The 56916-nt window shown below is 70.9% G+C and carries 54 protein-coding genes (2 of these 54 running past the window's edge); 12 read left to right on the top strand and 42 right to left on the bottom strand.

Going from position 1 to position 56916, the window contains the following annotated elements; all coding sequences use genetic code 11:
• On the bottom strand, window positions 1-344 hold the 5' portion of the coding sequence (gene groL / locus ACIBVP_RS34525; RefSeq protein ID WP_396110640.1) for a chaperonin GroEL. 1300 nt of this gene lie to the left of the window's left edge; only the first 344 of its 1644 coding nucleotides appear in the window; its start codon is at window positions 342-344; its stop codon lies beyond the left edge, outside the window.
• An 80-nt stretch (window positions 345-424) separates the two neighbouring features.
• Entirely contained in the window at window positions 425-718 is a 294-nt protein-coding gene (gene groES, locus ACIBVP_RS34520; RefSeq protein ID WP_396110639.1) for a co-chaperone GroES, read from the bottom strand.
• Window positions 719-1090: 372 nt separating this feature from the next.
• Between groES and ACIBVP_RS34515 the strand changes: the two genes are divergently transcribed.
• Window positions 1091-3004: an N-acetylmuramoyl-L-alanine amidase gene (locus tag ACIBVP_RS34515; RefSeq protein WP_396110638.1), complete on the top strand. Its 1914-nt coding sequence runs from the start codon at window positions 1091-1093 to the stop codon at window positions 3002-3004.
• Between the two features lie 70 nt (window positions 3005-3074).
• On the opposite strand, the gene ACIBVP_RS34510 is transcribed toward ACIBVP_RS34515, so the two are convergent.
• Genes ACIBVP_RS34510 through glmS form a run of 11 tightly spaced genes read right to left on the bottom strand, consistent with a single transcriptional unit; the run spans window position 3075 to window position 13194 of the window.
• Window positions 3075-3392, bottom strand: coding sequence for a DUF4873 domain-containing protein (locus tag ACIBVP_RS34510; protein WP_396110637.1), 318 nt, complete (start codon window positions 3390-3392; stop codon window positions 3075-3077).
• Between the two features lie 5 nt (window positions 3393-3397).
• Window positions 3398-4288 carry a TIGR01777 family oxidoreductase gene (locus tag ACIBVP_RS34505; protein WP_396110636.1) on the bottom strand — a complete coding sequence of 297 codons (891 nt, stop codon included), beginning with the start codon at window positions 4286-4288 and terminating at the stop codon, window positions 3398-3400.
• 17 nt (window positions 4289-4305) lie between these two features.
• Window positions 4306-5343 carry a tRNA (adenosine(37)-N6)-threonylcarbamoyltransferase complex transferase subunit TsaD gene (gene tsaD / locus ACIBVP_RS34500; protein WP_396110635.1) on the bottom strand — a complete coding sequence of 346 codons (1038 nt, stop codon included), beginning with the start codon at window positions 5341-5343 and terminating at the stop codon, window positions 4306-4308.
• Complete coding sequence (rimI, locus tag ACIBVP_RS34495) at window positions 5340-5825, bottom strand: ribosomal protein S18-alanine N-acetyltransferase (RefSeq protein ID WP_396110633.1); 486 nt, start codon at window positions 5823-5825, stop codon at window positions 5340-5342. The genes tsaD and rimI overlap by 4 nt, the downstream gene beginning before the upstream one ends.
• Entirely contained in the window at window positions 5825-6484 is a 660-nt protein-coding gene (gene tsaB / locus ACIBVP_RS34490) for a tRNA (adenosine(37)-N6)-threonylcarbamoyltransferase complex dimerization subunit type 1 TsaB (protein WP_396110631.1), read from the bottom strand. Before tsaB ends, rimI begins: the two co-directional genes overlap by 1 nt.
• An 11-nt stretch (window positions 6485-6495) precedes the next feature.
• Window positions 6496-7197 carry an HAD family hydrolase gene (locus tag ACIBVP_RS34485; RefSeq protein ID WP_396110630.1) on the bottom strand — a complete coding sequence of 234 codons (702 nt, stop codon included), beginning with the start codon at window positions 7195-7197 and terminating at the stop codon, window positions 6496-6498.
• Window positions 7198-7207: 10 nt separating this feature from the next.
• Window positions 7208-7672 carry a tRNA (adenosine(37)-N6)-threonylcarbamoyltransferase complex ATPase subunit type 1 TsaE gene (gene tsaE, locus ACIBVP_RS34480; RefSeq protein WP_396110629.1) on the bottom strand — a complete coding sequence of 155 codons (465 nt, stop codon included), beginning with the start codon at window positions 7670-7672 and terminating at the stop codon, window positions 7208-7210.
• Window positions 7669-8745, bottom strand: coding sequence for an alpha/beta fold hydrolase (locus ACIBVP_RS34475; protein ID WP_396110628.1), 1077 nt, complete (start codon window positions 8743-8745; stop codon window positions 7669-7671). Before ACIBVP_RS34475 ends, tsaE begins: the two co-directional genes overlap by 4 nt.
• Window positions 8742-9872: an alanine racemase gene (alr, locus tag ACIBVP_RS34470; RefSeq protein ID WP_396110627.1), complete on the bottom strand. Its 1131-nt coding sequence runs from the start codon at window positions 9870-9872 to the stop codon at window positions 8742-8744. The genes ACIBVP_RS34475 and alr overlap by 4 nt, the downstream gene beginning before the upstream one ends.
• A 13-nt stretch (window positions 9873-9885) precedes the next feature.
• Window positions 9886-11328, bottom strand: coding sequence for an NAD(P)H-hydrate dehydratase (locus tag ACIBVP_RS34465; RefSeq protein ID WP_396110626.1), 1443 nt, complete (start codon window positions 11326-11328; stop codon window positions 9886-9888).
• 3 nt (window positions 11329-11331) lie between these two features.
• A complete protein-coding gene (gene glmS, locus ACIBVP_RS34460) occupies window positions 11332-13194 on the bottom strand; it encodes a glutamine--fructose-6-phosphate transaminase (isomerizing) (protein WP_396110625.1) in 1863 nt (620 codons plus the stop codon).
• A gap of 66 nt (window positions 13195-13260) precedes the next feature.
• Here glmS and ACIBVP_RS34455 point away from each other — a divergent pair, with 66 nt between their 5' ends.
• Together ACIBVP_RS34455 and ACIBVP_RS34450 are read left to right on the top strand one after the other, a co-directional pair.
• On the top strand, window positions 13261-14067 hold the full coding sequence (locus ACIBVP_RS34455) for a dienelactone hydrolase family protein (RefSeq protein ID WP_396110624.1): 807 nt from the start codon (window positions 13261-13263) through the stop codon (window positions 14065-14067).
• 30 nt (window positions 14068-14097) lie between these two features.
• Window positions 14098-15915, top strand: a complete 1818-nt coding sequence (locus tag ACIBVP_RS34450) for an Hsp70 family protein (protein WP_396110623.1) — start codon at window positions 14098-14100, stop codon at window positions 15913-15915.
• On the opposite strand, the gene ACIBVP_RS34445 is transcribed toward ACIBVP_RS34450, so the two are convergent.
• From ACIBVP_RS34445 to rplM, 13 genes are all read right to left on the bottom strand, one after another.
• The gene (locus ACIBVP_RS34445) at window positions 15916-18291 is read right to left on the bottom strand and encodes a WXG100 family type VII secretion target (protein ID WP_396110622.1); all 2376 of its coding nucleotides are present in this window, start codon (window positions 18289-18291) and stop codon (window positions 15916-15918) included.
• Window positions 18288-19334 (bottom strand): beta-ketoacyl synthase N-terminal-like domain-containing protein, encoded by a 1047-nt coding sequence (locus ACIBVP_RS34440; protein ID WP_396110621.1) that lies wholly within the window; start codon window positions 19332-19334, stop codon window positions 18288-18290. Before ACIBVP_RS34440 ends, ACIBVP_RS34445 begins: the two co-directional genes overlap by 4 nt.
• Window positions 19331-20530, bottom strand: a complete 1200-nt coding sequence (locus ACIBVP_RS34435; protein ID WP_396110620.1) for a beta-ketoacyl-[acyl-carrier-protein] synthase family protein — start codon at window positions 20528-20530, stop codon at window positions 19331-19333. Before ACIBVP_RS34435 ends, ACIBVP_RS34440 begins: the two co-directional genes overlap by 4 nt.
• Window positions 20527-20778 carry an acyl carrier protein gene (locus ACIBVP_RS34430; protein ID WP_396110619.1) on the bottom strand — a complete coding sequence of 84 codons (252 nt, stop codon included), beginning with the start codon at window positions 20776-20778 and terminating at the stop codon, window positions 20527-20529. Before ACIBVP_RS34430 ends, ACIBVP_RS34435 begins: the two co-directional genes overlap by 4 nt.
• Entirely contained in the window at window positions 20775-21296 is a 522-nt protein-coding gene (locus ACIBVP_RS34425) for a hypothetical protein (RefSeq protein ID WP_396110618.1), read from the bottom strand. The genes ACIBVP_RS34430 and ACIBVP_RS34425 overlap by 4 nt, the downstream gene beginning before the upstream one ends.
• Window positions 21297-21308: 12 nt before the next feature.
• Window positions 21309-24086, bottom strand: a complete 2778-nt coding sequence (locus ACIBVP_RS34420; RefSeq protein ID WP_396110616.1) for a hypothetical protein — start codon at window positions 24084-24086, stop codon at window positions 21309-21311.
• A gap of 2 nt (window positions 24087-24088) precedes the next feature.
• Entirely contained in the window at window positions 24089-24454 is a 366-nt protein-coding gene (locus tag ACIBVP_RS34415) for a hypothetical protein (RefSeq protein ID WP_396110615.1), read from the bottom strand.
• A gap of 141 nt (window positions 24455-24595) precedes the next feature.
• On the bottom strand, window positions 24596-25162 hold the full coding sequence (locus ACIBVP_RS34410; protein ID WP_396110614.1) for a hypothetical protein: 567 nt from the start codon (window positions 25160-25162) through the stop codon (window positions 24596-24598).
• Window positions 25163-25164: 2 nt separating this feature from the next.
• Window positions 25165-27297, bottom strand: coding sequence for a hypothetical protein (locus ACIBVP_RS34405; RefSeq protein ID WP_396110613.1), 2133 nt, complete (start codon window positions 27295-27297; stop codon window positions 25165-25167).
• On the bottom strand, window positions 27297-27635 hold the full coding sequence (locus tag ACIBVP_RS34400) for a hypothetical protein (RefSeq protein WP_396110612.1): 339 nt from the start codon (window positions 27633-27635) through the stop codon (window positions 27297-27299). Before ACIBVP_RS34400 ends, ACIBVP_RS34405 begins: the two co-directional genes overlap by 1 nt.
• A 158-nt stretch (window positions 27636-27793) precedes the next feature.
• Window positions 27794-29128 carry a phosphoglucosamine mutase gene (gene glmM / locus ACIBVP_RS34395; RefSeq protein ID WP_396110611.1) on the bottom strand — a complete coding sequence of 445 codons (1335 nt, stop codon included), beginning with the start codon at window positions 29126-29128 and terminating at the stop codon, window positions 27794-27796.
• Window positions 29129-29227: 99 nt separating this feature from the next.
• Entirely contained in the window at window positions 29228-29695 is a 468-nt protein-coding gene (rpsI, locus tag ACIBVP_RS34390; protein ID WP_396110610.1) for a 30S ribosomal protein S9, read from the bottom strand.
• 40 nt (window positions 29696-29735) lie between these two features.
• Complete coding sequence (gene rplM / locus ACIBVP_RS34385) at window positions 29736-30179, bottom strand: 50S ribosomal protein L13 (protein WP_396110609.1); 444 nt, start codon at window positions 30177-30179, stop codon at window positions 29736-29738.
• Between the two features lie 193 nt (window positions 30180-30372).
• Between rplM and ACIBVP_RS34380 the strand changes: the two genes are divergently transcribed.
• Window positions 30373-31269 (top strand): hypothetical protein, encoded by an 897-nt coding sequence (locus ACIBVP_RS34380; RefSeq protein WP_396110608.1) that lies wholly within the window; start codon window positions 30373-30375, stop codon window positions 31267-31269.
• A gap of 71 nt (window positions 31270-31340) precedes the next feature.
• Here the strand turns inward: ACIBVP_RS34380 and ACIBVP_RS34375 are convergent, their stop codons facing one another.
• From ACIBVP_RS34375 to ACIBVP_RS34355, 5 genes are all read right to left on the bottom strand, one after another.
• Window positions 31341-31637 (bottom strand): WXG100 family type VII secretion target, encoded by a 297-nt coding sequence (locus tag ACIBVP_RS34375; RefSeq protein ID WP_396110607.1) that lies wholly within the window; start codon window positions 31635-31637, stop codon window positions 31341-31343.
• 58 nt (window positions 31638-31695) lie between these two features.
• Entirely contained in the window at window positions 31696-32010 is a 315-nt protein-coding gene (locus ACIBVP_RS34370; RefSeq protein WP_396110606.1) for a WXG100 family type VII secretion target, read from the bottom strand.
• Between the two features lie 222 nt (window positions 32011-32232).
• A complete protein-coding gene (locus tag ACIBVP_RS34365; RefSeq protein WP_396110605.1) occupies window positions 32233-32823 on the bottom strand; it encodes a hypothetical protein in 591 nt (196 codons plus the stop codon).
• Between the two features lie 19 nt (window positions 32824-32842).
• Window positions 32843-34648, bottom strand: coding sequence for a type VII secretion-associated protein (locus tag ACIBVP_RS34360; RefSeq protein ID WP_396110604.1), 1806 nt, complete (start codon window positions 34646-34648; stop codon window positions 32843-32845).
• Between the two features lie 15 nt (window positions 34649-34663).
• On the bottom strand, window positions 34664-35170 hold the full coding sequence (locus ACIBVP_RS34355; protein ID WP_396110603.1) for an HXXEE domain-containing protein: 507 nt from the start codon (window positions 35168-35170) through the stop codon (window positions 34664-34666).
• 37 nt (window positions 35171-35207) lie between these two features.
• Here ACIBVP_RS34355 and ACIBVP_RS34350 point away from each other — a divergent pair, with 37 nt between their 5' ends.
• Window positions 35208-35741 carry a TetR/AcrR family transcriptional regulator gene (locus ACIBVP_RS34350; protein ID WP_396110602.1) on the top strand — a complete coding sequence of 178 codons (534 nt, stop codon included), beginning with the start codon at window positions 35208-35210 and terminating at the stop codon, window positions 35739-35741.
• Window positions 35742-35783: 42 nt separating this feature from the next.
• On the opposite strand, the gene eccCa is transcribed toward ACIBVP_RS34350, so the two are convergent.
• Complete coding sequence (gene eccCa / locus ACIBVP_RS34345; protein ID WP_396110601.1) at window positions 35784-39785, bottom strand: type VII secretion protein EccCa; 4002 nt, start codon at window positions 39783-39785, stop codon at window positions 35784-35786.
• Window positions 39786-39920: 135 nt separating this feature from the next.
• Here eccCa and eccD point away from each other — a divergent pair, with 135 nt between their 5' ends.
• Together eccD and mycP are read left to right on the top strand one after the other, a co-directional pair.
• Window positions 39921-41324, top strand: coding sequence for a type VII secretion integral membrane protein EccD (eccD, locus tag ACIBVP_RS34340; protein ID WP_396110600.1), 1404 nt, complete (start codon window positions 39921-39923; stop codon window positions 41322-41324).
• Between the two features lie 16 nt (window positions 41325-41340).
• The gene (mycP, locus tag ACIBVP_RS34335; RefSeq protein ID WP_396110599.1) at window positions 41341-42774 is read left to right on the top strand and encodes a type VII secretion-associated serine protease mycosin; all 1434 of its coding nucleotides are present in this window, start codon (window positions 41341-41343) and stop codon (window positions 42772-42774) included.
• Between the two features lie 214 nt (window positions 42775-42988).
• Here the strand turns inward: mycP and ACIBVP_RS34330 are convergent, their stop codons facing one another.
• From ACIBVP_RS34330 to ACIBVP_RS34305, 6 genes are all read right to left on the bottom strand, one after another.
• A complete protein-coding gene (locus ACIBVP_RS34330; protein ID WP_396110598.1) occupies window positions 42989-43783 on the bottom strand; it encodes an ESX secretion-associated protein EspG in 795 nt (264 codons plus the stop codon).
• 4 nt (window positions 43784-43787) lie between these two features.
• Window positions 43788-44141, bottom strand: coding sequence for a hypothetical protein (locus ACIBVP_RS34325; RefSeq protein ID WP_396110597.1), 354 nt, complete (start codon window positions 44139-44141; stop codon window positions 43788-43790).
• 13 nt (window positions 44142-44154) lie between these two features.
• Window positions 44155-45441 carry a WXG100 family type VII secretion target gene (locus ACIBVP_RS34320; RefSeq protein WP_396110596.1) on the bottom strand — a complete coding sequence of 429 codons (1287 nt, stop codon included), beginning with the start codon at window positions 45439-45441 and terminating at the stop codon, window positions 44155-44157.
• A gap of 97 nt (window positions 45442-45538) precedes the next feature.
• Window positions 45539-46354: an ESX secretion-associated protein EspG gene (locus ACIBVP_RS34315; RefSeq protein ID WP_396110595.1), complete on the bottom strand. Its 816-nt coding sequence runs from the start codon at window positions 46352-46354 to the stop codon at window positions 45539-45541.
• On the bottom strand, window positions 46354-47706 hold the full coding sequence (locus tag ACIBVP_RS34310; protein WP_396110594.1) for a hypothetical protein: 1353 nt from the start codon (window positions 47704-47706) through the stop codon (window positions 46354-46356). The genes ACIBVP_RS34315 and ACIBVP_RS34310 overlap by 1 nt, the downstream gene beginning before the upstream one ends.
• A gap of 18 nt (window positions 47707-47724) precedes the next feature.
• A complete protein-coding gene (locus tag ACIBVP_RS34305; protein ID WP_396110593.1) occupies window positions 47725-48855 on the bottom strand; it encodes a hypothetical protein in 1131 nt (376 codons plus the stop codon).
• A gap of 102 nt (window positions 48856-48957) precedes the next feature.
• Here ACIBVP_RS34305 and ACIBVP_RS34300 point away from each other — a divergent pair, with 102 nt between their 5' ends.
• The 5 genes from ACIBVP_RS34300 to ACIBVP_RS34280 all read left to right on the top strand — a co-directional run bounded on the left by ACIBVP_RS34300 (window position 48958) and on the right by ACIBVP_RS34280 (window position 52692).
• Complete coding sequence (locus ACIBVP_RS34300) at window positions 48958-49596, top strand: metallophosphoesterase (protein WP_396110592.1); 639 nt, start codon at window positions 48958-48960, stop codon at window positions 49594-49596.
• Window positions 49593-50438, top strand: coding sequence for a chromosome partitioning protein ParB (locus ACIBVP_RS34295; RefSeq protein WP_396110591.1), 846 nt, complete (start codon window positions 49593-49595; stop codon window positions 50436-50438). Before ACIBVP_RS34300 ends, ACIBVP_RS34295 begins: the two co-directional genes overlap by 4 nt.
• A gap of 136 nt (window positions 50439-50574) precedes the next feature.
• Entirely contained in the window at window positions 50575-50934 is a 360-nt protein-coding gene (locus tag ACIBVP_RS34290) for a peptidase inhibitor family I36 protein (RefSeq protein WP_396110590.1), read from the top strand.
• Window positions 50935-51037: 103 nt separating this feature from the next.
• A complete protein-coding gene (locus tag ACIBVP_RS34285; RefSeq protein WP_396110589.1) occupies window positions 51038-51790 on the top strand; it encodes a DUF998 domain-containing protein in 753 nt (250 codons plus the stop codon).
• Window positions 51787-52692: a DMT family transporter gene (locus tag ACIBVP_RS34280; protein ID WP_396110588.1), complete on the top strand. Its 906-nt coding sequence runs from the start codon at window positions 51787-51789 to the stop codon at window positions 52690-52692. Before ACIBVP_RS34285 ends, ACIBVP_RS34280 begins: the two co-directional genes overlap by 4 nt.
• Before the next feature lie 74 nt (window positions 52693-52766).
• Here ACIBVP_RS34280 and ACIBVP_RS34275 read toward each other — a convergent pair whose 3' ends face one another.
• The 4 genes in view from ACIBVP_RS34275 to ACIBVP_RS34260 are tightly spaced (at most 5 nt apart) and all read right to left on the bottom strand, a layout consistent with a single transcriptional unit that may run on beyond the window.
• Complete coding sequence (locus ACIBVP_RS34275) at window positions 52767-53948, bottom strand: ABC transporter ATP-binding protein (RefSeq protein ID WP_396110587.1); 1182 nt, start codon at window positions 53946-53948, stop codon at window positions 52767-52769.
• A gap of 5 nt (window positions 53949-53953) precedes the next feature.
• A complete protein-coding gene (locus tag ACIBVP_RS34270; RefSeq protein ID WP_396110586.1) occupies window positions 53954-54796 on the bottom strand; it encodes a carbohydrate ABC transporter permease in 843 nt (280 codons plus the stop codon).
• Entirely contained in the window at window positions 54796-55773 is a 978-nt protein-coding gene (locus ACIBVP_RS34265) for a carbohydrate ABC transporter permease (protein ID WP_396110585.1), read from the bottom strand. Before ACIBVP_RS34265 ends, ACIBVP_RS34270 begins: the two co-directional genes overlap by 1 nt.
• Window positions 55770-56916: the 3' portion of an ABC transporter substrate-binding protein gene (locus ACIBVP_RS34260; protein WP_396110584.1), read on the bottom strand. Its footprint extends 116 nt past the window's final position; the window shows 1147 of its 1263 coding nt (coding positions 117-1263); its start codon lies off the right edge, out of view — the gene reads right to left on this strand; it ends in the stop codon at window positions 55770-55772. Before ACIBVP_RS34260 ends, ACIBVP_RS34265 begins: the two co-directional genes overlap by 4 nt.

Below are 56916 nucleotides of genomic sequence, written 5' to 3'. Positions count from 1 at the left end.
AGCGCCATCGGGTTCGCACCGGCGGCGACGTTGCGCATGCCGACCCGGACCATGGCCTGCGCCAGGACGGTGGCCGTGGTGGTGCCGTCACCGGCGATGTCGTTGGTCTTGGTGGCGACGTTCTTCGCGAACTGGGCGCCGAGGTTCTCGAACGAGTCGTCCAGCTCGATCTCGCGGGCGATGGTGACGCCGTCGTTGGTCACGGTCGGCCCGCCGAACTTCTTGGCCAGCACCACGTGCCGGCCACGCGGACCAAGGGTGACCTTGACCGCGTCGGCGAGCTTGTTCACCCCGCGCTCGAGCGCACGACGAGCGTCCTCGTCGTAGCTGATCTGCTTGGGCATGTCCTACCTTTCTCGGACACACAGCGCCCCGGTACCCCCGGAACGGGGCCACCGGGGCGCTGTGTGACTAACGCCAGGCGTCAGTTGACGACGGCCAGCACGTCGCGGGCGGAGAGGATCAGGTAGTCCTCGCCGTTGTACTTGACCTCGGTGCCGCCGTACTTGGAGTAGATGACGACGTCGCCGACGTTCACGTCCAGCGGGACGCGGTTGCCGTTGTCGTCGATCCGGCCCGGGCCCACGGCCAGGACCTTGCCCTCCTGGGGCTTCTCCTTGGCAGTGTCCGGAATGACGAGGCCCGAGGCAGTCGTGGCCTCGGCCTCGCTCGCCTGGACAACGATCTTGTCCTCGAGCGGCTTGATGTTCACGCTCACCGCGATGACCTCCACGGGTCTTTCGAAAGCGTTGGCAGTTACCAGTGTTGCTTGCGGCTCCTGCCACCCCGCCGTCGCGGGTGCCGGGGCGGTGTCGGCGCCGTACGGTTGGCACTCTACCTACGCGACTGCTAACCGTGCAACGAGGGCCCCGGGGGTGTCGTCAGCCGACCCCTCCCGACCGGCTCGCCGCGGTCGCCCGCCGCGCGGTGAGCAGCGCGTCCGCCGGTGAGAGGACCAGGTCCCCGCGCTGTACCCGGCGTGGTCCGGGAGCTAATCACCAACTGAGCCGTTCGGACGTAAAGTATTGACCGCCAGGGCGTGCGGCACCAGAGTTGTGGCCTGCCGGAGTCGTCCGCCCAGGAGGTCGTCATGTCGAGATCGACGTCCCGCACGTTACTCATCGCCGCCGTCGCGGCCGGTCTAGCCGCCGGCATGTCGACCGCGGCGGCATCCCCGGGTACCGCACCACCGACCACACGGCAGGGGGCCTACGCGGCCGCCGCCGAGGAGTTCGGGGTGCCGGAAAGCGTGCTGCTCGGCGTGTCCTACCTCGAGTCGCGCTGGGACACCAACGCCGGCCTGCCCAGCACCAGCGCGGGCTACGGACCCATGCACCTCACCGACGTCGTCGCGGCGAACTCCGGTGGGACCCACCACGACGACGGCACCGAGGACCCGCGTGGCGACACCGCGCGGCCCATGCTCCCGCCGAGCCCGGGCGAACAGGACTTCTCCGCGCCGTCACTGCGGACCGTCGACGTCGCCGCGGACCTGATCGACGTGGACGCGGCCGTCCTGCGGTCCGACCCGGTGCAGAACATCCGCGGCGGCGCGGCACTGCTCGCCGAGTACCAGAGCGCACTCGGCGTCGACAGCGACGCGCCCGGCGACTGGTACGGCGCCGTCGCCAGGTACAGCGGCGCGGCCGACACGGCGTCGGCGCGGACGTTCGCGAACGAGGTCTTCACCACCATCGCGCAGGGCGTGTCCCGGGTGACCGACGACGGTCACCGGGTGTCGCTGCCCGCCACCCCGGTCGACCTGGACACCGCGCAGCTCGCCGACCTCGGGCTGCGCGCGACGGACACGAGCGAGACCGAGTGCCCTGCCGACCTCGGGTGCGAGTGGATCCCGGCGCCGTACGAGGCGTTCGGCGACGGCGACTACGGCAACCACGACAAGGCGAACCGGCCGGAGAGCCAGAAGATCAAGTACATCATCATCCACGACACCGAGGGCAGCTACGCCACGACGCTGCGGCTGGTGCAGGACCCGACGTACGTGAGCTGGCAGTACACGCTGCGGTCCGCCGACGGGCACATCGCGCAGCACGTGAAGGCCAAGGACGTCGCCTGGCACGCCGGCAACTGGTACGTCAACGCGAAGTCGATCGGCCTGGAGCACGAGGGCTTCGCGGCGAACGGCGCCTGGTACACCGAGGCGATGTACCGGACGTCGTCGAAGCTGGTGCGGTACCTGGCCGAGAAGTACGGGATCCCGCTCGACCGGCAGCACATCCTCGGGCACGACAACGTGCCGGGCACGATTCCGTCGACGGTGCGCGGGATGCACTGGGACCCGGGCCCGTACTGGGACTGGGCGCACTACTTCGAGCTGCTGGAGGCGCCGTTCCGGTCGACGGGCACGCACCGGACCGGGCTGGTGACGATCAGGCCGGACTACGCGACGAACAAGCCGGCGTTCACCGGGTGCGACGGGGCCGGGGTGCCGTGCGAGCCGCACGGTTCCGGCACGGTCGTGCTGCGGACCGAGCCGCGTGACGACGCCCCGCAGCTGACGGACATCGGGCTCCGACCGGACGGTTCGCCGGGCACGATGCACATCTCGGACCACTCGTCGCGCGGCGAGACCGGCCAGACGTTCGCGATCGCCGAGCGGCGCGGGCAGTGGGTCGCGGTGTGGTACCTGGGGCAGAAGGGCTGGCTGAAGTCGTCGGATGCCGTGTGGTCGGTGGGTTTCGTTGCCACGCCGAAGAAGGGGCGCGAGTCGATTCCCGTTTACGGGCGGGCGTACCCGGAGGCTTCCGCGTACCCGCCGGGGATTCCGCCGCAGGCCGTGACGCCGTTGCAGTACACGCTGTCCGCTGGGCAGAAGTACGCGGTGGGTCTGGTGGCGCCGTCGGAGTACTACCGGGCTGTCACGTATGACCCGACGAACCACACCGTTGTGCGCGGGGAGATGACGTACCTGCAGATCCAGTTCGGACACCGCGTGGCGTTCGTGAACGTCGACGACGTGGACGTGCGGTTGTCGTTCAGCTGACGTGAGACGGCCGCCGGCCCCCGGTTTCCACGCTACGGCAAGGGAACCGGGGGCCGGCGGCCGATCTGGGTCAGCTGCCCGCGGGCAGGTCCGCCAGGGACACCGGCACCTCGAAGGGCGGTCTGCTCGTTCCGCTGATGCGGTACCGGCCCCACGTGTCCGGATCGGACAACACGCCCTCCGCCGTGCCGAACGGTGTCCGCACCGACGCGGTCGGCTTGCGGCCCGCCGCCTTCTCCGTCACCTCGGCGTGCGGCTGGATGCGCCCGTACCAGTGGTAGCGGCCGTCCACCGGCTCGAAGTTGCCGCGGAGCGTGACCGTCACCGTCAGCTCGGCGCCGTCCAGGGTCAGGGTGGCCTCGCCCCGGTAGCCGTCCTCGTCGTCCACGGGCCTCATGTTACCCGAAGTAACAGGTTTTGCAGAGCCTCGCGGAGCGTCGGGTGCTCGAACTGGAAACCGCTGCTCAGCAGGCATTTCGGGAGAACCCGCGTGCTCGCCAGCAGCACCTCGTCCGCCAGGCCCGCGCCGAAGAACGCCCGCACCAGGCTCGGCGGCAACGCCAGGAACCTCGGCCTCGACAGCACCGACGCCAGCGTGTCCGCGTACTCGCGGTTCGTCACCGGGTTCGGGGACACGACGTTGACCGGCCCCGTCAGCGAGCCACCGAGCGTGTGGACGATCGCGCCCACCGCGTCGGACAGGGAAATCCAGCTCACCCACTGAGTTCCGCTGCCTGCGCGGATGCCCATGCCCCGGCGGAACATCGGCAGGAGGATGGCGAGCCCACCGGCCTCCAGCGACTGCAGCACCCCGACCCGCAGCCGCACCACCCGCAGCCCGGCATCGTCCGCGGGTGCGGCCGCCTTCTCCGCCGCCGCGTACACCGACGGCAGGAAACCCACGCCGGCCGGGCTTTCCTCCGTCAGCGAGTCGGCACCCCGGTCGCCGTAGAAGCCGGTCGCGGAGGCGCACAGGAGCGTCCTCGGGCCGTCCCGCATCTCCGCGAGAGCCGTCGCCAGCAGACGCGTTCCGTGCACCCTGGACTCGCGGATCGCCTCACGTTGGTGTGCGGTCCACTTGCCCACCAGCGGCTCGCCCACGAGGTGGACCACCGCCTCGACGCCACGCAGGCTGTCGGTGTCGACCTCGGGGAACCACAGCGCCTCGTCGTGGGCCTCCGGTCTCCTGCGCACCAGCCTGAGCACGTCGTGCCCGTCTGCCGCGAGCCTGCGCACCAGTGCGCCGCCGAGCAGACCGCTGGTTCCGGTGACCGCGATCCTCACCCGTACGAGCGTACGGGTCAGACCGCCACAGTGCCGACAGGCAGGCCCGGATTCGCCGACAGGTCCAAAGACGACGGCCGCACGTCCGCCTTCACCAGGTGCGCGCCGAGCGCCGCGATCATCGCGCCGTTGTCCGTGCACAGCCGGGGGCGCGGCACCCGCAGCGTGATCCCCGCCTCGGCACACCGTTCCGCTGCCAGAGTGGACAGACGGGAGTTCGCCGCCACCCCGCCGGAGACGACCATCGTCTCGATGTCGAGCTCGGTCGCGGCGCGGACGGCCTTCGCCGTCAGCACGTCCGCCACCGCCTCCTGGAACGACGCCGCCACGTCGTCGACCGGGATCTCCTGGCCGTCGCGGGCCTCCACCCAGCGGGCCACCGCGGTTTTCAGGCCCGAGAAGGAGAAGTCGAACCTCGCGTCCCGTGGCCCGGTCAGGCCGCGGGGGAAGCGGATCGCGTCCGGGTTGCCCCGGCGAGCGGCCTTGTCGATCGGCGGGCCGCCCGGGTAGGGCAGGCCGAGGATCCTGGCCACCTTGTCGTACGCCTCGCCCGCCGCGTCGTCGATGGTCGAGCCGACCTCGGTGATCTTCGTGGCCAGGTCGTCGACGCGCAGCAGCTGGGTGTGGCCACCGGAGACGAGCAGCGCCAGGCACGGCGACGGCAACGGACCGTGTTCGAGGGTGTCCGCCGCGACGTGGCCGGGCAGGTGGTTCGCGCCGTACAGCGGCACGTTCAGCGCCGCCGCGTACGCCTTCGCCGCCGACACCCCCACCAGCAGCGCACCGGCGAGGCCCGGCCCGCAGGTGACGGCGATGGCGTCCACGTCGGACAGCTCCAGCCGCGCGGTCTCGAACGCCCTGGTCACCGACGGCACCAACGCCTCGAGGTGCGCGCGGGACGCGACCTCGGGCACCACGCCGCCGAACCGCGCGTGCTGGTCGACGCTGGACGCGACCTCGTCGGCCAGCAGGGTCAGCGCACCGTCGGACTCGATGCGGACGAGCCCGATCCCGGTCTCGTCGCACGAGCTCTCGATGCCCAGAACAATGGTCATGTGGCCTCCTCGGCGACCCGTGCGGGGCGCGCCATGGTGTACGCGTCGGCGCCGGACGGCCAGTAGTACCTGCGCCGCATGCCGATCCTGGTGAAGCCGTGCGCCTCGTACAGGCCGATCGCGGCCGCGTTGTCGGTGCGCACCTCGAGGTAGACGGGCGCGGCGACGGCGTCGGCACGTGCCAGCAGCGCACGCAGCAGCGCCTTGCCGACGCCCTTGCCCTGCCAGCCTGGGTCGACACCGATCGTGTGCACGTTGGCCTCGGCGTTGCCCGGCCCGCCGAGCACGGAGATGCCCGCGTAGCCGACGAGCCCGACGGTCTCCACGTACGCGCCCACGTAGTGGTGGCCCGCGTCCAGCTCCGCCTGGAACGCCGACTCGCGCCACGGGTCGTCACCGGGGAACAGGATGGTCTCCAACTCGGCGCAGCGGGCGAGGTCCTCGCGCCGCAACGGTTCCAGCCGGAAGGTCACCGCCGACATCACCGTGCGGTCACCCGTTTGCGCGCGCCCGGCTCGACGGCGTCCGGGCGGCGGAGGTACAGGGGCACGAACGGGCGCGGCTTCGCGGCGGCCAGCACGTCGTCGCGGGCGGCACTGACGAGACCCAGCGGGGTCGGGTACTCCTGCCCGGTGTGCGGCAGCCCGAGGTCGTACAGGGTGGCGCCGTTGCCGGCCACCCGCGCCACCGACAGCGACGGGATCCGCTCGACCACGTCGACGGGCCGGTCCACCGACGGCCCCGTGACGCGCTTGGAGGCGGCGTCGTAGGCGGCCCAGTAGACCTCCTTGCGGCGGGCGTCGGAGGCGACCAGCAACGGGCCTTCGGAGTCGGCGGCGATCGCGTCCAGCGTGCACACCGGGTACACGGGCTTGGCGAGGGCCTGCCCCAGCGCGGCGGCGGTGGCCATGCCCGCCCGCAGCCCGGTGAACGGTCCGGGGCCGACACCGCAGACGATCGCGGCGACGTCGGCGAAGCCGCGGTCCGCCTCCGCCAGCGCGGTGAGGACGTGCGGCGTCAACAGCTCGCCGTGCGCCTTGGCGTCGATCGTGACGCACTCGGCCAGGACGAGCATCTCCTCGACGTTCACGACCCCGGCGGTGACGGCGGGGGTCGCGGTGTCCACCGCGATGACCAGCACGGCGCCCAAGCCTAACCGCGCCAGCGTTCCACCACTTCAGGGAGGTCCGTCAGGCGCTGGATGACCGCGTCGGGCTCCACGTCGACGGGCACCCTCTGGTACTCCGGGATGTCGCTGTGCGGCACGAGAACGGCCCGCATGCCGACCGACTTGGCGCCCGAGATGTCGTCGTAGAGCCGGTCGCCGACGTACACGCAGTCCGCCGGGTCGTCGACGCCGACCGCGTGCATGGCGGCCAGGAAGGCCTCCGCGTGCGGCTTCGTGTACGTCAGGTCAGAGCTCCACACGAGCGCGTCGAACAGGTGCAGCACGCCGTCGCGGCGCAGCACCTCCTCGTGCCACTCCCTCGGCCACGGCGTCGACGAGAGGACGCCCAGCCGCAGGCCCTTCTCCTTCAGCGCGTGCACCGTGGGCGCGACGTCGGGGTCGGTGTAGGTCGACGGGTCCCAGAACGTGCGGTAGGCGGCCATCCCGTCGTCGTGGTGCGGTGCCCCCGCCGCGGCCAGGACCTGGGCCAACGTGAACGCCTTGTGGTGGTCGCGGGCGACCGTCCAGTGCTGTTCCTCCGCGGCCACGATGGCCTGGGCGACGCGGGCTGCCTGCGCTTCGTCGCCCGGGTGTAAGTGGTCCGCGTAGCTGCGCCAAGCGGCGACGTAGTCGACGGGATACCAGGGGGTGAGCGTGCCACCCCAATCGAAGATCACCGCACGCATACCATCCAGATTACGTCGACCAGCGCTTTTCCCAAGAGCCTGACGGAGTCACCTCAGCCAGCCTGGAATCGTCCTCCCGGCGGATCAAGTTCACGAGAAGGTGGTCCTCGGACAGCCTCGTGCCCGGTTCGCCCCATTCGATGACGACCGCCGCCTCCACCAGTTCGGTGTCCAGGTCCAGGTCGTCGAGCTGCGCGAAGTCGTCACCGAGGCGGTAGGCGTCGACGTGCACGAGCGGGATGCCGCGGCCACCGGGAGCCGGCCGGTGCTCGCGGGCGATGATGAACGTGGGGGAACTCACGCGGCCCTCCACGCCCAGGCCCTCCGCGATGCCCTTCGCCATGACCGTCTTGCCCGCGCCGAGCGGACCGGTCAGCAGCACCAGGTCACCGGGTTCGAGCAGGCCGCCGATATGCCTGCCGAACCGCAGGGTGTCGCTCTCCGTGAGCAGTTCCTCGTGCGTCACCTTGTTCATCCGCGCCGCCACCACCGTTTCCGGCCCTCCTCCCGTCCGTACGCGCACTGCTGCAGCAGCATCACCAGGTGGTCGTTGACCAGCTGCGGCTGTTCGAGCATCACCATGTGTCCGGCCCCGCGCACCCGCACCAGCTCGGCGTCGGGCAGCTCCCGCGCGATCCGTTCCGCGTGCGAGAACTGCGTCATCCGGTCCGCGTCGCCACTCAGCACCAGCACGTGCGTGTGCTTGAGACCGGCGAGCGCGGCGTACCGGTTGTGGGTACCGAGGGTGTCGATGAAGTCGGCGAGCACCCGCACCGGGTTGGCGTCGATCAGCTCCATCGTGAGGTCCACGAGCGCCGCGTCCACGTCCTTCGCGCCGAACGCCAGCGACCGCACGGCCCTGCGTGTGAGCCGGCCGCCCGCTGCGCGGGCGAACTCGACGAGCCCCGGCTGCCAGTCGGCGAGCCTGCCGATGTTGCGGGTCACCGGGTTCCAGCGGGACAGCAGCGGCCGCGGCAGGCCGCGTTTGCCCACCTCACCGGCGGAGGTGCCGACGAGCGCGACGCCGTACACCTGCTCCTCGAAGAGGTCCGGCCGCTGCTCGGCCAGCGCCATGATCGTCATGCCGCCCATGGAGTGGCCGACGAGCACGATCGGGCCGTCGAGCTTGTTCAGCACCTCGCCGAGGTCGCGGCCGAGCTGCTCGATGGTGCTGGACGCCTCGTTCGCGCGGCCGGAGCGGCCGTGGCTGCGCTGGTCGTACAGGACCTGGCGGACGCGGGGCTCGGTGAGGCGGGCCAGCGCCTTGCGCTGGAAGTGCCATGAGCGGCGGTCGAGCGCGAAGCCGTGCACGAACACCACGGTCAGCGCGGGCCTGCCGCCGTCGGCCGGGTCGACCTCCTCGACGGACAGCTCGATGCCGTCCTCGGTGATCACCGTGAACTCGCGGTCCGGGCGCAGGGTGCCGAGCTTCTCGACGGGCTCGTGGTCGTGCTTGCGCCGCGCCACGCCGACAGCGATGGCCGTGCCCGCGGCGGCGACCCCGATGGCGCCGCCGATGAGCGCGCCGACCTTGCGGGACACCGTCACCGGTAGCTCCTGGTGACGCGGGGCCGGTACATGCCGGTGACGATCTCGTAGTCGATGGTGCCGAGCGTGTTCGCCCACTCGGTGGCGGTCGGCTCGCCGCGGGTGCCCGCGCCGAACAGGACGACCTCCTCGCCCGGCGTCACCGCGTCGTCACCGCAGTCGATCACGATCTGGTCCATGCAGACGCGGCCGACGATCGGGCGCCGCCTGCCCGCGAGCCACACGTCCATCCGGTTCGACAGGCCGCGGGAGACGCCGTCCGCGTAGCCGACCGGGACGAGCGCGAGCGTGGTGTCACGGTCGGTGGTCCACGTCTGTCCATAGGAGACGGACTCGCCCGCGTCGATCCGCTTCGTGAGCGCGACCGTCGACCGGAACGTCATGGCCGGTTTGAGGTTCTCCTTGTACGGCAACGGGTTCAGCCCGTACATGGCGATGCCGACGCGGACCATGTCGAAGTGCAGGTCCGGCCGGTCGAGGGTGGCGGCGGAGTTCGCGAGGTGGCGCATGGGGTGCAGACCCGCCGCCCTCGCGACCTCGTAGGCGTCCGCGAACCGCGCGGCCTGCAGGTCGTTCGCGGGGTGGCCGGGTTCGTCGGCGCACGCCAGGTGCGACCAGACGGCGACGACCTCGACGTGCCCGTCCGACTGCGCCTTGGCCGCGTTCTCGACGAGGTCGGGCCAGTCGCCGGGCGGGCAGCCGTTGCGGCACAACCCGGTGTCGATCTTCAGGTGGACGCGGGCAGTCCTGCCCACCCGGCGGGCGGCCCCGGCGATCGCGGCGAGTTCAGCGCTGCTCGACGCCGACAGGTCGACATCGGCCTCGACGCCGGGGGCGAAGTCGGTCCCGGGGACGTCGAGCCAGCTGAGGATGCGGGACGTGACGCCGCCTTCGCGCAGGTCGAGGGCCTCGGCGAGGGAGCACGAGCCGAGCCAGGTCGCCCCGGCGTCGAGCGCCGCGCGGGCGACGGGCAGGGCACCGTGGCCGTAGCCGTCGGCCTTGACGACGGCCATCGTGACGGCGCCGCTCGCCCGGGCGGCGAGCAGCGCGACGTTGTGGCGGATGGCGTCGAGGTCGACGACCACCTCAGCCCGGGGAGACGGCTGATCAGGCATGACGGTGTTCATGGTCCCACACGATTCAGATCGTCCCGACGGATGCGCGGACCGCGCGGATGGCCGCCGGGATGGCCTGCTGGATCGCGGACGCCGGGGCCGGGGCGCCGTCGGCGGCCAGTTCGGCGGCGCGGACGTGCAGCCACGCGGCGCAGCCCGCTGCCAGCCACGGGTCCAGTCCGCTCGCCAGCAGCGCGCCGATCAGGCCGGTCAGCACATCCCCGGAACCGGCCGTGGCCAGCCACGACGACGTGGCCGCGTTCACCAGCGTCCGGCCGTCCGGGGCGGCGACCACCGTGGCGTTGCCCTTCAGCAGCACCACCACGTCCAGGCGTTTCGCCAGCGCGCGGGCCGCGGCCACCCGGTCCGCGCCCAGTTCGATGCCGAGCGGGTCGGCGATGCGGGCGAACTCACGTGCGTGCGGGGTCAGGACCACCGGCACGTCCGGGTCGCGGGCGTCCCACAGCGACGGGGTCGACGCCAGCAACGTGATCCCGTCCGCGTCCACACACGTCGGGACGGCGTCGTCGAACACGGCGGTCAGCACGTCCCGGCCCACCTGGCCGGTGCCCAGGCCCGGGCCCACGACCCACGCCTGCACCCGGCCCGCGTCCTCGACCGTGCCCGTCGCGATCAGCTCCGGCCAGCGGCCCCGCACCTCGTCGGCCGCCCAGCCCGCGTACCGGACCATGCCGGACGTCGCCAGCACCGCCGCACCCGACGACAGCACGGCCGCGCCCGGGTACGTCGCCGAACCGGCCGCGACACCCGTGACGCCCTGCGTGTACTTGTCGTCCGCCGGGCCCGGGACGCGCCACGCGAAGGCCACGTCGTCGGCGTCGAGGGTGATCAGGTCCGGGTCCGGCAGCTCGGGCCCCAGCCCGATGTCGACCAGGTGCACCTCGCCGCAGTGCCCGGTGTTGAGCACGTGCACCGGCTTGTGGGCGCCGAACGTGACCGTCACGTCCGCGCGCACGGCGGGCCCGTCGACCGCGCCCGTGTTCGGGTCGACGCCGCTCGGCAGGTCGACCGCCAGGATCGGCGCACGGACCTGGTCGACGAGCGCGGCCGCCGCCGGGCGGAGCGATCCGCGCGCGGACAGACCCACGATGCCGTCGACGACCAGGTCCGGGTCGCCGAGTTCGGCGGACACTCGCCCGCCTGCCTTGCGGAACGCCGCGAGCCCGGCCGCGTGTGCGCGGTCCGGAGCGAGCAGCACCGCCGTCACCGCCACGGCGCGCCGCCGCAGGAACGCACCCGCCCACAACGCGTCGCCGCCGTTGTTGCCCGCGCCGACCAGCAGCGTCACGCGCCGACCGGCCGTGCCGCCGGTCAGGTCGCGCAACATCGACGCCGCCACCGCGGCGACGCCGAACGCCGCCCTGCGCATCAGCGCGCCCTCGGGGGTGCGCGCCAGCAGCCGGTCCTCGGCGGCCCTGACCTGCTCGGTCGTCCACACCCCCCGCACGGGCTACTCCACCGTCACGGACTTGGCGAGGTTGCGCGGCTTGTCCACGTCGTAGCCGCGGGACCGCGCGATCTCCGCCGACAGCACCTGCAGCGGCACCGTCGAGACGAGCGGCTGCAGCAGCGTCGGCACGGCAGGGAGCTCGATCAGCACGTCCGCGAACGGGCGGACCGTCTCGTCACCCTCCTCGGCCAGCACGATCGTGCGGGCGCCGCGGGCCTGGATCTCGGAGATGTTCGACACCATCTTCGCGTGCAGCACGGCCCGGCCCTTGGGCGACGGCATCACGATGACCACCGGCAGGTCGTCCTCGATCAGCGCGATCGGCCCGTGCTTCAGCTCGCCCGCCGCGAAGCCCTCTGCGTGCATGTACGCCAGCTCCTTGAGCTTGAGCGCACCTTCGAGTGCCACCGGGTAGCCGACGTGGCGCCCCAGGAACAGGACCGCCTTCGAGTCGGCCAGCGACCGGCCGAGCTCGCGGACCCGCTCGACCGTGCCGAGCACCTTCGCGACGGCGTCGGGCATCGCGGCCAGCTCGTTGAACTCGCGGGCGATCTCGTCGGCGTACTTGGTGCCGCGGGCCTGCGCGAGCGCGAGCCCCACCATCAGGTTCGCGGCGATCTGCGCGAGGAACGCCTTGGTCGACGCGACCCCGATCTCCGGGCCCGCGTGCGTGTAGAGCACGGCGTCGGACTCGCGTGGGATCTGCGCGCCGTTGGTGTTGCAGACCGCCAGGACGCGGGCCTTCTGCTCACGGGCGTGCCGCACGGCCTCCAGCGTGTCGGCGGTCTCGCCGGACTGCGACACGGCGACGACCAGCGTCGCGCGGTCCAGCACCGGGTCGCGGTAGCGGAACTCCGACGCCAGCTCCACCTCGACGGGCAGGCGGGTCCAGTGCTCGATGGCGTACTTCGCGACCAGGCCCGAGTGGTAGGCGCTGCCGCACGCGACCACGAACACCTTGTCGACGTCGCGGAGGTCCTGGTCGGTCATGCGCTGCTCGTCGAGGATGATCCGGCCGTCGACGAAGTGGCCGCGCAGCGTGTCGGCCAGCGCCGTCGGCTGCTCCTCGATCTCCTTGAGCATGAAGTACTCGTGGCCGCCCTTCTCGGCGGCCGACAGGTCCCAGTCGACGTGGAACGGGCGGGTCTGCGCGTCCGTGCCCTCGAAGTCGGTGACGTGGTAGCCGTCGCGGGTGATCGTGACCACCTGGTCCTGGCCCAGCTCGACGGCGTCGCGGGTGTGCTCGATGAACGCCGCCACGTCCGACGCGACGAACGTCTCCCCCTCGCCGACCCCGACCACCAGCGGCGAGGACCGGCGCGCGGCGACGATCATGTCCGGCTCATCGACGTGCGTGACGACCAGCGTGAACGCGCCGGACAGGCGCTGGCAGACGGCACGGACGCTGGCGGGCAGGTCGCCCTTGGTCTGGCCCTCGGCGTAGGCGTGGCCGACCAGGTGCGCGACGGTCTCGGTGTCGGTGTCGCTGGTCAGCTCGACACCGTCGGCCTCCAGCTCGGCACGCAGCGCGGCGAAGTTCTCGATGATGCCGTTGTGGACCACGGCGACGCGGTGGGTGGCGTCGCGGTGCGGGTGGGCGTTGCGGTCCACGGGCGGCCCGTGGGTCGCCCACCTGGTGTGACCCATGCCCGCGGTGCCCGCGAACCCGTCCCTGCCGACCTCGTCGAGGCGGTTCTCGAGGTTGGCGAGCCGACCGGCTTTGCGCTCCACGGCGAGGTTCCCCGGCCCCGTCACCACGGCGACGCCTGCCGAGTCGTACCCGCGGTACTCAAGGCGCCGGAGCCCGTCGACCACGACGTCGAGGGCCTGCCGGTGCCCCACGTATCCCACGATTCCGCACATGCCGAAGAGGCTATCTCGCCGCGCCGGGAGGGCTGCCGGGTCCCAGGTTGGCTAAGGTCCCATGCCATGGCCACCAAGCCGAAGCACCTGCTCGAGGAACTGAACCACCGCGGTCCGCACCAGGTGCTGCGCGGCGACCTCGCCCTGATAGGGCTGCCCGGCCTGGTGTTCACGCCGCGGACCGGCCTCGGCCTGCCCGCGATCGCGTTCGGGCACGGCTGGCTGCAGCCGCCCGCCCGGTACCTCGGCCTGTTCCGGCACCTGGCGTCGTGGGGTTTCGTCGTCGCCGCACCCGGCACACAGCGCGGCCCGCTCGGGTCGGCCCGTCTCTTCGCGGCGGACCTGCGGACGGCGCTCGACGTGTGCGTCGGCGTGCGGCTCGGTGAGGGCGACATCAGCGTCGACCAGACCCGTCTGGCGCTGGCCGGGCACTCGACCGGCGCGGGCGCCGCGGTGCTGGCCGCCGCGGACGACGGCCGCGTGCGTGCGGTGGCGACCATGGCCGCGTCGCAGGTCAAGCCGTTCGCGACAGACGCCGCCGCCCGGTGCGCCATGCCGTCGCTGCACCTCGCAGGCGGCGCGGACCTGGTGGCACCGCCCGTGGGCCACGCACGGCTGATCGCGGCGAACTGGGGCGGGGAGGCACAGCTGCGGCTGCTGCCGAAGGTGGACCACATGGGGTTCGCCGAGGGCAGGCACTGGACCGGGCTGCTGATCCCCGGCACGTCGAACCACGGCGCGCTGCGGCTGTCACGGGCCCTGCTGACCGCGTTCTTCCTGGTGCACCTGGCCGGCCAGGACCGGTTCCGGCCACTGCTGGACGCGGACGTCAAGGGCGCACCGATCGAGGACACGTCCGAACTGGTGGCCTGACTGTTCTTTTCTTCTGGGGGGATGTTCGGCGTGAGCGTGCTGTCGGTCGACCTTGGCACGTCCAACACCGTCGCCGTGCTGTCGGCCCTGGACCGGCAGCCGAGGGTGGTGGAGGTCGAGGGCGCGTCCAGCATGCCGTCGGCCGTGTTCGCCGCTGAGGACGGGGCGCTGATCGTCGGCCGGGAGGCGGAACGGCGAGCGAGGCTCTCCCCGGCCAGGTACGAGCCGAACCCGAAACGCCGCGTCGACGACGGCTCCCTCCTGCTCGGCGACTCGGTCGTGCCGGTGACGAACGCGCTCGCCGCGGTGCTCGGCAAGGTGGCGGCGGAGGTGGGCAGGCAGCTGGGCGGCGCCCGGCCCGACGAGGTGCGGCTGACACACCCCGCGCAGTGGGGTGCCGCGCGCCAGAACATCCTGCTGTCCGCGGCGCGGCAGGCCGGGCTGGGCAACCCGCGGCTGGTGCCCGAACCGGTCGCGGCGGCGGCGCACTTCGCGGCGGTCACCGGTGTCGGCACGAAAAAGCCCCTCGCCGTGTACGACCTGGGCGCGGGGACGTTCGACGTCGCCGTGGTCGGCGGCGCGACCGTGCTCGCGGAGGGCGGCCTCGCGGACCTCGGTGGCCTCGACGTCGACCAGGCGCTGCTCGACCACATCGGCCGCCAGGTGTCGGCGCGGGACCCCGGCGGCTGGCAGCGGTTGCTGCGCCCGGAGTCGACGGCAGACCGGCGGGCGGCGCGCGCCTTGCGCGAGGACGTGCGCGCGGCGAAGGAGTCGTTGTCGGACCACCCGCAGACAGAGGTGCCGCTGCCCGACCCGTTCGGCGACGTGCTCGTGACCAGGGCGGAGCTGGAGTCGCTGATCCGGCCGGGCCTGCTGCGGAGCGTGGAGGTGCTGGCGTCGACGGTCGAAGCGGCCGGGACGTCGCTCGGTGAGTTGGCCGGGATCTATCTGGTCGGCGGGTCGAGCCGGATCCCGCTGGTGGCGACGCTCATCGCGGAGCGGTTGCGGGTGCTGCCGGTGAACCTGGACCAGCCGGAGACGGCGGTGGCGCTGGGCGCGCACCACGTCAACGAGGACGGGACCAGCCTCCGCACCCGCGACGTCCCACCCCAACTGGCGGAAACCCGGACAACAGCCATCCACCCGCCCGCGAGGCCCGCACCGTCCAGCGTCCCTGCGGCTCCAACCGCTCCACCTGGCGTGCCTGCCGCGGCACCCGCCACTCGCGCAGGCCAACCCGGCACGCCGATGGGACCGGTTCAGCCCGGCATGCCCACCGCGGCTCCGGCTCCCATCGGCACCGCCAATCCCGTTGGCCCGGCCAGGGCGCCGGCGACGTACGCGGGTCAGCAGGGTTTCGCGGGACACGCTCCCGGCCACCTCGGCCCGCCGGTAGGGCCCCCGGCGCCCGGCCTCCTTGCTCCCGGCCATCCCCGGTACGGGACCGGTCAGCCGTGGGCGGGCCAGCCGACACCGCCCAAGACCGCCGCTGAGCAACTCGGCATCGTCGGCTGCGTCGCGATGTTCGTCCTCGGCGTGGGGAGTCTCGCGGCGGCAAACTTCTTCATGCCGGCAATCGCCGTGCTGTCCGTGCCCTTGTTCTACGCCGGGTTGCGACTCGCCAGGAAACACCCACGGCCGCTGCCGTTCTTCTGCTACGGCTACGCCATCCTCATCGCCATCATGGCGATACTCGGCGTTGTGGCGGTGATCGCGCGGCCCGCTGTCACCGACGCGTCGGATCTGGTGCTGCCGGGGATTCTCGGAGGTGTCGCGATCGTGCTCGCTCTTGTCCCGCTGATCGTGCGGGCGGTGCGGGAGGGCGCGCGCCCTCCCGCCGTCCGCTGACTACCGCTTCGGGGCCTTCGTCTTCCCGGCCTCCGCCGGGTCGCGGCCGACGACGCCGCTGAAGTTGGCGGCCGGGTCCTGGTCGTCGAAGATCGAGCCGGTGGTGCGCCACTTGCTCTGGCGGGTCTGGTCACCGCCGCCCTGGCCACCGCCGCCGCCCATGCCGCCCATCGGCATGCCACCCACCGGGGCACCGCCCGCGGCGCCACCGGCGGCACCACCCGCACCGGCACCGGCCGCCGCGGCCGCCGCGCCGGCGCGGTCGCCGCCGTCGGGGGCCTGTGCGCCGACCATGGCGCCCGGGCCGGACGGAGCCGACGTGCCCGGGGTGTCGGCGCCGCCGAAGCCGCCGCCACCCCCGCCGCCGATCCCGCCGCCGCCTGCGCCACCACCGGCGCCGCCACCACCGCCGCCGCCCAGGTCACCGCCGAGGCTGGACGGGGTCGACACGTCGGGGAGGCCGCCGCCGGAGGAGCCCGGGACGTCGTTCTCGGCGTCGAAGTCGAAGTCGTAGGTCGCCGGGGTGCCGTCGTCGACGGTCATCTTCATCTTGTCGAGCTGGCCGGGCGGCTGTTCCAGGGTGATCGTGGCGTCGCCGTCCGGGATGGTCACCTTGCCGTCCGGGCCGGCCTTGATGACGCCGTCCTCGTACGTCTCGCCCGGCTGGTCCGGCGTGAAGTCCACCTCGTACTCGCGCGGCTCGCCCTCGCCGTCGTCGACGGTCACCTTGCTGCGGCCACGCGCGTCCGGCTGCCCCACGGTGATCGTGCGGTTGCCGTCCTTGATCGTGACCTCCTTCGGCGCGCCGCCGCCCGGCGTGCCGGGGAGACCGGTCGACGAACCGGGGGTGCTGCCGATCGGCAGGCCGGTGATCGGGTCGATCCCGGGCTGGATGTTGCTGCCCGGGGTGTTCACGCCCGGCAGCGTCGACGACGGGTTCGTCGTCGCGCTCGACGGGTCGGTGCTCGACCCCGGCAGCGGCGGCAGGCTCGGGATGCTGCTGGGCGTGGTCCCACCCGGCGTCGACGAGCCCGGCGTGCTGACCGACGGCGTCGACGGCGACGACGACCCTGGCGAGCTGGAGCCCGGCGAGGTGGACGACGGCGGCGGCGTGTTCACCGTCGGGGTCTGCGTGCCCGGCTGGTTCGGGTTCTGGGTGCCCGGCTGCTGCTGGCCGGGGTTCTGGGTGCCCGGCCCCGCGGCGGCGAACTTGTTCTCGTACTCCTTCAGATACTCGTTCAACGCCTCGTAGTGCAGGTTCACCGCCTCGAGCGTGTCATCACAGATCTGCTCGAAACTCACGTACAGCGTCTCGTGCAGATCCTGGTTGAACGAGTCCCGGATCCACTTCTTGCACTCGCGGATCACATAGTCCTTGTTCTCGTCGTTCAACCCGCAGTCGTCGTCGCGGATGGTGTTCTCCAGATCGGACCCGGTGACCGAGTCCACCCAGGCGGCCACCTCGAGCACCTGGTCCTGCGAGTCGAAGTCACCGCTCGCGAGCGTCACGACCTTGTCCGCGATGTCCGGTGTGGCCGACCCGAGCGTGCCCCGGAACGTCTCGTACAGCGCGATGATGTCGTTGGCCTTGCCACGGCACGCCTCGAACACGTTCGTGACCGTCGCGTCGATGATGTCCGGCGCGGTCTGCAGGTACGAGAGCAGGTCCGTGGAGTTCGGGGCGATCTTCTCCGAGTAGTGCTGGTAGGAGGCGTTCGCCGCCGGACCGGTCCACTCCCGGTACAGGTTGTTCAGCTCGGTCTCGGTCGACGAGTTCAGCTCGTTCAGGGTGCTGTACGCGTTGCGGAGCCGCGTCGCGTCGTCCACGAAGTTCTTGAACGAGATGCCCATCTGCTCGTCGTACCGCTTGACGATGTCCGTCTCGAACTTCAACTTCCCCTGACGACCCAGCGTGTCCGACGGCACCTTCTCGTTGACGGGCAGGAAGTCCTGGAAGATCCGCAACGCGTCACGGGCCGCGTCGAAGATCTCGTCCGACTTCTCGACGCCGGTGCTGGAGCCCTCCGACGGCGGCTGCATGTCCTCGATCTCGGTGCGGCCGTCCTCGACGTTCTGGTCGTTGAGGCCCTGGCTGTAGCCGCGCTCCTCCGACTCGGCCTGCGCGTCGGAGTAGATCTCGTCGATGTCGCCCTGTTGGTAGTCACCGGACCGGAGCTGGTGGCGGTCGTAGTACTCCCGCACCTCGTCGGGCAGGTCGTCCTCGTTGTGGATCCCGCTCCGGGTGCCGAGGCCCCCGCCGTAGGGACTCGCGTAGCCCTCCTGCACCAGGTACGCCGCGAGCAGGTGCTCCTTGGTGTCGGCGTCCACGTACGGATCGTCGAGGAGCGCCTTGACCTCGTCCCACGACCTGCTCATCCCTCACCCCTCGATTCGATCGTTCCGGTCAAGCGAAGCACGACCGCGCCGGCCGTGCCGTCCCGGTCGACGGCCGTGGCCACCGCGAGACGCCCACGAGCACCCGGGTCGCCCGCCGCGGCCGCCAGCAGCGCGGCGACACCGACGACGCCGCTCGCGGCGCCCGTGTCCCCGATCAGGTGACCCGGCCGGATCACGGTCCGCTGGCCCAACACCTCACCCGTCGCTTCCAGTTCCACTTCGGACAGTTCCGGGTCCGCGGCGGACGTGGCGACTCCCCACACCTCGTCCACCGTGAGCCCGGCGAGCACGTGCTCCAGACACGCGACGAGCGCGTCACGTGGCGCGCCGGACCGCGTGTCCAACGCGGTATCGACCGCTAAGACCTCCGCGAGCCCCGGTCGGTTCCCCGCGGCGCCGGTTTGCAAAAACAACGCCACCGCGGCCTCACCCGGGAAACCACCGGGTTCCAGCAGCTCACGCACGCCGCTGTGCTCCTCGACGGCACCCGCGAAGACACCGCTCGCGCGGCCGGTGCGCAGGAGCCTGCTCGCGTACCGCAGCACAGCGGGCCCCGCGGTCCGCCCCGCCGCGATGGTGCTGTTCGGGCCGGTCAGGCCGTGCCACATCGCGCACTGGGCCGCGGCCGAGTTCATCAGCGCGAACGGCATCTGCGCCGGGTTGACGAAGTACGGCTTGCGCCGGGTCAGCGAGTCGCGGGTGAACTCGAACTGGGTGCGGTTGCTGCCGCTGGTGGTGCCGAGCACGACGCCGGTGCGCGCGTCGACGGCCACCTCCGGGACCAGTTCCCGGAGCGTGGCGACGGCGAGCGCGCTCGTGCGGTCCATCGAGCTGGTGCCCTTGCGGCCGAGCTGGTCGACGATGTCGAAGTCCGGCACCACCCGCGCCTCGGCGGCCGCCCAGTCGTCCTTCGTGGACACGGGCGCCACCGGTTCGCCGCGCAGCACCCCGTCGGCGAACGCGGCCCTGCCGTGGCCGAACGGGCTGAGCGCCGACCACGCGGAGATGACGACGCCGGTCATCGGTGCCGTCCGAAGAGGACGACCGAGTTGTTGCCACCGAACGCGAGCGCGTTGTTCTGCACCACCCGCAGGTCGGCCTCGACCGCGGTGTTGGGCACGCAGTCGATGCCGCACGCCGGGTCGGTCTCGGTGTGGTTGATGGTGGGCGGGATGAAGCCGTCGCGGATGGCGACCGCGCACGCGATGGCCGACAGCGCGCTCGCGGCACCCATGGTGTGGCCCAGCATGGACTTCACCGACACCGTGCGCGGCGGCGTGGCCCCGTACACGTCGTGGATCGCGCCGCATTCGGTGGCGTCGTTGGCTTTCGTGCCGGTGCCGTGCGCGGAGATCAGGTCGACCTGGTCGGGTGTGACACCGGCGTCGTCGAGCGCGAGCCGCATGCAGGCGGCCACGCTGTCCCGGTCCGGGGCGACGGGGTGGGTGGCGTCGCAGTTCAGGCCGTAGCCCAGCACCTCGGCGTAGATCCGCGCACCACGTGCGACGGCCTTCTCCAGCGGCTCCAGGAGGAGCACGCCCGCGCCCTCACCGGTGAGGATGCCCTGCCGGGACACGTCGAACGGCCTGCACCGCTCCGGGTCGACCGCGCCCAGGCGGTAGAAGCCGGTGAACGTCATGCGGCACATGGCGTCCGCGCCACCGCACAACGCGAAGTCGACGTCCCCGGACGCGACCGCGTCGAAACCGTTGCCCAGCGCGTAGTTCCCCGCGGCGCAGGCGGTCGCGACCGTCGAGATGTCCACATCGGACAGGCCGAGTTCCCGTGCGACCGCGACCGGGATCGACGCGGCGGGCACCCGGCGCGGGAGTTCGGCGGGAACGTCCTCGCCACGCACCACGTGCTCGGCGATCCGTTCACCGGCGTCGCCGCCGCCGTCGGTGGTGCCGACGCAGACCATGCCGCGTCCGTGTCCCCGGCCGGTGAGGTCCAGACCGGCGTCGGCCACGGCCATCTTCGCGGCGGCGACGGAGAACCGCGCGGCCCTGCCGAGGTCGTCGAGGGGTTGCGCGGTGACCCACCGTTCGGGCTCGAACCCCGTGACCTCGCAGCCGACGGCGTGCGCGAAGCCCTCGGTGTCGAACGCGCCGATGGGCCGGGCGCCGCTGCGCCCGGCCCGCAGCCCGGCCGTGTACTCGGCGATGCCCGTGCCGATGCTGGACACGACGCCGAGCCCGGTCACGGCGACCCGAGTCACTTCTCGAGCGCCTCGCTCAGCACGGCGTAGACCCCGTCGAGGCTGACCAGCCGCTCGAACTCGGCCGGGTCCACCTCGACGTCGAACTCGATCTCCAGGTTGGCGAGCAGCTCGATCAGCTTCATCGAGTCGGCGCCGAGGGCTTCGACGAAGTGGTCGGCCGGCCCCACCTCGTCGGCGTCCACCTCGAGCACCCGGCACACGACCGCCTTGATGTCGTCCGCCCGCTCCGCGACCCGCGCGTTCACCGGTTCTGCATCCAGCTGGACTGGTTCGAGAAGTCGTCCTCGTCGTCCAGTTCCGTTGGCTCCGGCCTGCGCGCGGCACGCGGCGCCCTCGGCGGGGCGGGCGGTGCCGGTGCGGGCGGGGCCTCCGGCGCGGGCGGCGGCATGGGCGCGGACGACTCCTCGTCGTCGATCATGCCGATGCCGCCGGGCGGCGTGTCGGCACGGTTCGGCCGCTGCGGCGGACGGTAGGCGTACGGGTCCTTCTGCTCCTCGTCCTCGAAGCCGAAGCCCATGACGAAGTCCTTGTCCTGCTCCGTCTTCTCGGTGGCCCAGCCACCCGCCTGGGCGCGGCGGCGGCCCAGCTCGCCCATGTGCTTGGCGACCTGGGCCATCACCGGGCCCTGCTTCTTGAACGCCTCGAGCGCCTGCTCACGCTTCTGCCGGAAGTTGCGGTCACGCAGCGCACGCCGCTCCGACATCTCCCGCTGCACCTGCGCCATCTTGGCCCGCGCTGCCGCGGCCCGGTCGTAAGCGCCCATCAGTTTCCCCTCTTAACGGTCCTGGCCACCGAACGCGCCCCGCAACTCCTGCGGATCGGCCGGTTCGTCGAACAGGTCGCCGGTGGTTCGCCACTGGCTGCCGGCCCGCTCGCTGTCACCGCCGCCGCCACCGCCACCGGGCGCTCCGCCCATCATCGGCATGCCGCCACCGGCCATCCCACCATGCGCCTGGTCCGGCCCGGACGGCGAGCCGGGGCTGGTGTCGGCGACGCTGTCCGGCGCGGTCGACAGCCCGGCCTCACCGCTCGCCCCGTTCATGTACGGGGACGACTGGTCCGGCCCACCGAACGACCCGGCCTCACCGGCGGACGAGTGCGGCCCGGCGTCGCCGCCGAACCCGGACATGGTCGGGTCGTCGGCGGCCGACGCGGTCGTGGCGAACACGGCCTCGGACCGCAGCGACTCCGGCATCTCCCCGAACGCGGGCTGGGTGCTGATGCCCTGCCCCTGCGGCGGCGTGCCGTCGTAGGGCGCGGGCTGCGTGCTGATGTCGCTGTGCAGCGGCATCGGCCGCTCACCGAACGCGGGCTGCGTACTGATGCCCTGCGACGGCGGCCCATCACCGAACGCGGGCTGCGTACTGATGTCACCCTGCACCGGCATCGGCCGCTCACCGAACGCGGGTTGCGTACTGATCTGCTCACCCTGCAACGACTCCGGCATCTCACCAAACGCCGGCTGCGTACTGACCTGCTCACCCTGCAACGACTCCGGCATCTCACCAAACGCCGGCTGCGTACTGACCTGCTCACCCTGCAGCGACTGCGGCATCTCACCCGGCGCGGGCTGGATGCTCACCCCGTCCGGCGTGAAGTCGGCGCCGTCGACCTGCCGGTTGGCGTCGACCAGTTCCTGCGGCATCCGCCCGGGCGCCGGGTGGGCCTCCACGCCCGTGTCCGACTCCGAGTAGTCCAGGTTGTAGGTCGTCGGCTCGCCGGTGCCGTCGTCGACGGTCACGACCACCGTGTCCGGCTGGCCTTCCGGCCGTTCGGCGGTGATGGTCAGGTCCCCGTCGGTGATCGTGCACTTCCCGTCCGGGCCGGGCTCGATCGGCGCGTCCGGGCCGGGCACGGTCGGCATCACCCCGTCCGGGCCGGGCACCGTCGGCATCACCCCGCCGGGCGTGCCCGGGGTGAGCGGGTCGGCGCCACCGAAGTCCAACGTGTACGTCTTCGGCGGGCCGCTGCCGTCGTCGACCGTCACCGTGACCTTGCCCTGGCCGTCCGGGCTGGTGACCGAGATCTCCCGGTCGCCGTCGTTGATGGTGACCGTCTCTTCCTGGTCCGTCGGCGGCGTCGTCGGCACGTCGGGGTTGTTCGGGTCGCCCGGCTTGTTCGGGTCGTTGGGGTTGCCCGGCGTGTTCGGGTCGTTCGGGTTGCCCGGCGTGTTCGGGTCCGTCTCCGGCGGCGTCGGCACCTCGGGCATCGACGGCGTCGACGGAGTGGACGGAGTCGACGGGGTCGACGGGGTCGAGGGCGTCGACGGGGTCGACGGGGTCGACGGAGTGGACGGGGTCGAGGGCGTCGAGGGCTGGCTCGGTTGAGTCGGCTGAGTCGGCTGAGTCGGCTGTGTCGGTTGGGTCGGCTGGCTGGGCGGCGGCTGCGCGGCGGCGAACTTGTTCTCGTACTCCTTCAGGTACTCGTTCAACGCCTCGTAGTGCAGGTTCACCGCCTCGAGCGTGTCATCACAGATCTGCTCGAAACTCACGTACAGCGTCTCGTGCAGATCCTGGTTGAACGAATCCCGGATCCACTTCTTGCACTCGCGGATCACATAGTCCTTGTTCTCGTCGTTCAACCCACAGTCGTCGTCACGGATCGTCTGTTCCAGGTTGGACCCGGTCACCGAGTCCACCCACGCCGCGACCTCCAGGACCTGGTCCTGCGAGTCGAAGTCGCCGCTGGCGAGCGTGACGACCTTGTCGGCGATCTCGGGTGTCGCGCTGCCGAGGGTGCCCCGGAAGGTCTCGTACAGGGCGATGATGTCGTTCGCCTTGCCACGGCACGCCTCGAACACGTTCGTGACGGTCGTCTCGATCATCTCGGGGGCGGTCTGCAGGTAGGACAGCAGATCGGTCGAGTTCGGGGCGATCTTCTCCGAGTAGTGCTGGTAGGAGGCGTTGGCCGCCTGGCCGGTCCACTCCCGGTACAGGTTGTTCAGCTCGGTCTCGGTCGACGAGTTCAGCTCGGAGAGCGTCGAGTACGCCTCACGCAGCCGGTTGGAGTCGTCCAGGAAGTTCTTGAACGAGATGCCCATCTGCTCGTCGTACCGCTTGACGATGTCCGTCTCGAACTTCAACTTCCCCTGACGACCCAGCGTGTCCGACGGCACCTTGTCGTTGACCGGCAGGAAGTCCTGGAAGATCCGCAACGCGTCACGGGCCGCGTCGAAGATCTCGTCCGACTTCTGCACACCGACGTTAGAGCTCGACCCGGGTTCGGGGAGCCGCATGTCCTCGATCTCGGTGCGGCCCTCTTCGACGTTCTGGTCGTTGAGGCCCTGGCTGTACCCGGCCTCGTCCGACTCGTCCTGTGCCGTCTCGTAGACCTCGTCGGTGGTGGCGTACTGGCCGACCCACGCCTCGTCACCGTCGATGTTGTAGCTGGCCTTGGTGCCGTCGGTGTAGTCGTTGACCTCGTCGGGCAGGTCGTTGAGCCCGAACGGGCCGCTGTTCTCCCGCACGTAGGCGGTGAGGAGCAGCTCCTTGGTGTCCGCCGAGACGTACGGGTCGTCGAGGACGGCCTTGACCTCTTCCCAGGACCTGGCCACGGTCAGACCTGAACCGAGTTGACGTTGGTCTGGGCGGCGGACTCACTGTCGGAGTACGTGGCCCCGGCCGCGTCGAGCTGCCCGGCGAACGCGATCAGGTTGTCGCACATCGCGGTTGACCCGGCGCCGAGCTGCTCGATGGCGGCGGCGTAGTCGGCCTGCCAGGTCTGGTGCTCCTCGTGCTGCCCGAACTCGGCGGCCTGCGTCTTGGCGGGCTTGACCTCGGCGACGTCGCCCTTGGCGTCCTCCGCCTTGGTGCTGATGGTCCGGCCGACAGAGGACATCTGCCCCGTGTCGGTCTTGTACCCGTCGGGCGCCTGCACACCGGACGGGTTGGCGGGTGGCCCGCTGGGCGGCGGCGTGTTCATGGTCGGAGTCCCCCTCCAGAGTCCCTAGAGCGCGGTTGCCCTACTTCGACGCGCGCCGACGGCGGCCGGTGCCGTCGCATCTGCACACAGAATGTACCCACCCGCAGGTGACGCCGCGTGCGACCGGGAAATTTGCTTCCGCTACCGCAACCAGGTCCGGCCGGACATGTCGTCGTCGCCCTCGGGACGCGGCGGCCGCGGCTTGCGGACCGGGCGTTCCTCCGGCTTCGGCTCGGCGTCGTCCCGCGCACCGAGCTTGAGCGTCCGGTTGGGCTTGGGCGCCTCGCCCTCGTCGTCCCGCGCGCCGAGTTTCATCGTCTTGCCTGGTCGGGGCGGTTCCGCGGCGGGTTCGGGCACGACGGGCGCTGGCGTGTCGACCGGCTTCGCCTCGTCCGCGGCCTTCCGCGCCTGCCGGGCCTCCTTGAACTCGTCGGCCCCGAGGGAGAGCGTCGACGGCTTGGGCCGCGGCTTGGGCTCCTCGGCCTGCGTCTCCTTCTCCTGCTCGGCGGCTTTCCTGGCGGCCTCGGCTTCCGCCTTGCGCTCCAAGGCCGCCTTCAGCTCGGCCTCTTCCTTGGCGGCCGCGTCCCGAAAGCGGTTGTCGATCTCCGTCGAGCGTTGCACCAGGTCGGCGAAGGTCTTCCTGCTTGTTTCGACAGCCTCCTGGATACGGTGCTGAGTCGCCGCGGCGTCGATGTCAGCGAGTGCCATGCCTACTCCGTCGCCTGGTCGTCGTCACCCAGCACGCCGTGCATGCTGTAGACCGGTTCGGCGCTGTCGAAGAGATCGCCGTGCACGCTCCACCCAGATCCCGCACGGCCCGGCTCCGACCCACCACTCGGCGGCGCAGCGCCGCCGAGCATCGGCATCCCGGAGCCCACCATGCCGGACGCGTCAGGCTCGGCGGCGTCGGGTGCCTTCGACAGTCCCGCGTCACCGTCGGGCTGGTCGGGCACGAGCACCCCGGACATCGACTCCCGGTCCGCCAGCCACCCGGGTTGGGAAGCGATGTCGCTGGCGGCCGCCTGCGTCTGGCCCGCGACGGCACGCTGCGTTGACGTCTCGGCGGGCTCGTCCGCGGCCGCCGGAGCCTGTGCGGTACCGCTCTCCGCGGCCTGCTCGATGTCGTCGGTGTCGCGGCCTTGCGCCAGCACAGCCTCGTTCTCGCCTGCGTCCGCACCCTCCGGCACGTCGGGCACGGCGTCCTCGACTGGTGCCGGATCGGCGGTGACAGCGGCGGACTGGTCCGACGCTGATCGCGGTGCGCTCCCAGGCGCCTGAGCCGACGCCTCCTGCTTGCCCGGCTCGGCGGCCGTGGCACCGGACTGTGTCTCCGCGCTGTCCGGTTCCTCGTCGAAATCGAGCGTGTAGGCCGTGGGGTTGCCGGAGCCGTCGTCCACGGTGAGCTGGATCGACTCCGGGGAGAAGAGCGGACGTTCCGCGGTGATGGTCAGCGGACCGTCCTGGATGACGCATTTCCCGTCGGTGCGGGCCGGTACCTGCTGGGGAGCGTCGCCGTCGGACACTTCGCCGTTCGGACCAGGCACACTGTCAGCGGGCCGCTGGGGAGCAAGCCCACTGGCGGCGTCGAAGTCCAGCTCGTAGGTCTTGGTCTTGCCGGTGCCGTCGTCGACGGTGACTCGCACATGGCCGTCGCCATCCGGACTCGTGACACCGATCGTCCGGTCGCCGTCCTTGATCTCGACGGTCGCGGACTGCTCGACGGCGGTGTCCGGCTCCTCCCGCACGGCCGCGTCCGGAGGCGCCTCCGCCGGCGCGGCGTCCTCGACGGGTGGCTCGGGTGTGGGCGGCATCGGCTCGGCGACCGCGGCCGGTCCTGGCCCGCCACCGCCCGGGTAGCCACCACCTTCACCGCCCGGGTAGCCACCACCGGGGTATCCGGTCGGCGCGCCTGTGTCCCCGCCGCCGACGGGCTGTCCACCGCCACCCGCACCGATGACGCGGAGGGAGCTGAAGACCTCCTCGTTGGCGAGCGTGTAGACATTGCCGAGCGCGGCGTCGTAAAGGTTCGACACGGTCTCGACCGTCGCACCGACCGCCGCGAAGAAGTTGTGGAGCTTGCGCCTGATGTCCTCGCGGGCATCGTGGCAGGCATCGACCATGTTGCGATACATGATCAACACGCGGCCCGCGTTGTCTTCGCACGGGTCGGCCATGCAGATGTCCCAACGCCGCTGCGTGACGAAGCGACCGTTGATCACGCTGCTCTGCGCTTCGTCGTTCTTCGTGCAGTTGCCCACGAGGAACCACGTCGGGCAGCCGTCGGCCAGCGCGTCCGGGGTGTAGTCGCCCGTGCCGATCTTGTGCCAGTACTCGGGCGGCGAGACATCTCCGAAGTTCAGGTGCGTGTTGGCGCTGTCCTGGGCGAACTGCTCGAAGACGACCCGCAGCTGGGACATGCTGTTGATCAGGCCGTCGCCCGTGGCCGTCGCGTAGGTGCCATAGGCCGCGATCGTGCTCTGGACCTTGGCCATCGCGGCCTTGAAGGCGTCGTACGAATCGCCCCTCCAGCTCTCCCCGAGCCTGGTGACGTTCGCGCCGAGCACCTCGGCGAAGTTGGACAGCGCGATGCCGAGCCCGCGCAGCATCGCACCGTCGTGTTCGATGCCGCCCCACTGCAGGTCGAGCAGCTTGGCGCGTTCGCTGGTCGCCTTGTCCGCGGGCCCCAGCTCCAACTTCTCCAGATAACCGTTCGCGAAGTGCCGCACGGCCTCGTTGAGCCGGGGACCCAGCAGTACCTGGTTGGAGTTGTCGTCGACGGTGCCCCGCGCGGTCTCCGAGCCCTGCTTGAAGTCCTGCCAGATGTTGGCTGCTTCGAATCCCATCAGACACCGCCGGGCTCGGTCGACGGCGTGCCGCCGTCTGCGCTGGCTTCGATCGAGGTGAACTGGCCGACGTTCGTCGTCTCGCCCTGGACGTTGAGGTCCGCGCTCGCACCCAGCTGCGCGGTGATCTGGTCGAGCGTCGCGGACAGGCTGGTCAGGTCGGGCGCGAGCATCCCCCACGACTTAACGTACTCGTCGCCCTCGGCCTTCCAGTTCCGTCCGAAGCTCTCCGCCGTCGCGTTCGCTTCACCGAAACGGGCCGCGACCTTGTCGAACTGCTGCTTCGCGTCGGCCATGAACGTGGCGAAGGCCTGGATGGCCTCCGGATCGACCTCCATACCACCCGCCATGGTGTAGCCCCCTCGATCTTCCTTCTACTGTCTCCCACCCTGCGAGCGCAAGCACGGATCGTACGCCTGCGCACACTGCAAGCAACATACCGACGGGTTGTCGCGGACGGGGGTGTATTGGGGGATTTGTGAACGGAATGTGCTGGTCAGACGGCCGTGCTGACGACGTTGACCAGACGGTCGGCGGCGGCCTGGGCCGCCTCGTGGGACGGGGCCTCGACCATGACGCGGACGAGTTGTTCGGTGCCGGACGGGCGGAGGAGGACTCGGCCTGTCTCGCCCAGTTCGGCTTCCACCTCGGCGACCGCTTCGCTCACCGTCGTGGAACCGGTCACCTTCGTCTTGTCGGCGACCTTCACGTTCACCAGGACCTGGGGGAGGCGGGTCATCACGCCGGCCAGGTCGGCCAGGGGGCGGCCGGACTCGGCCACGCGGGACATCAGGCGCAGCGCGGTCAGCAGGCCGTCGCCGGTGGTGGCGTGTGCCGGGAGGACCACGTGGCCGGACTGCTCGCCGCCCAGGGAGAGGTTGTTCTGGCGCAGCTCCTCCAGCACGTAGCGGTCGCCGACCGCGGTGGTGCGGAGGTGGACGCCGTGTTCGCGCATCGCGAGGTGCAGGCCGAGGTTGCTCATGACGGTGGCGACCAGGGTGTTCTCGGCGAGGTCGCCCGCCTCCTTCATGGCCAGCGCCAGCACCGCCATGATCTGGTCACCGTCGACGACGTTGCCGTCCTTGTCGATCGCGAGGCAGCGGTCGGCGTCGCCGTCGTGGGCGATGCCCAGGTCGGCCTGCTCGGCGAGCACCGCCGCGCGCAGGACGTCCAGGTGCGTGGAACCGCAGTCGGCGTTGATGTTCTCGCCGTCCGGCAGCGCGTGGATGGCGATCACCTCGGCACCCGCCTCGCGGTAGGCCCTCGGGCCCGCGGCCCACGCCGCGCCGTTCGCGCAGTCGACCACCACGCGCAGGCCGTCGAGCCGGTGCGGGACGGCCTTCAGCAGGTGCTGCAGGTACCGGTCGAGCGAGTCGGCGATGTCGTACACGCGGCCGACGCCCGCGCCCGTGGGACGGGTGAAGTCGACGCCCATGTGGGTCTCGATCTCGTCCTCGATGACGTCCGGCAGCTTGTGTCCGCCCGCGGCGAACAGCTTGATGCCGTTGTCGGGCATCGGGTTGTGCGACGCCGAGATCATCACGCCGAGGTCGGCGCCCAGCTCACCGACGAGGTGCGCGACCGCGGGGGTCGGCAGCACCCCGAGCTGCATGACGTCGGCGCCCGCCGCGGTGAGGCCCGCGGCGACGGCGGCCTGCAGCATCTCGCCGCTCGCCCTGGGGTCCCGGCCGACCACCGCGACCGGACGGTGTGAGCTGTCATGCTCCGCCAGCACCCGCGCCGCGGCCGCCGCGACGGATAGGGCCAGTTCAGGGGTCAGATCGGAGTTCGCCAGCCCGCGAACACCGTCGGTACCGAACAGCCGAGCCATTGTTGGCGATTCCTCCAGATGGTGTCTGCGAAACAGCGAACGCCGCGCCCGGTGCATCGCAGATGCCGGACGCGGCGTTCCACTACAAGCTGTGAACGCTCAGCGCTTCGAGTACTGAGGCGCCTTGCGGGCCTTCTTCAGACCGTACTTCTTGCGCTCCTTGACCCGGGGGTCACGGGTGAGGAAGCCGGCCTTCTTCAGCGCCGGACGGTCCTCGGAGTCGAGCTCGATCAGCGCACGCGCGATCGCGAGGCGCAGCGCACCGGCCTGACCGGTGATGCCGCCGCCCTTGAGGTTGGCGCGGACGTCGAACGCCTCGGGCTTCTCCAGGATCACCAGGGGCTCACGGATGAGCTGCTGGTGCACCTTGTTGGGGAAGTACTCCTCGAGCGACTTGCCGTTCAGGGTGAACTTGCCGCTGCCGGGGGTGAGCCGCACGCGGACGACGGCCTCCTTGCGGCGGCCGACGGTCTGGGCGGTCTCGCCGCTCACACGCACGGGACGCGGCGCCTCGGCTGCCGCCTCCACCTCCACGGCGGTGTCCTCGGTGGTCTCAGGGGTGCTCAATGATCCTCGCTTTGTCCGACTTGATGGCTAGCAAGTTCATTTACCTGCTGACCTTGGCGATCTCGAACGGCTTCGGCTGCTGCGCGGCGTGCGGGTGGTCCGGGCCGGCGTAGACCTTCAGCTTCTTGCCCTGGGCACGGCCGAGCTTGTTCTTCGGCAGCATGCCCTTGACGACCTTCTCCAGCAGCCGCTCGGGCCGCGTGTCGAGCAGCTCGCCGAACGACTGCTTGCGCAGACCGCCGGGGTAGCCGCTGTGCCGGTACGCGAAGGCCTGGTCACGCTTGTTGCCGGTCAGCACGACCTTGTCCGCGTTCACGATGATGACGAAGTCACCTGTGTCGACGTGCGGCGCGAAGGTGGGCTTGTGCTTGCCCCGGAGCAGCGTGGCGACGTTCGAGGCGAGCCGGCCGAGGACAACGTCCTCCGCGTCGATGACATGCCAGGTGCGGGCCACCTCGCCTGGCTTCGGGCTGTACGTGCGCACGGATCTACCTCGTCGTCATTTGCGTCAGGGTGCATGTGCGCTCATACGGGCATGGGCCCGCGCCGCGCAACAACATAGGAAGATACCCGGCGCCTTCGAGGAGGGTCAAAGCGGCCCCCACGGAGGACACCGTGCCGCACACTATCGTGCACGTCGGCGGGGTGTTCCCGCTGTTCTGCGAGGGGTGTGTGCGATGAGGGTCACGAGGGTCGCCCGTCTGCTGGCCTGTGCCGCCGTGTGCGTCGCCGTGACCGCCGGGTGCGCCCAGCCGACCACCGGCAGGCCGGTCGCGGACCGCGCCGCGGCCGAGCAGGCCACCGACGACGCGGTGAAGCGGGGCCTCGACGCGTTCCAGGACCACTTCGCGAACTTCGGCGACGAGCACGCCCGGGTCTACAACTACCTCAACTACGGCGACACCAAGATCACCACCGAGCACGAGTCGTACAAGGTGGGCGACCCGCCCGCGATCCTCCTCAAGCGACGGTTCAGCGACGACGGCGACTGGTCGCAGCGGGTCACGCCGCCGGGGTCGAAGGTGGACTACATCGAGCTGGACTCCGACCACGCGTCGCTCGCGCCGACGCCGTGGGTGTCGGTGCCGTCCACGTTCGCGGAGGGGTTCGACACCTGCTTCCTGCTGACCGCGTGGGCGGCGTGCAATGTGGACGCCTCCATCGGGCAGACCTCCCTCGACGCCCCGGACGAGCAGCCGAGCGAGGCACGGGCCACCGAGGACGGTTTCGAGGTGACCACCGGCGCGCTGCTCGGCGTGATGCTCGGGGAGGGCATCGTGTCCGTGCCGGAGGACAAACGCGACGGACTGACCGAGCGGATGCTGAACACGGTGGTGCCGGTCACGATCCGGCTCGACCGTTCGATGGAGTTCACCGGTTTCGTGGTCCGCGGCACCGTCACCGACGGCGACGCGACGAGGCTGGAGATCCAGCTCGAGTACGAGGTGCTCGGGGAGGCGGAGGAGTCGGACATCCCGGACGCACCCGAGGCCGCCGAGGTCACCGCGATCACCGACCAGGCCGCGGTGGACGAGTTCATGACGAAGTTCAACGACCGCACCCCGGACAACTGACAAGCACAGCAGCGGGGCCCGGAATGCTTTCCCGGGCCCCGCTCGCGGTGTTCGGTTGGTCAGCGTGTGACTCAGGCGTCCCAGCGCTTGGTGTTGCGGTCCTCAGCGTCGCGGTAGCCGTCGGTGGACTGGATGACCGCGGTCTCGATCTTCGCGAGCACGACCTTCAGGTGCTCGGCCGAGTTGAACCACTGCTGCTTGGTGGCCTGGAAGCCGGCGCTCGCGCCACCTTCCCAGAGCGTCTCCAGGTTGCTGATCTGCGAGCCCAGGTCGGCGAGGTTCCCCTCGATCGCGGTGACCTGGTTGTGGATGTCACCGGAGAGCTGCTCCAGCGAGCCGAATGTGACTTTGATGTTGCCGTCGGCCATTTCCTAACTCTTTCTCTTAAGTGTCAAAGACGAGGGATGGACCTGATGAACGAACGACTCAGCCGTCTTCCAGCGTCGCCATGATGGCGGAGACGTCGGCGGCCGCCGTGTCTTCCTGCGCCTGGTAGTCGCGGGCCGAACCGGCGACCTGCTCCGCGATGTTGAACAGCGCGGTGTTCAGGTTGGTGAAGTCCGTCGAGTACTGCGACATCAGGTTGGTGAACGCCTGGGCGGCGGCACCGGACCAGGCCCCCTGGACCGAGTCAACGGCCTGGGCCAGCTTGCGGCCGTTGTCCTGCAGCAGCTCGTTGGTGGCGATCATCTGGTCGGACGCGGTGAGAAGTTCCGGTGTCCCAGTCTTGAAGTCACCCATAAGAAAGAACCCCCTTCAGTGGGTCTGTATCGGTCGTACAAGCTCTTGGGTTCGTACGCCTCCTGCGACGTAGACCCTGCCATGTCTGGTTCCACGTTGTCGTCATCTGGTCGGAGGTCGTTGCGAGCGTGAACGCGCACGGCGATCGCACTCGGGAACGCGCAGGCCACAGCGCTGCCGCGGCCGGGGTGGGCACCTTCCGCCGCCGGTGTCCCCGCGTCGCTACGACGACGGCTCTGACCTGCCGGTTTCCGGATCGGACGGGTCGAACACGCCGCCTGGCATGCCCTCCGGGCGGTAGGTTTCCGCGGTCGCGTCGAAGAGGATTCGCTGTTGCGAAAAGTCCTCATCCTCGACACTCGTTCGGGTCGGTTCCGGATCCGGTGAATCGATCCGGGCCATTTCCTCGTCTTCCGGTTCGCCGCTGGTTTCGACGGTTTCGGTGTCTACGTCGAACAGGACCCGGTGCTGGGAGAAGTCCTCCTGCTCGGGGGTGCGTTCCGGTTCCCGCCCGGGCAGGCGGGCGATCAACGCGTCCGCGTCGGGCAGCTCCTCGACGGGAAAACCGTTGGCAGTGCGGAACTCCACAGCGTCCGCACGGGACTCCGGCGTGGTGGGCCGGACGTCACCGCGGCGAACTCCGCGCAGTTTTCCCGTCTTCGCCTGCGCGCCCAGCTCCCCGGTGCTGCGACGGAAGTCCTCCGACGTGGCTCTCGCCTCGCGCGCGGCCCGCCGGGCCCTGGTCAACGCGCTGTCGACGTCCGCCATGAAACGCCGTGCGGCCTGGGGAAAACCGCCGTCCTGCCCGGTCATGCGCGCAACAGTACCGACGTCACCCGGTGATGGTCACCGTCGAGACGATGGTTTCGCACGCGGCGGCCACGTCGTCGGCGCGGTCGCCCGCGTTCTCGCGCTGGCAGCCGACGCTCACCTGGGTGCGGCCCTCGAACAGGACGTACCAGTCGACCGTGGCGTCCTTGTTCGGCAGGGACTGCCGGTAGTGGATCACGTCGCGGCCCGCGAACGACGCGTCCGCGTCGAAGTCGGAGAACGCGGCGCCCGCGGCCTGGAAGTCGCCGCGCAGCTTGTCGACCGCGCGGTCCCGGTCCGCGGTGCTGTCGAACGACAGGCGGATCTGTTCGACGAACACCACGTCGTCGCCCGTTCTCGCGTCGGCCGGTTTGAGTTCGGTGCGCAGCTTGGCCGCGTCACCGCCGGTCTGCAGCCAGCCGTCCGGGAGCGTGAACCGGTACTCGTACTGCGCGATCAGCCTGCTCGGCGAGGCGCTCGTGGCGGTCGCCGCGGTCCCGGTGGTCGCCGTGGCCTTCGGGTCGCGTTCGGAGTCGCCGCCCAGCAGGACGACCGCCAGGCTCGCCGCGGCGGCGAGGACGGCCGCGGTGCCACCCACCACCAGCAGCTGCTTACGCCGTGAGCTGGGCGGTGCGGGCGGCGGGGCCAGCAGGGCGCTCGGCCGCGGCGGCGCGAGCGGACGCGGTGGCGGCGCCGGGGTGAGGCGGCGGGTCTGCTGCTGGTCGCGTGGCACGGGCAGCAGCACCGCGCCCGCTCCGGGGGTGTCCTGGGTGGCGTTCGGGGCCACGGCGAGCAGCGCACCCCGCGCGACGACGGTCTCCGGCTGGTCGAGGGTGGTCGGCACGACACCGCAGCGCTGGTGCACCAGCCGCGACACCAGCGGGATCCGGCTCGAACCGCCGACGAGGAAGATCCCCGCCAGGTCGGCGGGCCGCAGGCGGGCGTCGGCGACGGTGGCGGCCGTGAGCCGGGCCGCGCGGTCGACCGGGTCGGTGATCAGGCGTTCCAGGTCGTTCCTGGTGACGTGCACGTCCGGGAACGGCGGCGGCATCGGCACGTCGGTGTAGGTGTGCCGGGACAGGGTCTCCTTCGCGCCCCGCACGTCCTGGTGGATGACGCGCCTGCGTCTTCGGTCCGGCAGGTCACGCCCCTCGACGAGGGTGCGCCAGCCGTCCGGGTCGGTCCCGGCGACGACCGACCCGACGTGGTCGAGCAGCAGCTGGTCGATGTCGGCGCCGCCGAACGAGTGGTCGCCCTTCGTCGCCAGCACCTCGTACCCGGCGGGACCCGGCCGGACGACGCTGACGTCCACGGTCCCGCCGCCGAGGTCGAGCACGGCGAGCGGCCTGCCCGCGCCCGGGAACCGAGCCGCGTGGAACACCGCGGCCGCGACCGGCTCCGGCACGAGCACGATGCGGTTCGCGAGGCCGTTGCCCGCCTGGCGGAGCACGCGGGCACGGACGCCGCCCCAGTCGGCGGGGTGGGTGAGCACCAGCTGCTCGACGACCGCGCCGCCGCCGACCCGGCGGGCCTCGGCGACCGCGCGGCTAAGCACGGCGCGGATCACGTCCCGCACCTGCACGACGCTCGCGCCGAGCAGCAGCTCCGTCTCGTCGATGCGGCGCTTGGGGTGCGGCTCGTAGCGCGACGGGTCGATCGCCGCCTGCCGGTCCGCCTCCTGCCCGACGAACAGGTTGCCGTCCCGGCCCGCGTAGACGGCTGACGACATCAGCGGGAGCCCGTCGACGGTCACGACCTGCGGTTCCCGGCCCGCGACCACGATCGCGACGCACGTGCTCGAGGTGCCGAAGTCGACCGCTACCCGCATTCGCACCCCTGCTCGTCACCGGCCCGCCAGAGCCGATGTTAGGGAGTGTCCGCCGGGTCGACCACCCGCGGGCCGCCGGCAGGCGCGCGCGATCAGGTGCGCCGCCCCGACCGCGACCGGGAACCACGCCAGCGCACCCGTTCCGCCGCCGGTCCAGCGGCCGTCCCGGCGCAGCGTGCGCCACGCCCACACCGAGTACGGCAGGACGACCGTCGGCGCGGTCAGCACGCCCGGCGTGTAGCCGCGGAAGAGCGCGCTCGCGCTGAGGTGCGTGAAGGCGTGCAGGCCGAAGCCGGTGAGCGCGGTCTGGAAGAAGCGCGACCGCCCGCCCGTACGCGCGCCGTCGGCCGCCGCTGCCGCCATCACGACGCCCACGGCGCCGATCGCGATGGCGGACTCCGCCCGCGTGACCGTGGGAACCCTCGGCTGTGCACGCGTCCACGACGACATGGTCGCCAGCTCCTCGAGGTCGTGCGCGAGCCACGCGACCAGGAGCCCCCAGGTCATCTTCTTGTCGCTCACGCTTATTACATTACAACTTGTATCGTAATATGGCCACGTGCCCCGGCCCCGTGATCCCGAAGTCGACCGCGCGCTCACCGCGGCGACCCTGGCCCTGCTCGACGACGTCGGGTTCGACGCGCTGACGCTCGACGCCGTCGCGACCAGGGCCGGGGTGAGCAGACCCGCGCTGTACCGGCGGTGGCCGACGAAGCTGCACCTCGTGGCGCACGTGCTGACCACCTCGGTCGTCCCGATGGCCGACCCGGACACCGGCAGCGCGCGCGAAGACCTCCTGCTGCTCGCGCACGCTCTGGTGGACGGCATGTCGTGGGTGGTGCTGGCCGTGCACGCCGAGGCCCGGCGGGTGCCGGAACTCGGGCTGTACGAGCGCTTCCTCGCCGGGCGGCACGCACTCGTGGCGGAGGTCGTGCGGCGTGGGGTGACGCGCGGCGAGCTCCGCGCCGGCCTCGACCCGGAACTGGTCCGCGACCTGCTGTTCGGGCCGCTGGTCTACCACTGGCTGGCGACGGGCGAGGAGTACCCGGCCGAGCGCGTGTTCGACCACGTGTGGCCGACGCTCACCCCGTGACCGGTGCCCGCGCCGGTTCCCCGGCGCGGGCACGGACGCGGATCAGGCCTCCGGCTGGATCCAGGCCACCTGGATGAGCTGCTGGCCCGTCTTGCGGCTGACCATCGTGCCCCGGCCGGGGGGCATGGCCGACGGGCGGACGTTGCCGATCAGGGCGCCCTCGCCCTTGTCGCCGCTGCCCTGCAGACCCGGCTGCGCGATCTCCTTCAGCTTGCCGAGCACCGGGTCGTACATCGCGCGGGAGGCGCCACCGGTGCGGCGTGCCACCACGATGTGCAGGCCGACGTCCTTGGCCTGCGGGATGAACTCGGCGAGCGGCTGCAGCGGGTTGTTCTGCGGTGGGCACACCAGGTCGTAGTCGTCGCAGACGACGAACAGCTCCGGGCCCTTCCACCAGGACCGGGTCTTGAGCTGTTCCTGTGTGACGTCCGGGCCGGGGAGCCGCTTCTGCAGCGACTTCTTTACCTCGGTGACGATGCCGCCCAGTTGGTTCGACGACACGGCGTACGCCAGCAGGTGCTTCGTCTCGATGAAGCCCAGCATGGTGCGCCGGTAGTCGATCAGGACGACAACGGCCTCCTTCGGCGTGTACCGCTCGGTGATGCCCCGGACGATCGTGCGCATCAGGTTCGTCTTGCCGGACTCGCCGTCCATCAGCGCGAAGAAGTGCGGGTCAGCGTCGAAGTCCAGGTACACCGGCGCGAGCTCGTCCTCGTTGACACCGATCGGGATGAGCTTGGACTCGCGGAACTTGTCCTGCGCCAGCAGCTCCTCGTACGGCATCTGGTCGGGCAGCAGCCGCACCTGCGGCGCCCGCCTGCCCCGCCACGCCTGGTTGATCTTGGCGATGGCGTCCTGGACGCCCTGCGCCACGTCCTCGTGGTTGCTCGACCCGTCGATGCGCGGCAGGCCGACGAGGAAGTGCAGCTTGTCGCGGGACAGACCGCGACCGGGACGGCCCTCCGGCACGTTGACCGCGACGCGGCGGTCCACCTCGGACTCGCTCGCGTCACCGAGTCGCAGCTCGAAGCGGGTGCCGAGGAGGTCCTTCATCGCGGGCCGGATCTCCGCCCACCGGTTGGCTGTGACGATCACGTGCACGCCGTAGGACAGACCCTGCGCGGCGATGTTCAGCACCTGCGACTCGATGGCGTCGAACTCCTGGCGGAAGTTCAGCCAGCCGTCGATGACGAGGAACACGTCACCCCACGGGTCCTCCCGCAGCTCACCGCGGCGCTTGCGGTTGCGGAAGTCGGTCATGGAGTCGATCTGGTTGTCCCGGAACACCTGCTCGCGCATGGAAACCAGGCCCGCGACCTCGGCCACGATGCGGCGCACCTTGTCCGGGTCGAGACGGCCGGCGACACCACCGACGTGCGGCAGGCCCTGCAACGTGCCGAGCGTGCCACCACCGAGGTCGACGCAGTAGAACTGCGCCTCCTCCGCGGTGTGCGTGAGCGCCATCGACATGATCAACGTACGCACGAGCATCGACTTGCCGGACTGCGGACCGCCGGCGACCGCGGCGTGCCCGGCGGCGCCGGAGAAGTCGGCCCACAGCAGGTCACGGCGCTGTTCGAACGGCTTGTCGATCAGGCCGAGCGGCGGCTGGAGCCTGCCGTTGCCGAAGAAGCCCGCGGGCGAGAGGCCGCGGTCCTCGGTCGGCTGCAGCGGCGGCAGGAGCGTGTCGAGCGAGTTCGGGGTGTCCAGCGGCGGCAGCCACACCTCGTGCGCGGGCGGGCCCTGGCCCTGCAGCCGGGACACGATGACGTCCAGCTCGCTGGGCTCCGTCGGCTGGTTGCTCTCCTGCCTCGGCGCCTCCTGGACCACCTCGACCGGCTTCTCGGGCTCCTTCGGGATCTCGACGTAGTCCGGCACGAACAGCTTCGCGCGCCGGTCGCCGGTGACCACCGCGGCCGGGCCGACGGTCTGGATGCCCGCCGGGCGGTACGGCCCGGACACGTACGACGCCTTGAACCGCACCATCGTCGACGTGTCGAACTTGAGGTAACCGGAGCCGGGAATCGACGGCAGCTCGAACGCGTCCGGCACACCGATCGCGGCACGGGACTCGGCCGCGGAGAACGTCTTCAGACCGATCCGGTACGACAGGTGCGAGTCCAGACCGCGCAGCTTGCCCTCCTCCAGGCGCTGCGAGGCCAGCAGCATGTGCATCTGGAGCGAACGGCCAAGACGGCCGATGGCGACGAACAGGTCGATGAAGTCCGGCTTGGCGCTCAGCAGCTCGGAGAACTCGTCGACCACGATGAACAGCGCGGGCAGCGGGTCGAGGTCGGCGCCGTTCTCGCGGGCCTTCTCGTACTCCCACACGTTCTTGAAGTTGCCGCCGTTCTTCAGCGCCTCCTGCCGCCGGTTCATCTCACCGGCGAGCGCGTCCTTCATGCGGTCGACCAGGGTCAGCTGGTCCTGCAGGTTGGTGATCGTCGCGGCGACGTGCGGCGCGGAGTCCAGCCCGAGGAACGTGGCGCCACCCTTGAAGTCGACGAGGACGAAGTTGAGCGTCGTCGACGAGTGCGTGGCGAGCATGCCCAGCACGAGCGTGCGCAAGAACTCGGACTTGCCGGAACCGGTCGCGCCGATGCACAGGCCGTGCGGGCCCATGCCCTCCATCGCCGCTTCCTTGATGTCCAGCTCGACGGGCTGGCCGAACTCGCCGACGCCGAACGGCACGCGGTAGCGGTCACGGATGGGCCGTGGCCGCCACGCCTGCTGCACGTCGAACGTCATCGGGTCGCCCGGGATGCCGAGCAGCTCCAGCAGCGTCGGGTTGGACAGCAGCGGCTCCTCGCCGCCGTCATCCGCCGCGGCCGCGCCAAGCCGGTACGGCGAGAGCTTGCGGGCCAGCGCCTCCGCCTCGGCCACGGACATCTGGTCGGGCCTCGCGAACCACTCGACGCCTGACGCGCTGCGGGCGCCCAGCCGGTCCTCCTCGACCACGAGCCGCAGGCCGCGGCGGGCGGTCAGGTTGCCGAGGCTCTCGGACAGGTCCATCAGCGTGACGCCGACCAGGCCCTCCTCGAGGATGATCTGCTCCTCGCGGGTCACCTCGCCGTCGTCGAGGACGATCACGATCTGGGGCTGGTCGGGCTGCGGCGGCGCGTTGCGGGTGAACCGCTGCCGGTCGCGCAGCTCCTCGTCGAGCCAGTCCTCCACCTGGGCCAGCGAGCCGGCCATCATCCGCATCTGGCCGATGCCGTCGACCATCGTCGGGTGCTGGGTGTGGGGCAGCCACTTCGCCCACTCCCACTCGTCCTTCGCGCGGCCGGAGGTGACCACCGCGATCAGCACGTCGTCGGGCGTGTGGAACGTCACGAGCTGGGCGAGCAGCGCGCGGGCGAGGCCGCGGGTCAGCTCCTTGTCACCGGACAGGCCCACGGCCGCGAAGCCGCGGATCGCGACCTGGATCGGCAGCTCGGGGACGATCGAGTGCGCGCGCACGAACCGGCGCAGCGCGAGCGTGGCGATCGGCTCCAGCTCGTCGACCGGGCCGGTCTGCGGCGGCACGAGCCGGGTCGCGAGGCGCTGGCTGCCGCGGCCCGCGCGCAGGTGGCAGAAGTCGGGGTCGGACTGGCGGCGCTCCCACATGCGGCGGCTGGTGGCCATGGACCACAGCGCCTGCGGGTCGGGGTGCACCCACTCCAGCGCGGCGCGCTGGTCGAGCGAGGCCTCACGGGCCCGGTCACGCATCTGGCCGAGGTACCGCAGGTAGTCCTTGCGGTCCTCGTTCATCTCGGCCTTCTTCGGGCCGCCGCCCCGGTTCTGGCCGAACATGCCGACCATCGAGAACATCATCATCATCGGGAACAGCAGCGTCACCGGGTTGCGGCCGATGGCGCCGCCCGCGGTGAACATCAGGGCCATCATGCCCAGCATCGCGACGACCATCACGACGGGCATGAGCTTCATCAGGATGTTGCCCGGGATGACGCGGGGCACCTCGGGTGGCGGCTCGAGGTGGACCTCGCCGCCGGGCTGCCGCGGCGCAGCGAGCCTGGGTGAACGCTTGAACTGAAGCGTGCTCACCGTGTACCCCTCATCCCGATAGATCCCCAACTTGGCCGAACCCGCGCACGAGCCGCGAGCGGCAAGGCCATACTAGGGGCCGCCACCGACGGCATTGGGTGGTTATCGCAAGACGACAGGTGAGGGGGCTGCGGGGTGGCTACCGGTACGACAGTGTTCAGCCGGGTGACGGTGGTCGCGCCGAGAACGCGCATCGACGTCGCGCTCCCCGCGGGTGTCGCGGTGGCGGACCTGCTGCCGATGCTGCTGGAGATGGCCAAGGAGGCCACGCCGGACGGCGGCGCCCGCCACGGCGGGTGGTGCCTGGCCAAGCTGGGTGACAGCCCGCTCGACCCGAGCCGCACGCTCGCGTCGCTCGGCATCGTCGACGGCGAGCTGCTGCAGCTGCGCAAGCGCGCGGAGAACCCGCCGCCGCCCCTGTACGACGACGTCGTCGACGCCATCGCCGAGTCGTCACCGGACAGCTACCGGCCGTGGACCAAGCAGACCGCGAACCGCATCGGCTACATCGCGGGCGCGCTGGCGCTGATCGTCGCGGCCCTCACCGTGCTGATGACCGGCCCGCTGTTCGGCGGGTCCCACATCGGTGCGTCCGTCGCCGCGGGCGCCGCCGCCGTCGTGTGCGTCGCGCTCGGCGCGGTGATCGCACGCGGCTACCAGGCCGAGACCGCCGGTGTGCTGATCGCGGCCGCGGGCGGGTTGCCCATGGCGTTCGTCGCGGGCCTCTACATCGTGCCCGGCGCGACCGGACGGGCCAGCCTGCTGCTCGCGTGCGCGCTCGTGCTGATCGTGTCGTCGGCGTCGATCATGCTGATCGGTGCCGGGGTGACCACGTTCGTCGCGGCCGGTTCGGCCGCGCTGATCGGGGTCATCGCGTTCGCCATCGGCACCCTGATCGCCCACCCCGCGCCGGGCATCGCCGCGGGCACGGCCGCCGTCTCGCTCGCCGCGCTGTCGATGCTGCCGAGGGTCACGATCCAGCTGGCCAGGCTGCCGCTGCCGAACGTGCCGGGCAACGCGGAGGACCTCAAGGAGGACGCGGGCTTCCCGGACTACCGGTCCATCGAGCGCCGCGCCGGTCTCGCGCACGAGTACATGACCGGCATGATCATCGGCCTCGGCAGCGCGGCCGCGATCTCGGCGATCATCACCGCGAGCAAGTCGGACTTCTGGGCCATCGCGATGGCCGTCTCCGCGACGCTCGTGCTGCTGCTGCGTGCCCGCACCTACGCCAACGGCAGCCAGGCCATCGCACTGCTCGCCACCGGCATGTTGTCGGCCGCGGGCATCATGATCGGCTGGCTGATCGGCGCGGACACGTTCGACCGGCTGCTGTGGGTCTTCGGCACGCTCGTGCTGATCGCCGCCGCGGCACTGGTGCTCGGCGTGATCTTCCCGGAGCAGCGCTTCTCACCGCCGCTGCGCAGGACCGTGGAGATCATCGAGGCCATCTGCATCGCGGTGCTGCTGCCGCTCGCGCTGGCCGTGATGAACCTGTACGGCACGCTGCGGCACGTGAACATCCTGCCTGCGAACTAGGGGGAGCCCGCCCGTAATGGCTGTAACCCGGACAACTCGGGTCCTGTCCGTGCTCGCCGCGACCTCGTTGGCGTTCGCGCCGGTCGCACCCGCGGCGGCGCAGCCGTCGTCGGAGCCCGACGCACCCGCGAAGGCGGGACCGACGCCACCACCGCTGCCACCGGGCTTCGCGACCCCGGTCGACTCCGGTGAGCCGGACCACCCGTACACGCCGAAAACGCAGTGCGTGTCGTCCAAGGGTTCGACGGCCCCGCTCGAGTACAAGCCGTGGGGCCAGGACATGCTGCAGTTCGAGGAGATCTCGAAGTTCGCCACCGGCAAGGGCCAGAAGGTGGCCGTGATCGACACCGGTGTGACCCCGCACGACTACTTCCAGAACCGGCTGGAGGGCGGCGGCGACTACGTCGTCAAGAAGGACCGCGGGCTCCTGGACTGCGACGGCCACGGCACCGAGGTCGCGGGCATCATCGCGGCCAACCCGAAGAACGAGTCGATCGGGTTCCGCGGCATCGCTCCCGACGCCGGGATCGTCAGCATCCGCCAGTCCAGCGCGAACTACGAGTACAAGAACCCGGAAACGAACCAGAGTTCGGCCGCGGGCAACCTCGGCACTCTCGCGCAGGCCATCGTGCGCGCCGCGAACACGCCGGGCGTCACCGTGATCAACATGTCGGTGGACTCCTGCCGGCCCGCGTCCGCCGGGGAGATCTTCGACCCGGAGCGGCAGGTGCAGGCCGCGCTGCGGTACGCCGTGGAGGAACGCGACGTGGTGCCCGTGGCGTCCGCGGGCAACCTGCCCGAGCGGGACTGCAAGGAGCAGAACAGCCCGGACCCGAAGAACCCGACGCAGATCGTGATCCCGCCGTGGTTCTCCAAGTACGTGCTCTCGGTCGCGGCGATGAACGACGACGGCAGCGTCGCCGAGTTCTCGATGACCGGCCCGTGGGTGAGCGTCGCCGCCCCGGGCACCGACATCATCTCGCTCGACCCGGCGAACTCGAAGGGTCTCGCGAACCAGACGGTCGACGACAAGGGCAACGCACAGCCGATCCAGGGCACGTCGTTCGCCGCGCCGTACGTGGCCGGCCTGGCCGCGCTGGTGCGGGAGCGGTTCCCCGAACTGGACGCGCGGCAGGTCATGGACCGCATCAAGTCGACCGCGTCGCACCCGGCCGCCAAGAACGGCCACGACAACCTCGTCGGCCACGGCATGATCAACCCGATCGCGGCGCTGACCGCCTTCATCCCGGCGGAGGAGAACATCCCGGCGGACAAGGCGATCGACGTCCCGTTCGAGATGCCGCCGCCCTACGAACGCAACTGGACCCCCATGCAGGTCGCCATGATCGGCTCCGGCGGCGGCCTGGGCCTCCTCCTGCTGACCCTCTTCGTGGTCCACACAGTCAAACGCAACCGCCGCCCCGAACCAAAACCCCGCCCCAGAAACTAACCCCCGCGAGTCACGCGCCAAAACACCGCGAGTCACGCGTTCAGACACCGCGAGTCGCGCTCTGGGACACACCGAGTTGTCGGTTTCGTGCAGGTGACGTCTGCATGAAACCGACAACTCAGTATGTGCGGGAGCGCGACTCGCGGTGTTCTGGCGCGCGACTCGCGGTGTTCTGGGGCGCGACTCGCGGTGTTCTGGGGCGCGACTCGCGGGGTTAGCGGGTTTTCAGGGAGAGTTTGCGGATTGTGTCGCGGATTTCTTCGCGGGAGAGCGGGTTCACGCTCATCCACTCGGCGTCGCCCGCGAGGCGGTAGCGGCCGCGTTCGGTGTCGAGCCAGCGCAGTTCCTCGCCGACGCGCTGCCACTGGTCCTCGGTGTCGTCGCGGCGGGCGACGCCCACCTGACCGTTGCCCAGCACCGGCTGCAGGTGCGACACCATCCGCCGCACCACGCGGTCGTCGATGCCCTGTGCCGCGATGACGTCGTCGACCTCCTGCGCGGTCAGGCGCTCGTCCCGGTCGACGAGCGCGCTGAACGCCGTCTCCAGCGCACGTCGCGGCAGGCTGAACGGCGCGGTCAGCGGTGTGTCGGCGCGCGGCACCAGCCGCACGAGGTCGTCGAGCGCCTCGTCGAGCGTCGCGGCCTTCATCCGCACCATGCCGTCGTCCGACGCGAGGTCCTGCGTCACCAGCAGCGCCTCGTCCCGGTGCACCAGCACCGCGGCGGCCAGCAGCACCTCTTCCTTGGCCAGCACCATGTCCAGCACACCGGTGCACGACCGCAGCAGGAACACGAAGTCCTCGGCCACGCCGAGCGGGCCGTTCTCGTCGGCCAGCCCTCGGGCGGTCAGCTGCTCACGAGCCGACCTGAACAGCGACCGCTGCTCGGCCTCGCTCGTGCCCGTCGACGGGATCTCCAGCGGGAACGGCGCCTCGACCTCGGCGAACACGCACAGCAGGTCCACCTCGACGGTGTGCAGCGGCGCACCAGCGTTGACGCGCAGTTCCATCGCGTCAGTAGTACCGGTTCTTGGTGGCATTGTCTGCGTCCGCCTGGAGGTACGTCCCCGCGGTGTGCTCGGCCGCCAGCACGAACTCCGTCATGTGCGCGACCGCGAGGTTCAGCTGGCCGCGCAGGCCGCGCTCGCTGCCCATGCGGTCGGTGAACTTCTCGGCCAGCTCCTGCCCGACCGGGCTGGTGCCCAGCATCGGCGCGTAGTCCGGTGTGGACAGATCCTCGACCTCGCGGGTGACCGCGTCCAGGTGCCTGCGCACCTCGGCGACCGCGTCCGCGAACGCCCGCACCTCGGCGGGGTCCACCGCCCAGCCGGCACCCGAGCCTGACGGCTGCGACTCGTCGACGTACATGCGTGAGTTCCCCTCAGAGCCCGATCACCGGCGGTGCCGCCTTGAGGTCCGACGAGAAGGGGTCCTCCTCGATCGGCACCCTCCTGCGGTGCTCACCGTCCTCCTCGTCCTCGCCGCGGCGCCCAGCGGCGCCGCCGCCCATGCCGAGCCCGCCGGTCTTGCTGAACCGGCCACGGCCACGGTAGTCGCGGTCACCACGGCCGCCGGCGCCGCCCATGGCACCGGGGAACCCGGCGCCACCGCGACCCGCGCCGACACCACGGCCGCCCGCGCCCCGACCACCCGCGGCACCGCCACGGCCGCCGGCGTACGGACCCATCGCGCCCGCGCCACGGGCGTTGCCCATCGGGGGCATCGCGCCGAACGGACCGCCGGGACCGCCGCCCGTGCCGCCACCACCGCCGAGGCCGGGCAGCCCCGGGCTGTTCGGACCGAGCCCCGTCAGCGACTGCCAGCGCCCTTCCGGCCCACCCGCGAACGACGGGGTGGTCACCTGGCCCAGGTCCAGCGGAGGTGCGGGGGTCGGCCGCCACGGCCCGCCGACGCCTGGTGGCGGTGCGGGCACGCCCGGCCTGCCGATGCCGTCGTCCGGGTTCGGCAGCGGGCCGGTGCCCGGGTTGCCACCGTCGGACGGGAGCCCGAACTGCGGGGTGGTCTGGTCGATACCGAGCAGCGCACCCTCGTAGCGCTGCATCGTCTGCACGGCCTTGCGCTTCATCTTCTTCTTCTTCGACCCGAACCCGAAGACGCTCGCGATGCCGCCGATCGCGGCGCCGAAGGCCGCGCCGATCGGGCCAGCCACCGCGAACCCGGCCGCCGCACCACCACCGGCCGTCGCGAGCCAGTTGTTCTTCGGCATGCCGGGCATGGTGTCCTGCGCGGACCGCAGCGCACCGCTCGCGTCCTGGATCGGGCCGGACATCCGCTGCGCGGTCTCGCCGAGCTCACCGATCCAGTGCGCGTTGGTGGTGACCTTGCGCACCGCCTCGTCGGCGGCCGTGCCGGTCCAGTACCGCATCAGCTTGTCCAGCGACCGCGACAGGTCCTCGGAGGCCTTCGACACCGCCGAGCCGTGCCTGCTCCACTCACCGGCCAGCGCGTCGAGCTGTCCGGGGCTGGCCCGCTCGGCCACCATCTTGATCAGTGACTCGAGGCCGTAGCCGTTCCAGTTGACTCCGCCGTTGACCCACAGGTCGTTTTCCTCGCGCCTGCGCCTGCGTTCGTCCCGCGCGTGCTGCGCGGCCTCCTGCGCACGCCGCCGCGCGTCCGCCACCTGCTGGAGGATCTGCTCGAAGCCCACGCCCCCGCCCCTCCCACCATCGATTCCGACGGTCACGGTAGCCGATGCCACCGACGCAGAGCACGCGAACAGGTCTCAACTTTTCGCAAGCGAACGCTCAACCACGGAGTGACTGGGCGAGCCCGCGTACCGCCACCGCGAGATCGTTGCCGTGCATCGGGTTCACCGACAGCCAACCACCTTCGGTGCCGTCGCCCAAGCCCTCGACCAACTGGAACCTCCCCCGCTCGGTGTCCAGCCAGCGCAGCTCGGCACCGACGCGCTGCCACTGCTTCGCGTAACCCGCCCGGGTCGCGAGGCCCATCTGCCCGTTGCCGAGCACGGGTTGCAGGTGGGTCACGAGCCTGCGCGCGAGCCGGTCGTCGATGCCGTTCGCGGCGAGCAGCTCGTCCCACTCGTCCCGGCCCAACGGGTCGTCCCGGCGGTTCAGGAGCATCCGGTAGACGCGGTCGAGCGCGGCCTTCGGCAGCGAGAACGGGGCGGTCAGCGCGGCCCCGTGGTCGGGGACGAGGCGAAGCAGCTCGTCGACGGCGTCGTCGAGCGGCAGCTCGGCCATGCACAGCCGGCCGGCACCGGTCAGCTCCTGGGTGGTGAGCACGGCCAGGTCCTGCCTGGCGAGCAGAACCGCGCCCAGCGTCTCACCGCCCGCCGACATGACGAGGTCGAGCGTCATCGCGGCGTCCTGCAGCAGGTACGCGAACGCCTCCGCGACGCCGAGCGGGCCACGTTCGTCGGCGAGGCCACGGGCGGCCAGGTTCTCCCCGGCCGCCCGCAACACGGCACGTCGTTCCTCGGTGGTGGCACCGGCGGACGGCACGCGGAGGGGGAACGGTGGCGCGGAACCCGCCGCCGCGCACAGGAGATCCACCTCCGCGGCGCCCACGGTCACCGCCGACCTGGCGCTGATGATCATCAGGCAGGTGCGCCGTGGTCGTCGTGCTGCTCGCCGGGCTCGTCACCCGGCTGCTCCGTGTGCCGGTCCTCGGCGCCGTCCCGGGGCGGTTCACCGGGCTGGTCCTCAGGCGCGTCCTGGGACTGGTCCACCGGGCCGTCCTCCGGCCGCTCACCGGGCTGGTCCGCGGTCCGATCCCCGGGCTCGCCCTGAGACTGGTCGCCAGGCCCGTCCCCCGGACGCTCGCCGGACTGGTCCACGGGCCCGCCCTGAGCCTGGTCGCCAAGCCCGTCGCCCGGACGCTCGCCGGACTGGTCCTCAGGCCCGCCCTGAGGATGGTCGCCAGCCTGGTCGTCGGGCCCGTCCTGGGACTGGTCCCCGGCCTGGTCCTCTGGCTGCTCGCCGGACTGGTCCTCGGCCTGCTCGCCAGGCGAGTCCCCGGGTCCGTGATCCTCGACGCCGTCCTCGGGCTGGTCCTCTGGCCGCTCGCCGGACTGGTCCTCGGGCCTGTCTCCCGGCTGGTCCTCGGCCTGGTCGTCGGGCCCGTCCTGGGACTGGTCCCCGACCTGGTCCTCGGGCCGCTCGCCGGACTGGTCCTCGGCCTGCTCGCCAGGCGTGTCCCCGGGTCCGTGATCCTCGACGCCGTCCTCGGGCTGGTCCTCGGGCTTCTCCTCGGCCTGGTCCTCGTCCTGGGCCGGGTCGTCGCCGTGGTGGTCGTGGTGGTGCCCGTGACCGTGGTCGACCGGCTCGTCGTCCCACCACTCGACCTCGTACTTGAACTTGTCCAGCTCCTCGACGGCGTTCTCCTCGGCCTGCTCGTAGGCCTTCGACGCCTCCTCGGCCGTGCTGACGAACCGCTCCATGCGCTTCATCGCCTCGGTGAGCATGGCGCGCAGGCCGTCCTCGGCGTTGAGCCGGTCGTCGAACTTCTTCGCGAGCTGCTGGCCGACGGGGCTGGTGCCCAGCTGCGGGCTCAGCTCCGGGCCCTGCATGCGGTCGACCTTCATCCGCACCGCGTCGAGGTACGCCCTCGCCCGCACGACCGCGTCACCGAACGCCCGCAGCCGGTACGAGTCGACCTCCCAGCCACCCGTGGACGTCTGCGCTGGCTCGGCCATGGTGGTCGCGGGCGCGTCCGGCATCGCGGGTGGCGGCGGTGGCGGCGGCGGTGGCGTCGTGGTCGCCTCCGGCAGGGCGGGCGGTGGCGGTGGTGTGGCGGGCGCCTCCGGCATCGGTGGCGGCGGCTGCGGTGTGGACTGGTCGCCGGTCACCCTGGCGATCCACGCCGAGCCCTGGTCCCCCTCCGCGATCGGCTGCGGCACGTCGCTGCCCTGTTCCCCCTGGAGCACCGCGAGCAGGTTCTCTGTGGACATCCCTTAACCCCTTGTTCCCTATAGGCCGATGACCGGTGGTGACGCCTTCTGACCCGTGTCGAACGGGTCGTCCGCGTCGAAGGGAACTCGTCTGCGGTGCGCCTGTCCCGCCCCCTGCGCACCCATGCCCGCGCCGGCCATCGGGGCCATGGGCCCCATCATCCCGCCGGTCGTCGGGCCGCCGCCGGACGTCGGCACCGCCCCCGCGGCTCCGGTCGGCAGGCCGCCGCGGGCAGCTCCTCCCAGGTTGCCCGCGGTGTCGCCGATCGTGCCGCGGCTCGTCATCGGGCCGGGCAGCACGCCGCCGAGCCCGCCACCGGTACCGGCACCGCCGATCCCGCCGGACAGCCCGCCGACACCGCCGACGCCGCCACCTCCGCCGCCACCGTCGTAGGCGCCGACGCCGGACATGGACGACGAGCTGGCGTCGGTCATGCCGGTCAGCAGCTGCCAGCGCAGGTCGACGCCCGCCGCGACGTTCACGCTGCTGATCCACACGTCGCCGCCCGGCGTCACCCCGACGTCGCCGACACGCGGCCGCAGCTGGGTGCCCCGGCCCTCGAAGTGCGGCGTGGCCTGGTCGATGCCGACCGCGGCCTGCTCGAACCGCTGCATGGTCTCGATCGCGACCCGCTTCAGCCGCTCCTGCTCGGCCCGCGCCTGGAACGCGCTCTCCGAACCGGCGGCGGTGGCCCCGACGGCCGACGCGAGCGGGCTGCCCTCGGTCACGAGCCGCGCCCGTTCCGCGCCCTCGGGGGCCGACCCGGGCACCGCGGCGGGCGGTGTCTCCGGCAGCTTCGGCATGGCCTCCTGCGCGGACTTCAGCGCACCGGCGGCCTCCTCGATGGGGGCACCCATCTCCTTGGCGGTCATGCCGAGGTCGCCGACCCACTGCGCGTTGAGCGCGACCGTGTAGCGGGCCTTGTCGGCGGTCTCGCCGGACCAGAAGTCCATCAGGTCGTCGAGGGCTTCCGCGAGGTAGTCGGCGGCGTCGGCGACCCCGTCACCGGTCGTGCGCCAGTCGTCGGCGAGTCTCTCCAGCTGCGGCACGCTCGCCTTGTCGACGACCATGTTGACCAGCTCTTCCAGTGTGAACGCGGCCCAGTTCACACCGCCACTGACGTAGTAGTCAGACCCCTGTTCTGTCATGGAGTTCCCCGTCCCTCTTCCCCGACATCCGTTCCTGACTGTAATGGGTCGTGTGCGGCGACGGCACTAGTCTGATCAGACGCCCGCCGTACGCTCGTTGGTGTGCCGAAGCTCCTGACAGTGTCCGACGAGATTGTCGAGTCGCTGTGGACGGAACGGGTAGCGGAACGTTTCGGTTCTGTCGACCTGGTGCTCGCGGCCGGGGATCTTCCCTTCGACTATCTCGATTTCCTCGCGTCCGCACTCGACCGCCCACTGGTGTTCGTGCCCGGCAACCACGACGCCGACCTGTCCGCGTATTCGCGGCGGCGTGGCATGTGGTTCGCCTCCGGTTTTCCGGCCCGCTACCCGGGTCCGCGCGGGGCGGTGAACGCCGACGGCCGCGTGGTGGAGGTGGCCGGGCTGCGGATCGCCGGGCTGGGTGGGTCGATCCGCTACAACGAGGGGCCGAACCAGTGGACGGAACGGCAGCAGTCACGCCGGGCGGCACGGCTGGTGCGGGCCGCACGCGGGCGCCCGGTGGACGTGCTGCTCACCCACTCGCCGCCGCTGGGTGTCGGGGACCGCGACGACCCGCCGCACCGCGGGTTCGCCTGTCTCCACACGGTTGTCGAACGACTGCGACCGAGCGTTCTCGTGCACGGGCACATCCACCCGTACGGACAGCCGGTTCCTGATCGGTCCATGGGCGAAACGCGGGTGCTGAACACGGTCGGATACCGCATCCTGGACGTGCCATGAACCGAGACACGGGCTTTCCAGTAGCCGACGCCGAGAACGACTTCCTGCGTGCGCGCCGCAGGCAGGTCCTTTCGCGACTGGCCGCGTGGCTGCGCAGGCAGCCGGACGACGTGAACATCATGCTGCCGTTCGACGAGGTCGTCGCGGCGCTGAGCCGGACCGGGGAGCGACGCCTCGGCCTGCAAGTGATCACTTTGGACTCGATCGTCGGCAGCGTCGACCGGTCACGGGAGTTCGACCGGCGGTTCCGGCCGACGTCCGGGCAGGTGCGGGAGCGCTGGCAGCGGCTCGCACTCGCGGCGCGGCGCGGCGAGTCGATCCCGCCGATCGAGGTGTACCGGGTGGGCGACATGCACTTCGTCGTCGACGGGCACCACCGGGTGTCGGTGGCGCACGCGCTGGGGCTGAAGACGATCGACGCCTACGTCACCGAGGTGATGACCCGGCTGTCGCCCGGCGGCATCCGGTACCGCGGCGACCTGCTGGTGAAGGACTACCGGCGGATCTTCCTCGACCGCGTGCCGCTGGTCGGCGAGGCGCGGCGGGCGGTGTCGCTGACCGACCCGTGGGACTACGCGGAGCTGGCGGAGTCGGTGGAAGCGTGGGGATTCCGGCTCATGCAGGACGAAGGGCGGTACCTGGACCGCCTCATCGTGGCGCAGCGCTGGTACGACGAGGAGTTCGTGCCCGTGGTCCGGATGCTGCGCCAGGCCGGGATGATCGAGACGCAGACCGAGGCCGAGGCGTACATGTGGGTGGCGTGCGAGCGGTACCGGCTCATCCGCACGCACCGCTGGGACGACGAGGTAATCACCGCGGTCCGGGAAAGCAAACGTCGCTGAAGTTGTCAACTCGATGCCGGTCTTCTGTGGACAACTTCCCCCTGTGGACAACTTTTTTTGCCATTCGCTCCGCCTGCGCGATTCTCGTGGTGCGCCGCATTTCCGCGGCGCACGACACAGAGGGAGTCCACAGGAAATGAAGAAGCTCATCGTCCTGCTCGCGATCGTCGCCGGAATGTTCGCCGCCACCGCGCCCGCCGCGGCCGCACCCGCAACACAACCGTGTGAGCGCGGAGAGTTCTGCCTGTGGCCCGCCGAGAGCTACCAGGGAGACCTCCAGCGGATCGCGCTCGAGAACGCCAATCCCGGGGAATGCGTGCCGCTGCCCGCGGGATTCGACGGTCGGTCGTTCGCCAACCGGACGAAACGTCCCGTCACGGTCTACCAGGGCCGCGACTGCGCCACCGAAGCCGAGTTCGACACGTATCCCGGCGGCGGCACGTTCGTGCCGGAAGCGCCGTACGTGGTGCGGGGGGTGCAGATCTGGGAGCAATGAGTCACCCTGACGAGTGGATCAACTGAATACCTGAGGCCGATCTCAGCCCCGATGCGGGAACGTGTAGGCGCGTGCGCGCGTTGATCCACGTAGGGGGTGGGCGATGGACCGCGACCCGAGCACGACCGGGACCGGGCGGCGTTCGTTGCTGGGCGGGTTCCTCGTTCTGACCGCCATCCTCTCCGTGGTGTCCATCGTCGCGATGGTGCGGTCCCTCGCGACGATGACGTACCTGAACATCCACTTCCGCACCGAGGTGGACCCGTTCTCGCGTGCCGTCAGCTACTACGTCTTCTACGGAGACGGCCGCGAGGCGTTCGCCACCTCGGCGATCGTCCTCGCGGCCGGGACGCTGACGACGCTCGTCGGGTTGCGGTCCGCGGGCCTGCGTCTCGGCGTGCCCGCCGGGGTGTTCTTCGCGATCTGGTGCGTGAGCCTCACGCTCTGCGCGATCTTCCCGACCGACAACAGCAAGTCGGTCACCAGCGTGTCGGGTCTGATCCACCAGGTCTCGGGCGCCGCGCTGTTCGTCAGCCTGCCGCTGGCGGGGCTGTCGCTCGCGAAACGGCTGGTGGAGCGGGTGCACTGGGCGCGCGTGGGGCGTGCGGTGCGGCGGATGGCGCAGGTGGCGATGGCGTTGGCGACCGCGTACCTGGCGACGCGGCTGGCGGACGTCTTCCCAGGTCTCGCGATCCCCGGCATGCTGGACGGACGCGGTATCTCCGGTCTCGTGCAGCGGGCGCTGTTCGGATTGGAGATGCTGATACTGATGGCGCTGGCGGTCCACCTGCTGCGGGTCACGGTCAGCACGGCCCGCGAGCGCCGGGAACCCGCACGAGCCGAGGTCACCGGATGATCGCACTCGCCATCCTGTTCGCGGTCCTCGGTGCGGTCTGCAGCGCGGTGGGCGCCCACCTGCAGCACAAGGGCGTGCAGGCGGAGACGAAGGACGCTGACCTGCGGTTGCGTGGCGCGGCGGCGCTCGTGCACAACCGGACGTGGCTGGCCGGTTTCGCGGTGCTGTTCGCGTGCGCGGTGTTGCAGATCCTTGCCCTGGCGCTGGCCCCGGTCACGATCGTCGCCCCGATCGTGGTGCTGGCGCTGCCCGCGGTCGCGGTGCTGAACGCCCGCTCGTCAGGCGAACGGCTCGACAGGACGGCGACGGTCGCGATCGGCGCGAGCACGCTGGGTGTCGCGCTGTTCGTCTCGCTGGCGTCCAGCAGGGCGACGGCCGTGCACTTCCCGAGCTCGGCGGTGCTGCTGGCGTGCCAGATCGTCGCGGGCGCGGTGCTGCTGTTCGGCGTCATCGGCGCGTTGAGCCACGGCCTCGCCCGCTGCGTCGCGCTGGCAACCGGCGCGGGCGCGGCGTACGGACTGGTGTCGGTGCTGGTCAGGGACGTGACGTACACGTTCCAGCTGGAGGGCGTCCGCGGCATCCCGCCGCTGTCGGTGACCGCGCTGGTGCTGACGTTCGCGGTGGGCTCGTGGTTCATCCAGCTGGCCTACGCGAGCGGCCCACCGGACATCGTGGTCGGCTGCCAGACGGTGCTGAGCCCGCTCGTGGCCACGGCGATCGCCATCGGCCTGCTGGACGAGACCGCCAACGCGGGCGGCCTGACCGGTGTGGGCCTGGTCGCCGGTGCGGCCGTGGCCGTGGTCGGCGTCGCCCTGCTGGCCCGCCACCACCCGGAAGCGACGTCCCGCGCCACACCCCACTCCGCGGAGCGCCGCCTGTTCCGCGCCACGTCCCGCCGCTGACCCGTCGCCTCGGCCCACCGCACGACACGATGCGGGCCCGGCCCCAAAGGACCGGGCCCGCGTCGCGGGGACCGCTACTCCGCGTACGTCAGGTTCCTGCCCGACGACGGGTCGAACAGCTGGATCTTGTCCGTGTCGAACCAGACCTCCACGGACGCGCCCTCCTTCGCGGTGGACGTCGCCGACAGGCGGGTCACCAGCTGCGAACCGCTGGCCGGGACGTCCGTCGCGCCCGCGTCGGCGGCCAGCTCGTCCAGTTCGGCGGACGTGGCCGCCTCGCCCTCGACGGTGAAGTAGGCGTACTTGTCCGAGCCCATCGACTCCAGGACGTCCACCGTCGCGGTGAACGTGGAGCCGGTCGACACCGTCTGCTCGTCCAGCACGTGCGCGTCCTCGAAGTGTTCCGGGCGGATGCCCGCGATCACCTCGCGTGGCGCGTCCGCCGCCTCCGCCATGCGGCGGACGCGGTCGGACAGGGCCACCTGACCGAGCCCCGTCGACAGGCTGCCGTTCTCCAGCGTCGCGGGCATGAAGTTCATCGCCGGGCTGCCGATGAAGCCCGCCACGAACAGGTTCGCCGGGTTGTCGTAGAGGAACTGCGGGGACCCGACCTGTTGCACGACACCGCTGCGCAACACGACAACCCGGTCGCCGAGGGTCATGGCTTCGGTCTGGTCGTGGGTCACGTACACGGTCGTCGTCGCCAGCTGCTTCTGCAGCTTCGACACCGAGGTGCGCATCTGCACCCGCAGCTTGGCGTCCAGGTTGGACAGCGGCTCGTCCATCAGGAACGCCTTCGGACTGCGGACGATGGCCCGCCCCATGGCCACGCGCTGACGCTGGCCACCGGACAGGTTCGCCGGCTTGCGGTCCAGGTGCTGGGTCAGGTCGAGGATCTTCGCCGCCTCGTCCACCTTCTGCCGCACGATCTTGTCGTCGACCTTCGCCAGGCGCAGCGGGAACGCCATGTTCTCCCGCACGCTCATGTGCGGGTACAACGCGTACGACTGGAACACCATCGCGATGTCCCTGTCCTTCGGCGCCTTCTCGTTGACCCGCTGGCCGTCGATGCGCAGCTCGCCGGAGGAGATGTCCTCCAGGCCGGCGATCATGTTGAGCATCGTCGACTTACCGCAGCCGGACGGGCCCACCAGGATGATGAACTCACCGTCCGCGATCTGGATGTCCACCTCGGACACCGCGAGCGCACCGTCCGGGTACCGCTTGCTGACCTTGTCAAGGACGATCTCTGCCATATCCCTCAGCCCTTCACGGCGCCGGACGTCAGCCCCGCGACGATGCGGCGCTGGAAGAACAACACGAACACGATGATCGGGATGGTGATCACCACGGCGGCCGCGGAGATCGTCCCGGTCGGGGCCTCGAACTGCGAGGCACCGGTGAAGAACGACAACGCGGCGGGCACCGTGCGCGACGCCTCGGTGGACGTCAGCGAGATGGCGAACAGGAAGTCGTTCCAGCAGAAGATGAACACCAGGATGGCCGTCGTGAACACGCCCGGCGCGGCCAGCGGCGCGATGACCCGCCGGAACGCCTGCGCGGGCGTCGCTCCGTCCATCTTCGCCGCCTTCTCCAGCTCCCACGGGATCTCGCGGAAGAACGCCGACAGCGTGTAGATCGCGAGCGGCAGCGCGAACGTGATGTACGGCAGGATCAGGCCCGGCCACGTGTCGAACAGGCCCAGCTGCCGCTCCATCTCGAACAGCGGCGAGACGAGCGACACCTGCGGGAACATCGCGATCAAGAGCGATACCCCGACCAGCAACCGCTTCCCGGGAAAGTCCAGCCGAGCGATGGCGTACGCGGCCATCGTGCCCAGCACCACCGCGATCAACGTCGCGATGATCGCGATGCCGATCGAGTTGACCAGCGCGCGGATGAACTCGTTGGTGGTGAAGATGTCCTTGTAGTTCTGGAGCGTCCACTCCGACGGGATGAAGTTCTTGTCCGTCTGGGTCTCCGCCGTCTTGAACGACAGCGACAGCGTCCACAGCACCGGGATCAGCGCGTACGCGACGATGACGATGTCCACAATGGTCCACCGCGCCCTGCGGCCGGTGGTGGTGCCACCGATGACGGCCATCAGCGCCTCCCTCCCGGGTCACTGCCGGGCGCGGATGCGCCGAACAGCTTGACGAAGATGAACGCGATGATCGCCACCGCGATGAAGATCAGCACCGACATGGTCGACCCGATGCCGAGGTTCAACCCCTTGATCAGGTTGTTGTAGGTCTGCATCGACACCGACGACGTGTCGTTCGCGCCCTTGGTGAGCACGAAGATGTTGTCGAAGATGCGGAACGCGTCCAGCGTGCGGAACAGCAGCGCCACCAGGATCGCCGGCTTCATCACCGGCAGCATCACCTTCGTGAACCGCTGCCACGCCGTGGCGCCGTCCATCGACGCGGCCTTCAGCAGGTCGTCCGGCACCAGCGCCAGCCCCGCCATCAGCAGCAACGCCATGAACGGCGTGGTCTTCCACACCTCGGCGAGGATGATGATCGCCAGCGACGCGAACCGCTCGGTCAGCGGCGCCTCCGCGTTGAACAACGCGGTCAGGTACCCGGTGTCGGTGTTCCACGCGTAGAACCACGAGAACGCCGCCACCACGGTCACGATGCCGTACGGGATCAGGGACACCGTGCGGATGAGGCCGCGGCCGACGAGCGTGCGGTGCATCGCGAGCGCCAGCAGCATGCCGAGCACCAGCTCGATCACCACCGACACCACGGTGAGCCCGGTGGTGACCGCGAACGCGGTCCACCAGTACCCGTCGGACAGCACCGCGATGTAGTTGTCGAACCCCACGAACTGGCGCTGGTCCGGGAACCGCAGGTCGTAGCGCTGCAGCGACAGCCAGACCGAGTAGATGATCGGCCACCCGGTCACCGCGATCATCACGATCGCGGCGGGGGCACACAGCAAGAGCCCGAGTCTGCGCTCCGCTTTCTTGCCTTCACTGAGCGCCGCCTTGCCCTTCCTGGGCGGCGGCGCGGCGACAGCCGGTCCACTTTCAACTGTCCGGCTCTGAGTCGATGGCTCGTTCGCAAGCTCACTCACGGCAGAACCCCCTTGGATTCCAACGCTTTCTGCAGTTGGTCACGCAGTTCGGCCGCGGTCGCCTCCGGGTCGATGTCCTGCGGTGGCGAGAGCACCTTCGACGTGATCGTGGAAAGGTTCTGGTACACCACGGTCAACGGGCGGACCGCCGCGTCCTGCAACTCCTCGACGATCGTCTCCCACATCGGGTACGCCTTGACGAACTCGGCGTCGGAGCCGTCGTACACCGACTCGATCGTCGGCGGCACGCCGTCGTTGATCGCCGAGAACCGCTGGCTTTCCTGGCTGCGCAGGCACAACGCGGCCTCGAACGCCTCCGGCTTGTGCTGCGAGTACGCACTCACCCCGAGGTTGTAGCCACCGATCGTGACCCGGCCCGGTCCGTCGATGCCCGGGTAGCGCGCCCACTTGAAGGTCTTGGCGCGGTCCGGGTTGGCGCCCTGCATGGCGGCGTAGACGTACGGCCAGTTCAGTTCGAACGCGGCCTCGCTGTCCGGGGCCTCGAAGCCCTGCTGCACCTGCTGTTCCTGCGCGTTGGTCAGCGACGGGTCCGTGATGCCCGCGCTCGCGACCTCCTTCAGCAGCTTCAACGCGTCGACCGCGCCCTGGTCCATGACGACCTGTTTGCCGTCCTCGGACAGGATCTGCCCGCCGTAGGAGGCGACGAGCGTGTTGTAGGTGACGACGAGGCCCTCGTACTGGGCGCCGGTGAAGAGGATCTGGTACGGCTTGCCCTCGCTCTTCAGCTGCTTCGCCATGTCGATCATCTCCCGCCAGGTCTTCGGCGGGGTCGGCGTGACGGACTCGTCGTACCAGAGCAACTGGACGTTCGTGTTCTTCGTGGCCGAGTACAGCTTGCCGTTCCACTCGGCGGTCGAGAGCGGTCCTTCGAGGACGCCTGCCTCGGCGTCGGACTTGTTCTCGCCCGTCCACTCCTCGAGCCACTTCGCCTCGGCGAACTCCGGTACCCAGGTGACGTCGAGGCCGAGGATGTCGAGGTCGGTGTCACCGGCCGCCAGGCGGCGCACCATCTGTTCGCGCTGGCCGTCGGCGTCCCGCGGCAGCTTGCGGTAGACGATCTCGTACCGGCCGTTCGCCTCTTCGTTGCAGCGGTCGATGACCGACTGGAAGTTCTGCTCAGGC

It is taken from the genome of Actinophytocola sp. NPDC049390 (assembly GCF_044466355.1).
In the GTDB taxonomy this organism is placed as follows: domain Bacteria; phylum Actinomycetota; class Actinomycetes; order Mycobacteriales; family Pseudonocardiaceae; genus Actinophytocola.
Note: the sequence above shows the minus strand (reverse complement) of the source record. Positions and strands in the feature narration are given on the sequence as shown.

Excerpts from the sequence above, each read along its gene's own strand:
- ACIBVP_RS34515 (WP_396110638.1), top strand. The coding sequence starts at position 1,091 with ATGTCGAGATCGACGTCCCGCACGTTACTCATCGCCGCCGTCGCGGCC.
- tsaD (WP_396110635.1), bottom strand. The coding sequence starts at position 5,343 with ATGACCATTGTTCTGGGCATCGAGAGCTCGTGCGACGAGACCGGGATC.
- rimI (WP_396110633.1), bottom strand. The coding sequence starts at position 5,825 with ATGTCGGCGGTGACCTTCCGGCTGGAACCGTTGCGGCGCGAGGACCTC.
- ACIBVP_RS34485 (WP_396110630.1), bottom strand. The coding sequence starts at position 7,197 with ATGCGTGCGGTGATCTTCGATTGGGGTGGCACGCTCACCCCCTGGTAT.
- tsaE (WP_396110629.1), bottom strand. The coding sequence starts at position 7,672 with ATGAACAAGGTGACGCACGAGGAACTGCTCACGGAGAGCGACACCCTG.
- alr (WP_396110627.1), bottom strand. The coding sequence starts at position 9,872 with ATGAACACCGTCATGCCTGATCAGCCGTCTCCCCGGGCTGAGGTGGTC.
- glmS (WP_396110625.1), bottom strand. The coding sequence starts at position 13,194 with ATGTGCGGAATCGTGGGATACGTGGGGCACCGGCAGGCCCTCGACGTC.
- ACIBVP_RS34455 (WP_396110624.1), top strand. The coding sequence starts at position 13,261 with ATGGCCACCAAGCCGAAGCACCTGCTCGAGGAACTGAACCACCGCGGT.
- ACIBVP_RS34445 (WP_396110622.1), bottom strand. The coding sequence starts at position 18,291 with ATGAGCAGGTCGTGGGACGAGGTCAAGGCGCTCCTCGACGATCCGTAC.
- ACIBVP_RS34440 (WP_396110621.1), bottom strand. The coding sequence starts at position 19,334 with ATGACCGGCGTCGTCATCTCCGCGTGGTCGGCGCTCAGCCCGTTCGGC.
- ACIBVP_RS34425 (WP_396110618.1), bottom strand. The coding sequence starts at position 21,296 with ATGGGCGCTTACGACCGGGCCGCGGCAGCGCGGGCCAAGATGGCGCAG.
- ACIBVP_RS34415 (WP_396110615.1), bottom strand. The coding sequence starts at position 24,454 with ATGAACACGCCGCCGCCCAGCGGGCCACCCGCCAACCCGTCCGGTGTG.
- ACIBVP_RS34410 (WP_396110614.1), bottom strand. The coding sequence starts at position 25,162 with ATGGCACTCGCTGACATCGACGCCGCGGCGACTCAGCACCGTATCCAG.
- ACIBVP_RS34405 (WP_396110613.1), bottom strand. The coding sequence starts at position 27,297 with ATGGGATTCGAAGCAGCCAACATCTGGCAGGACTTCAAGCAGGGCTCG.
- ACIBVP_RS34400 (WP_396110612.1), bottom strand. The coding sequence starts at position 27,635 with ATGGAGGTCGATCCGGAGGCCATCCAGGCCTTCGCCACGTTCATGGCC.
- glmM (WP_396110611.1), bottom strand. The coding sequence starts at position 29,128 with ATGGCTCGGCTGTTCGGTACCGACGGTGTTCGCGGGCTGGCGAACTCC.
- ACIBVP_RS34380 (WP_396110608.1), top strand. The coding sequence starts at position 30,373 with ATGAGGGTCACGAGGGTCGCCCGTCTGCTGGCCTGTGCCGCCGTGTGC.
- ACIBVP_RS34375 (WP_396110607.1), bottom strand. The coding sequence starts at position 31,637 with ATGGCCGACGGCAACATCAAAGTCACATTCGGCTCGCTGGAGCAGCTC.
- ACIBVP_RS34370 (WP_396110606.1), bottom strand. The coding sequence starts at position 32,010 with ATGGGTGACTTCAAGACTGGGACACCGGAACTTCTCACCGCGTCCGAC.
- ACIBVP_RS34365 (WP_396110605.1), bottom strand. The coding sequence starts at position 32,823 with ATGACCGGGCAGGACGGCGGTTTTCCCCAGGCCGCACGGCGTTTCATG.
- ACIBVP_RS34360 (WP_396110604.1), bottom strand. The coding sequence starts at position 34,648 with ATGCGGGTAGCGGTCGACTTCGGCACCTCGAGCACGTGCGTCGCGATC.
- mycP (WP_396110599.1), top strand. The coding sequence starts at position 41,341 with ATGGCTGTAACCCGGACAACTCGGGTCCTGTCCGTGCTCGCCGCGACC.
- ACIBVP_RS34330 (WP_396110598.1), bottom strand. The coding sequence starts at position 43,783 with ATGGAACTGCGCGTCAACGCTGGTGCGCCGCTGCACACCGTCGAGGTG.
- ACIBVP_RS34325 (WP_396110597.1), bottom strand. The coding sequence starts at position 44,141 with ATGTACGTCGACGAGTCGCAGCCGTCAGGCTCGGGTGCCGGCTGGGCG.
- ACIBVP_RS34315 (WP_396110595.1), bottom strand. The coding sequence starts at position 46,354 with ATGATCATCAGCGCCAGGTCGGCGGTGACCGTGGGCGCCGCGGAGGTG.
- ACIBVP_RS34310 (WP_396110594.1), bottom strand. The coding sequence starts at position 47,706 with ATGTCCACAGAGAACCTGCTCGCGGTGCTCCAGGGGGAACAGGGCAGC.
- ACIBVP_RS34305 (WP_396110593.1), bottom strand. The coding sequence starts at position 48,855 with ATGACAGAACAGGGGTCTGACTACTACGTCAGTGGCGGTGTGAACTGG.
- ACIBVP_RS34295 (WP_396110591.1), top strand. The coding sequence starts at position 49,593 with ATGAACCGAGACACGGGCTTTCCAGTAGCCGACGCCGAGAACGACTTC.
- ACIBVP_RS34290 (WP_396110590.1), top strand. The coding sequence starts at position 50,575 with ATGAAGAAGCTCATCGTCCTGCTCGCGATCGTCGCCGGAATGTTCGCC.
- ACIBVP_RS34285 (WP_396110589.1), top strand. The coding sequence starts at position 51,038 with ATGGACCGCGACCCGAGCACGACCGGGACCGGGCGGCGTTCGTTGCTG.
- ACIBVP_RS34280 (WP_396110588.1), top strand. The coding sequence starts at position 51,787 with ATGATCGCACTCGCCATCCTGTTCGCGGTCCTCGGTGCGGTCTGCAGC.
- ACIBVP_RS34275 (WP_396110587.1), bottom strand. The coding sequence starts at position 53,948 with ATGGCAGAGATCGTCCTTGACAAGGTCAGCAAGCGGTACCCGGACGGT.
- ACIBVP_RS34270 (WP_396110586.1), bottom strand. The coding sequence starts at position 54,796 with ATGGCCGTCATCGGTGGCACCACCACCGGCCGCAGGGCGCGGTGGACC.